The following is a 56,462-nucleotide window of genomic DNA, read 5'->3' on the forward strand; positions in this document are numbered from 1 at the left end:
ATGGCCGTCGGATCACCCGTCTCCACCGCCGCTGTCACCTGATGCATCACATTGGTGATGCTCATCAGGCTGCGCTTGAGTTGCCAGCCATACACCGCTGGCGCCATCCAGGCCTGAGACCAGAACGTGCCGCGCATCAGCGCCGCCATCAGCAGCACCGCGACAAACACGCCGCCAACATTAAATCGCAGATTGTCGCCCCCAGGCTCGCCGAACAACGCCACCGCTGCGGTGGACAGCACCATCGCCAGCGCCAGGAATATCAGCGCAATAATGACCGTGCTGCGCCGCGTCTGCTTTCGAAAGAGTTCGGCGTTCATCGGCTGTATTTCGAACATCGTGACGGGGTTCCCTGCATCAGTGGTAAAAGGCTCGGTGAGCGAAAAGACTGCGGTGCATTATCGCCCCTGTGCAGGATTTAGCTATGCTGGGCGCCTCTTCATCTTTTCATCGTCACCTTGGAACATGGCGATACAGCGCAGTTCGTGCCATCTTCTTTCATGGATACACACTATTCGGATGCCATTTGCCTGTTTGAACGGCATCGTTTTAAGGATCATCGAATGACCCAACGACAAGTAATCAACGCCTCCGTCAGCCCTAAGGGCAGCCTGGAAACCCTTTCTCAACGTGAAGTACAGCAACTGAGCGAAGCCGGATCCGGCAGCACCTACACCTTATTCCGCCAGTGCGCCCTGGCCATCCTCAATACCGGCGCCCATGTTGATAACGCCAAGACCATTCTGGAAGCCTACAAAGATTTCGAAATCCGCATCCACCAGCAGGACCGCGGCGTCCGCCTGGAACTGCTGAATGCCCCGGCCGACGCCTTCGTCGACGGCGAAATGATCGCCAGCACCCGGGAAATGCTGTTCAGCGCCCTGCGTGACATCGTCTACACCGAAAACGAGCTCGACGCCCAGCGCATTGACCTGAGCACGTCTCAGGGCATCAGCGACTACGTCTTCCACCTGCTGCGCAACGCCCGCACCCTGCGCCCCGGCGTCGAGCCGAAGATCGTGGTGTGCTGGGGCGGCCACTCGATCAACACCGAAGAATACAAATACACCAAGAAAGTCGGCCACGAATTGGGCCTGCGCAGCCTCGACATCTGCACCGGCTGCGGTCCCGGCGTGATGAAAGGCCCGATGAAAGGCGCGACCATCGCCCACGCCAAGCAACGCATCCACGGCGGCCGCTACCTGGGCCTGACCGAGCCCGGCATCATCGCCGCCGAAGCGCCGAACCCGATCGTCAACGAACTGGTGATCCTGCCGGACATCGAAAAACGCCTGGAAGCCTTCGTGCGCGTAGGCCACGGCATCATCATTTTCCCGGGCGGTGCCGGCACGGCCGAAGAGTTCCTGTACCTGCTCGGCATCCTCATGCACCCGGACAACGCGGGCCTGCCCTTCCCCGTGGTGCTCACCGGGCCGAAACATGCGGCGCCGTATCTGGAGCAACTGGACGCGTTTGTCGGCGCAACGCTGGGTGATGCCGCGAAACAACACTACGAAATCATCATCGACGACCCAGCCGAAGTCGCGCGCCAGATGACCCAAGGCCTCAAAGCGGTCAAACAGTTCCGCCGCGAGCGCAATGACGCGTTCCACTTCAACTGGCTGCTGAAAATCGACGAAGGCTTCCAGCGCCCGTTCGACCCGACCCACGAAAACATGGCCAACCTGAAACTCAGCCGCGACCTGCCACCCCACGAACTGGCGGCCAACCTGCGCCGCGCGTTCTCCGGCATCGTCGCCGGCAACGTCAAGGACAAGGGCATCCGCCTGATCGAAGAACACGGGCCTTACCAGATTCGTGGCGATGCGGCGGTCATGCATCCGCTGGATCAACTGCTCAAGGCCTTCGTTGCGCAGCACCGGATGAAACTGCCGGGTGGCGCGGCTTATGTTCCTTGTTATCAGGTGGTTGCGTGATGCACGGCGCCTGACAATCACCCAATAACCTGCTCGCGATGGCGGAGTGTCATCCAACATTAATGCTGAATGGCACACCGCCTTCGCGAGCAAGCCCGCTCCCACAAGACTTGGTGTACATCCGCAAGAAAATGGTCGGCTTTCAGGCCGCCATCGCTGGCAGGCCAGCTCCCACAGGGGGTTGGTGTACATCTGCAAGAAAATGGTCGGCTGTCAGGCCGCCATCGCGAGCAGGCTTACTCCCACACTGGATCAGCGTGAACCGTTCGCTTCTCACCACTCATCAGGCCGAGCGTTAGCTCGCCTGCAGCTCCTGATCTTGATCTACCCGCCCCTTCGGGAGGCTGAGTGGAGGCGTTCATCTGGGGGGTAGGCGCGTAGCGCCGTGCGGCGAAGCCGCACACATCGAGAGGAGGTCGAAGCGAAGCCGACCGGAGGCGATGCCCCCAGATGAATGCCGGAGCGAAGGCACGCCGAGCCTAGGCGAGGGGTCGGACGCCGGGGCGAGACCTTTTGGTTCCTTTTGGGGCGTTTGCCAAAAGGGACTCGCTGTAAGAGCGAAACCGCCAGCGGCCGTTACCGCAGAAATGGATATGTAAACCTGAAAGAGATTGGTCGGCGGCCAGGCCGCCATCGCGAGCAGGCTCGCTCCCACAGTTGGACTGGGTACATCTGGGAGTCGGGATACATCGGGGAAAATGGTTGGTCCGAAGGCCGCCGAGATCAGCCGCCCTGATTGCCACACGCCGCAAACTTGCTGTAATCCAATACCTTCTGCGTACCGCTCGAATCCAGATACGTCATCCGCGCATTCACAATCCCGCAATTTGCCCCGCCATCTTCTACAGTGGAAATCACCTTCTTGATATCCAGATGGGTACTGTGGGTCTGAACATCCGCATGCGCCGAAAACGCTGCAACGTTCAGTACTGCAAAGAAGCCAGCGGCAAGCAGTTTGTTCCAGTTCATGATGATGTCCTCGACGTCGTAATGGGCAGTGGAGCGAGGCAAGTCGTCCTGTCTCGATGGAACCCATTTAAACGGCCAGAGGTATCTGCCATGTGTCGTAAAACCGGGACTATTAAGGCGTAAGGTGTCACACAGGGCACCCGATACAGTTCGATACATCCGCCCCTGAAAAAGCCGTCTTGTATGCCCCTGTATCAAAGTCACCTCCAGATACAGTGAGATACAAAGGCCGGCAGGCAGGTGCGATGCGGCTCCCTAGAATGCGCGACTGCGAATAATAAGAGGGTTGAGCAATGGAACACGTGAACCACATCCTGATCGTCGATGACGATCGCGAGATCCGCGAACTGGTCGGCAATTACCTGAAAAAGAACGGCCTGCGCACCACGGTGGTCGCCGATGGCCGACAGATGCGCAGCTTTCTTGAAACCAACACCGTGGACCTGATCGTGCTCGACATCATGATGCCCGGTGATGACGGCCTGTTGCTGTGCCGTGAATTGCGCTCAGGCAAACACAAGGCCACTCCGATACTGATGCTCACCGCCCGCAACGACGAAACCGACCGCATCCTTGGTCTGGAAATGGGCGCCGACGACTACCTGACCAAACCGTTCGCCGCCCGCGAACTGCTGGCGCGAATCAACGCCGTACTGCGCCGCACCCGGATGCTGCCGCCCAACCTGCTGATTACCGAAAGCGGCCGGTTGCTGGGGTTTGGCCGCTGGCGCCTGGACACCACCGCCCGCCACTTGCTGGACGAGGACGGCACGATGGTTGCGCTCAGTGGCGCCGAATACCGCTTGCTCCGGGTTTTCCTCGATCACCCGCAGCGCGTGCTCAGTCGCGACCAGTTGCTCAACCTCACCCAGGGCCGCGATGCCGACCTGTTCGACCGCTCCATCGACTTATTGGTGAGCCGTCTGCGCCAACGGCTGATGGATGACTCCCGGGAATCGACCTACATCAAAACGGTGCGCAGCGAAGGCTACGTGTTCTCCTACCCCGTGGAACTGCTCGGCGCAGAATCATGAAACGTTTCCTGCTGGGCGAAGACCTGCCGGGCACCCTGGATCCGAACACCCACGCGGTGCACCTGGACGAAAAAGGCCCGACCGAAGTCGCCCATGCCGCCAAGGCGTTCAATGCCATGCAGGCACGCATTGCCGCTTATCTGAAAGAACGCATGCAACTGATGGCGGCGATTTTCCATGACCTGCAAACGCTGACGGCAGTCATTCAGTAAAAGTGCTGGATCGCGGGCAGATAGACCGTGCGTTCGGGTTTTACGACTGCTGCGCAGCCGAACGGGGCGGTGCGGTGCGGTGCGGTGCGACGTTACGCTAAATCCCCTCGCCACAGGGTAACTACAGAGCGTGTTCCAGATTCTCGAACGAGACCAAAGCCGCGCTATGCGCAAAGTCGCATGGGTTTTGTATCCGTCTGTATATGAACCCCGAACGGATACGTAGAAGCCGATTTCAGCACGTTCAAGCACACATCACCGATACACCCCGGCGTTTAACTGTGTTCACCGGATAGCAGCAGCTACCGACCCACACACATTCAAGCGCACGGAGAATCAACCATGTTCAACTTCTCGAAAGTCTCGTCCCTGGCACTCGGTCTGGCACTGGTTGGCGGCCTCGGCCTGTCGAACCTGGCGTCGGCCAATACCGTCAGCGCTGCGTCCCACAGCCAGATCCAGCAACTGTTGGTGGAAGGTGGCTCGGACCGGTTGCAACAGAATCGCGTCGCTGAATATGGCTCTGAAAACCTGCAAAACAATCGTGTGGCTGAAGGTGGTTCCGATCACCTGATCGAGAATCGCGTCGCCGAAGGTGGCGCTGATCGTCTGCAAGAATTGCGCGAACGTGTCGCGTCGATCAGCCCGAAGAATGCCGTACAAGGGGGTATTGTCGTCGCGGAGAATCGCCCTGAGTTCGGTTCGAAATATCAGCGCTACTGATCAATATGCCCGCCACTGCGGAGATAAAATGTGGGAGCAGGCTCGCTCCCACAGTTGTTTAGTGTTTACAACACCCATAAATCCTCAAGTTTGACGAAATAGTCCGACAAATTCTCGGGACAGTTGAATGAGCCCGTACTAAGATTTGCACCTCATTCGATCAAGGACGATTCATGAAGCGCATTGCCGGTTGCCTGCTGTCTTTCCTGACATTTACCGCGGTGGCGGCCGATTTTAACCTGCTCACCGACAACCATCCGCCCCTGCATTTCCAGCAAGGCAACACACTGGTGGGATTTGGTGTCGATGTGGTGCAGGCGCTGGCCGAAAGCGCCGGCGATCAGGTGCATATTCAACAAGTCCCTTTACTGCGCGCCTTGCGTGTCGCAACCACCGAACCTGCCACTGGCGTGTTTACCGTGTTGCGCACCGCCGAGCGCGATGGCCAATACCAGTGGGTCGGCCCGTTGATGGAAGTGGAAACGGCACTCTATTCCGCCAACGGCACCCAACAACCGGTGCACAATTTGCAGGACGCCGGTAGCCTGGGGCGCATCGTCGTCCCGCGAAAATGGCTGGTCTACAGCTATTTGCAGAAGCAGGGTTTGAACAACTTATACGGCGTGGAAACGCCCGAACAAATGATGCGCCTGGCGCGCCTGGGCCGTACCGAATTCGTGGTGGCGGACACCCTCTCCATCACCACCCTGGCGCGGGAAGAAGGCCTGGCGCCCAGTCAGTTGCATTATCAAATGCCACTGATGAAGCAAGGCACCTACATTGCGTTTTCCCCGCTCACCGATGCTCGTCAGGTGGCGCGCTGGCAGCAGGCGCTGGATGAGATGAGACGCGACGGACGGCTCGAACAACTCAAGCAGCGTTGGCTCAGCGACACCACACCCCGCTGATAGTGGATCAACGCGCTCGATATCAACTATGCGCAAGGGTGTTTTCTCATCGCGACGCTCCAGCACTACAGTGGCCACATCTTCTCCCCACACTACTGGAGCAACATCATGAAAAGCATCATTGGTCTAGGTTTCGCCCTGTCAGTTCTTGGCGCTACATCCGCCATCGCCGCCCCACATGCCACCTCGCAAGTCGTTGCGGCAGCCAACGTCAGCCAACCGGCAACACTGAACGTGAACACTGTCGGCGTTGACCACAAAGACATCCAGGCCAGCAAACTCTACGTCGCTGAAAACCGCCCTGAGTTTGGTTCGAAGTATCAGCGTTATTGATCAACGGCTTTGGGCCGCTTGAAACAGGAAACCCCGGGTAGATCCGATCTGCCCGGGGTTTCTTCGTATCAGGTTCAACTACTGCAACAGCAATGACGCTTCCAGCCCCGCCAACTTGTCCGGATTACGCATGATGAAAATCCGGCTCACCTGCCCCGTCTGATCAAAATCAAAGGTCAACGACGCGCTGATGATACCGTCCGCCCTGACGATCACCCCTTGGGCACCATTGATTTCCGTGGGCAACCGTTGGGTCGTAAGGTTTTCTCGCAGGTGCTGCTCTAAGCTCAAGCAGGCGCGTGCTTGCAGGCTGTTAGTTACCGGCCAGGAGAATGGCGATGATGCTCGATACGATTAACTTCACCCCGTGGTCCGCGTTGGCCGGTGGCGCGCTGATCGGCTTGGCGGCCAGCGTGATGGTCGTGGCCAATGGACGGGTTGCCGGGATCAGTGGGTTGCTGGGCAGCCTGATGTCACCCGGCGATTCCGGTCGAGGTGAAAAAGCTTTGTTCATCCTCGGGCTACTGGTCGCCCCCCTGCTATGGGCGTTGTTTCAGGCCTGGCCGACCATTGAATTCAAGACGGGCGCCGTGGGGCTGATCATCGCTGGATTGTGTGTCGGGATCGGCACCCGATATGGCTCGGGATGCACCAGCGGCCACGGGGTGTGCGGCATCTCGCGACTGTCGCCCCGCTCCATCGTCGCGACGTTGAGCTTCATGTGCACAGGCTTTGTGACCGTGTTTGTGATGCGTCATCTGTTGGGGTTTTGAGCATGAAAAAGCTGAGCGCTTTCCTCGCCGGCCTGGTGTTCGGCATCGGCCTGCTGTTGGCCGGCATGGCCAACCCGGCAAAGGTGCTGGGGTTTCTCGATATCACCGGTCGATGGGATCCCTCCCTGGCACTGGTGATGATCGCTGCCATTGCGGTGGCCTGGGCGCCGTTTCATTGGGCGATGAAACACCCCACCTCTTTGCTGGGCGCTCCGATGCAATTGCCGGTCAGTCGTGAACTCGATCGACGCTTGATCGCTGGCAGCCTGTTGTTCGGGGTCGGTTGGGGCATTGCGGGCGTCTGCCCCGGGCCCGCGCTGGTGTTATTGCCAACCGGGCATTGGCAGGCCTGGGTGTTTGTCATCGCGATGCTTGCGGGGATGCTGATCTTCAAAGCAATGCAGGCGCGCCACTGAGTCACTGTAGATCGTAGGCTTCGGCGGCGCAGGCGCTGCCAAAGTCTACGATCGTGTTCGCACTTCAGGCCGCCAACTGGCCGCTGGCAATCGCTACCGAGGCCGCCAGCATGGCTCGCAATAACACCGCACACCCGGCCGCCAGATCATCCGGCGCGGCGTTTTCGATTTCGTTGTGGCTGATGCCGCCTTCGCATGGCACGAAAATCATCCCGGCCGGGCCGAGTTCGGCGAGGAAGATCGCGTCGTGCCCTGCTCCGCTGACGATGTCCATGTGCGACAGGCCCAAGCCTTGGGCAGCCCCACGTACCGCTTCGACGCAACCCTTGTCGAAGTAAAGCGGCGGGAAGTCCGCGGTGGGAGTCAGTTCGAAGGTCAGGCCATGCTCCTCGCAGGTGGTTTCGATGACTGCGCGCACTTCCGCGATCATCGAGTCCAGGCGCGCCGGTTCCAGATGACGAAAATCCAGGGTCATGCGCACTTCGCCGGGGATGACGTTGCGTGAGCCGGGATAGGCTTGCAGGCAACCGACGGTGCCACAGGCGTGCGGTTGATGGCCGAGGGCGGCGCGGTTCACTGCACCGACGATTACCGCGGCGCCGACCAGGGCATCCTTGCGCAGGTGCATCGGCGTCGGGCCGGCGTGGGCTTCGACGCCGCGCAGTTTCAGGTCGAACCATTTCTGGCCAAGGGCACCCATGACGATGCCGATGGTTTTGTGTTCGTCTTCGAGGATCGGGCCTTGCTCGATGTGCGCCTCGAAATAAGCACCGACGGCGTGGCCGCTGACCTTGCGTGGGCCGGCGTAGCCGATGGCATTCAACGCTTCGCCAACGGTGACGCCATCGGCATCGACCTTGGCCAGGGTTTCTTCGAGGGTGAATTTTTCCGCGAACACACCGGAGCCCATCATGCACGGGGCGAATCGTGAGCCTTCTTCGTTGGTCCAGACCACCACTTCCAGTGGCGCTTCGGTTTCCACGCCGAGATCGTTGAGGGTACGCAGCACTTCGACACCGGCCAACACGCCGAAGCAGCCATCGAACTTGCCGCCGGTGGGTTGGGTGTCAATGTGGCTGCCGGTCATCACCGGAGGCAGGTTCGGGTTGCGGCCGGGGCGGCGGGCGAAGATGTTGCCGACGGCGTCGATGCTGACGGTGCAGCCGGCCTCCTCGCACCAGTTGACGAAAATGTCCCGGGCCTGGCGGTCCAGATCGGTCAGGGCCAAGCGACAGACGCCACCCTTGACCGTGGCACCGAGTTTGGCCAGCTCCATGAGCGACTGCCACAAGCGGTCGCGGTTGATGTGCTGATGGGTGGACTGCAGAACGTCTACGGCAGCGTTCATAGTGATCTCCTCAGGCAGTTGTTATAGGTTTCGTCAGGTATTTCATCGGGGAATTCGAGGCCGTCATCGCGGGCAAGCCCGCTCCCACAGTGAATCGGATGTACACAGCATTTGTGTACGACCTCAATCCCTGTGGGAGCGGGCTTGCCCGCGATGAGGCCAGTGCTCACACCGCCGATTTCACGACAGTCGGGCTAGGCCGCATCGAGCACAACCCGTAATAAATCAGCCCACCCAACGCCGAGCCGGTGAACCAGCCATAGCTGTAGAACCAGCTGAACGCATCGCTGCCCAGCGACAGCAGCGTCAACGCCACCGGCACGCCAAACGCGACAAACCCGAACCAGTTCCAGGCCGGGTACACGTCATCGCGATACAACCCGGCCAGGTCCAGTTGCTGTTTCTTGATCAGGAAATAGTCCACCACCATGATCCCGGCGATCGGCCCCAACAGGCTCGAATAGCCCAGCAGCCAGTTCGAATACACGGTCTCCAGGCTCACATCCGAGACGATCAACCCGAGCTTCTTCAACAATTCATGGGCCATCAGCGCCAGGCCGACCAGGCCGGTGAGAATCACCGCTTTGGTGCGGTTGATGAGCTTGGGCGCGACGTTCTGAAAATCGTTGGTCGGCGACACGATGTTGGCCGCGGTGTTGGTCGACAGTGTGGCAATGATGATCAGCGCCATGGCCAACGCGACCCAGACCGGGCTCTGGATGTGGCCGATCAGGGTGACCGGGTCGGAGACGGTGACGCCCACCAGTTTGACCGAGGCGGCGGTCATCACCACGCCCAGCGAGGCGAACAGGAACATGGTCAGGGGCAAGCCGATAATCTGCCCGACGATCTGGTCCTTCTGGCTTTTCGCATAACGGCTGAAGTCCGGAATGTTCAGGGACAAAGTGGCCCAGAACCCGACCATCGCGGTCAGCCCGGCGGCAAAGTAACTGACCACGCTCGCACCTTCCGGGCGCTTGGGCGGGATCGCCATCAGTTCGGTCATCGACACGTTCGGCATGGCCCACACCAGCAGGCCGACGCCCACCAGCACCAACAACGGTGCGGAGAGAGTTTCCAGCCATTTGATCGAGTCCGCACCGCGAATCACCACCCACAGGTTCAAGGCCCAGAACACCATGAAGCCGATCACTTCACCGGTCCCGCCGAGGGCTTTCCAACCGTCGAACACCGAGCCGAGAAACAGGTGAATGGCCAGCCCGCCGAACATCGTCTGAATGCCGAACCAGCCGCACGCCACCAGCGCCCGAATCAGGCAAGGAACGTTGGAGCCGAGGATGCCGAAGGACGAACGCAGCAGCACCGGAAACGGAATGCCGTACTTGGTGCCGGGGAAGGCGTTGAGGGTCAGCGGGATCAACACGATGATGTTGGCGAACAGAATCGCCAGCAGCGCTTCGCCGACGCTCAAGCCGAAATAAGCAGTGAGCACGCCGCCTAGGGTGTAAGTCGGCACGCAGATCGCCATACCGACCCACAGCGCGGTGATGTGCCATTTGTTCCAGGTTCGCTCGCGCACCTTGGTCGGTGCCATGTCGTGGTTGTAACGGGGACTGTCGAGGACGTCGCTGCCGGCTTCGAGCTCAAACAAGCCGTCGCGCTCGGTCACTTGCGATCTGATCTGTTGCATGGCCGCTCCACTGTTCTTTGAATTATTTTTTGCTCATCAGGGACTGGTGGCATCAATAAGCGTGCCGGCCACCCCGTTTGCGCATCGGGCAGTTCCACAAAAACTTCGCAACCAACTGATGTTTATCAGTTTTTATATACAGTTCAAATGGTCCCTCGGTTACTTGCCTGTTCACTCAGGCCGAATGCCGGGCAAGTTGTCCGAACCGTCAGGGCTCAATCTGGTGCATGGGTCTTTTTTTCAAAGTTGCGCATCAACCATAGACCATCCTCAAGCAGCTGATTTCACATAAGAAATCTCGTTCATTTTGAGAACCTGTCAAGTGCGTCAAAATGGTTCGGGGCCACACCATTTTGGTGATTTAACAATTTAATCTTTATTAATCAATACATTAAAACAGTCATAAGCTTATAAAAAATATTCTTGCTCATTCCATAAACTCAGACTAGTTTCTATTCCTGACAGCGTTGACAGGAATACACCTGTTTGCGCTGGCTTCATATAAAACATTTAGAATCGACATAAGTCGGTCATTGCCTGCGAGGAACTCGGAATGTCTCTGTTGATCCGTGGCGCCACCGTTATTACCCATGATGAAAGTTATCGCGCCGACGTCTACTGCGCCGACGGCGTGATAAAAGCCATCGGCGACAATCTCGATGTTCCGGCCGGCGCCGAAGTGCTCGACGGCAGCGGCCAATACCTGATGCCCGGCGGCATCGACCCGCACACGCATATGCAACTGCCCTTCATGGGCACCGTGGCCAGTGAAGACTTCTTCAGTGGCACTGCGGCAGGCCTTGCCGGTGGCACCACGTCGATCATCGACTTCGTGATTCCCAATCCGCAGCAATCCTTGATGGAAGCCTTTCATCAGTGGCGCGGCTGGGCCGAGAAGTCGGCATCGGATTACGGTTTCCACGTCGCGATCACCTGGTGGAGCGAACAGGTGCGCGAGGAAATGGCGGAGCTGGTTAGCCAGCACGGGGTCAACAGCTTCAAGCATTTCATGGCGTACAAGAACGCGATCATGGCGGCCGATGACACCTTGGTGGCGAGTTTCGAGCGCTGCCTGGAACTCGGCGCGGTGCCGACCGTGCACGCGGAAAACGGTGAGTTGGTGTATCACCTGCAACGCAAGTTGATGGCCCAGGGCATGACCGGCCCCGAAGCGCATCCACTGTCGCGCCCTTCTCAAGTGGAAGGCGAAGCCGCGAGCCGGGCCATCCGCATTGCCGAAACCCTCGGCACGCCGCTGTACCTGGTGCATGTCTCGACCAAGGAAGCGCTGGACGAAATCACCTACGCCCGCAGCAAGGGCCAGCAGGTCTACGGCGAAGTGTTGGCCGGGCATCTGCTGCTGGACGACAGCGTCTACCAACACCCGGACTGGCAGACCGCCGCCGGTTACGTGATGAGCCCGCCCTTCCGTCCTCGCGGCCATCAAGAGGCGCTTTGGCATGGCCTGCAATCGGGCAACCTGCACACCACCGCCACTGACCACTGCTGCTTCTGCGCCGAGCAAAAAGCCGCCGGCCGCGATGACTTCAGCAAGATCCCCAATGGCACCGCCGGCATTGAAGACCGCATGGCTGTGCTTTGGGATGAAGGGGTCAACACCGGCCGTCTGTCGATGCAGCACTTCGTGGCGCTCACCTCCACCAACACCGCAAAGATTTTCAACCTCTACCCGCGTAAAGGTGCGATTCGCGTGGGTGCGGATGCAGACCTGGTGCTGTGGGACCCAGAGGGGACGCGGACTATTTCGGCCAAGACCCACCACCAGCAGGTCGACTTCAACATCTTCGAAGGCAAAACCGTGCGCGGCGTGCCGAGCCATACCGTGAGCCAGGGCCGGGTGGTGTGGGCCGATGGTGATCTGCGGGCTGAGCGTGGTGCCGGGCGGTATGTCGAACGGCCGGCGTATCCGGCGGTGTTTGATTTGCTGAGCAAGCGGGCTGAGTTGAACAGGCCGACGGCTGTGAAACGCTGAAAGCGGCCTTCGGCCTATCGCGAGCAGGCTCGCTCCCACAGGGGAATGCATTCCGAATGTGGGAGCGTGGCTTGCCCGCGATGGCGTCGGCCCAGGCAACACAAAAACCAATGCCCGATAGAGGCATCACCTCAATAACCGTGAGGCCAACACCGTGATCAAGTCCCTGAACCACCTCCCGCATCCCTATGAGAATGCGGCCGCCCTCGCCGGCCACTTCACCGACCTGGCACCGCCACTCAACGACCGTCAGGCGCACCTGGAAGCTTCGCGCTGCCTGTATTGCTACGACGCGCCGTGCGTGAATGCCTGCCCGAGCGAGATTGATATCCCGTCCTTCATCCGCAACATCCATCAGGAAAACGTTCAGGGCGCCGCGCAGAAAATCCTCTCGGCGAACATCCTCGGCGGCAGTTGCGCCCGGGTGTGCCCGACAGAAATCCTCTGCCAGCAAGCCTGTGTGCGCAACAACGATCACGAGTGCGCACCGGTGTTGATCGGCCTGTTGCAACGTTACGCCGTCGACAATGCGCACTTCAGCGAACACCCCTTCCAGCGCGCCGCCGCCACCGGCAAACGCATCGCCGTGGTCGGTGCCGGTCCGGCCGGATTGTCCTGCGCGCACCGCAGCGCGATGCACGGCCACGACGTGGTGATTTTCGAGGCACGGGAAAAGGCTGGCGGCCTCAACGAATACGGGATCGCCAAGTACAAACTGGTGGATGACTACGCGCAGCAGGAACTTGAGTTCCTACTGCAAATTGGCGGCATCGAAATCCGTCACGGCCAGAAACTCGGCGAGAACCTGACCCTCAGCGAACTGCATCAGCAATTCGACGCGGTGTTCCTTGGCCTCGGCCTGGCCGCCAGCAAGCAACTCGGCTTGCCTCACGAAGACGCACCCGGCCTGCTCGCTGCCACCGACTACATCCGTGAACTGCGTCAGGCGGATGACCTGAGCCAACTGCCGCTGGCGGATCATTGCATCGTCCTTGGCGCCGGCAATACGGCCATCGACATGGCCGTGCAAATGGCCCGCCTCGGCGCCCACGACGTGAATCTGGTGTACCGCCGCGGCGTCGAGGAAATGGGCGCTACCGGCCACGAACAGGACATCGCCAAAGCCAATCAGGTGCGCTTGCTGACGTGGGCACAACCTGAAGAAGTGCTGCTCGATGACCAAGGCAACGTGCGCGGCATGCGCTTCGCCCGCACGCACCTGGTGGACGGTCGTCTGCAAGCCACCGGCGAAACCTTCGAACTGGCTGCCGACGCGATCTTCAAAGCCATCGGCCAGGCCTTCGATGCAAGTGCCCTCGCCGATCCGCTGGCACGCCAACTCCAGCGCCAAGGCGACCGAATCCAGGTCGATGAACAGCTGCGCACCAGCATCCCCGGCGTGTATGCCGGCGGTGACTGCACCAGCCTTGATCAGGACCTCACCGTGCAAGCCGTGCAGCATGGCAAACGGGCGGCCGAGGCCATCAACGCTCAACTGATGCTCAACGTGGAGGCTGCGTAAATGGCCGATCTCTCGATTGTCTTCGCTGGCATCAAATCCCCCAATCCGTTCTGGCTGGCCTCCGCGCCGCCGACCGACAAGGCCTACAACGTAGTTCGCGCCTTCGAGGCCGGCTGGGGCGGCGTGGTCTGGAAAACCCTGGGTGAAGACCCGGCGGCGGTCAACGTGTCCTCGCGTTACTCCGCGCTCTTCGGTGCCAACCGTGAAGTGGTGGGCTTCAACAATATCGAGCTGATCACCGACCGCTCGCTGGAAATCAACCTGCGGGAAATCACCCAGGTCAAAAAGGACTGGCCGGACCGCGCGCTGATCGTTTCGCTGATGGTGCCCTGCGTCGAAGAGTCGTGGAAATTCATCCTGCCGCTGGTGGAAGCCACGGGCGCCGACGGCATCGAGCTGAACTTCGGTTGCCCCCACGGCATGCCGGAACGGGGCATGGGCGCGGCGGTAGGCCAGGTGCCGGAGTACGTCGAGCAGGTCACCCGCTGGTGCAAGACGTATTGCTCGCTGCCGGTGATCGTCAAGCTCACGCCGAACATCACCGACATCCGCGTCGCCGCCCGTGCGGCCCATCGTGGCGGTGCGGATGCGGTGTCGCTGATCAACACCATTAACTCGATCACCAGCGTCAATCTGGAGCGCATGGTCGCCAACCCTGCCGTGGGCAGCCAAAGCACCCATGGCGGTTATTGCGGTTCGGCGGTGAAGCCGATTGCGCTGAACATGGTCGCTGAAATCGCTCGTGATCCGCAGACCCAAGGCCTGCCGATCTCCGGCATTGGTGGCATTGGCAGCTGGCGTGATGCGGCGGAATTCATCGCTCTGGGCAGCGGCTCGGTGCAGGTGTGCACCGCGGCGATGCTGCATGGCTTCCGCATTGTCGAGGAGATGAAGGACGGTCTGTCACGCTGGATGGACAGTCAGGGTTACGCCAGCATCCCGGAATTTTCCGGTCGCGCAGTGGGCAATACCACGGACTGGAAGTACCTGGATATCAACTATCAGGTGATCGCGAAGATTGATCAGGACGCGTGCATTGGCTGTGGACGTTGCCACATTGCTTGCGAAGATACCTCGCACCAGGCGGTGGCCAGTTTGAAGCAGGCAGACGGAACGCATAAGTATGAAGTGATTGATGATGAGTGCGTCGGCTGCAACCTGTGCCAGATCACTTGCCCGGTGGAGGATTGCATCGAGATGGTGCCGATGGAGAACGGCAAGCCGTTTCTGGACTGGAATCATGACCCGAGGAATCCGTACCATGTTGCGGTTTGATATTTAGGATCAAGATCTAGAGATCGCAGCCTCGTTTCACTCGACAGCTCCTACATTGGAATGCGTTTCCCTGTAGGAGCTGTCGAGTGAAACGAGGCTGCGATCTTTTGATCTACGGCTCCAACCCGATCCCCCGCAATATCACACTCGTCACCGTCTGCACCGCCCGCTCGAACTGCATGTCCGACAGCGGCTGATGGTCATTGAGGATATTCACCTGATGATCAAAGTCCGCGTAATGCTGGGTCGATGCCCAGATCATGTACAGCAGGCTTGAAGGCTCCACCGTCAGGATGCGTTTGTCGTCCACCCACTGGCGGATTTTCGCTTCTTTCATCTTGGCCCAGTCGTACAGGCTCGCGTCCAGCGCCACGCCCAGGGTGGGTGCGCCGTGGATGATTTCATTGGCCCAGACTTTCGACCCATAAGGCCGGCTGCGCGAGTGGTTCATCTTGGCGCGGATGTAGCTGCTGAGCACCACGCGTGGATCGTCGAACATCTCGAAGCACAACGCGTCCTGCTTCCAGACTTCCAGCAGATCGAAAAGTACCGCGCTGTACAGTTCGGTCTTGGTGCTGAAGTAGTAATGCAGGTTGGAGCGCGGCAGTTGCACCTCTGCGGCAATGTCAGCCATGGCGGTGCCGCCGAAGCCTTTTTCGGCGAAGACCTTTTCGGCCCCCAGCAAAATCTTCTCGACGTTACTGCGACGAATCTCGATCTTGTGATTGCCCATGAGGGCTCCCTGACAACAGCGTTGGCCAAGACTAGCATCCGCTCTACCTCGCGGCGACAAGGGAAAAACGAAACTTCGTTTACCCGGGTGCTCGCAGGTAAACTGGCGCCTCTTCGAACTTGCCTCTGAGGTATTCACGATGCTGCTCAAGAAAGCCCTGACCACCGCCGCCCTGCTCGGTTCGCTGCTCGCCGCCTCGTCGGTGTTTGCCCATGCCCATCTGAAAAGCCAGACCCCGGCCGCCGACAGCACCGTGGCCGCGCCAACGGAATTGCGCCTGGTGTTTTCCGAAGGCGTCGAAGCGACCTTCACTAAGGTCACGATCAGCAAGGAGGGCGCCGATGTGCCGGTGAAAAACCTGGCCACCGAAGGCAGTGACAAGAAGACCTTGATCGTCACGCCAGCCGTGCCTTTGACGGCGGGAGCCTACAAAGTCGAATGGCATGCGGTGTCGGTCGATACCCACAAAAGCGAAGGCGCCTACAGCTTCAAGGTTGGCCAGTAATTCATGACCAGCGCCATGGTGCTGTGCCGCTTTGTGCATTTCACCGTGGAGCTGATACTGTTCGGGGCTTGGGTGTTCGGGCCTCTGCTGCTAACCCGAGACACGGCGCTGAACCAACCGCTGGCGCGAGTGACCCGATGGCTCGCGGCGATGGCGCTGGTGACCGGCGTCTGTTGGTTGCTGCTGATCACCGCCAGCATGGCCGGGGCCTGGGACGCAGCCTTCGATCCGTCGACCCTGCGGCTCGTGTTGGGCAATACGTTTTTCGGTCAGGTCTGGCGCTGGCATTTGCTGTTCAATGCCTTGCTAGTGGCACTGCTGCTGACGCCCTGGCGCTCCAGCCATTCCCTGCGGATCGGCCTCGCGAGCCTGCTGCTGGCGACCCTCGCCCCGGTCGGCCATGGCGCCATGCTCGACGGCCTTCAAGGCCAATGGCTGATCCTCAATCAAATCATTCACCTGACTTGCGTCGGCGCCTGGCTGGGCGGGTTGATGCTGTTGGTGATGATCCTGCGGCAACCGGCAAACCATGACATACGCGCAATGCTGCAGCGTTTCAGTGGCGTCGGTTACGCCTTGGTCGCCGGGTTGCTGGTGACCGGTTTGATCAACGTGCGCGTCCTCACCGGGCAGTTCTGGCCGACGCCGCTGCTGTCAGGGTTTGCGTTGATTCTGCTGATCAAGGTGGTGCTGGTCGCCATGATGCTGGGGTTGGCGTTATTCAATCGGTTGCGAATCAAGGAGTGCGAGCAACGCCTCGCCACGCTGAAAACCAGTGTGATCGTCGAATGGTTGCTGGGGATTGGCGCGGTGGCAGCGGTTTCCCTCCTGGGCACCCTGCCCCCGATGATCATGAACTGAAACCGGATCCCCTGTGGGAGCGAGCCTGCTCGCGATAGCGGTAGCACAGTCAACACCCGTGCAAGCCGAACCACCGCTTTCGCGAGCAAGCCCGCTCCCACAGGGGTCCGACGACAACTCGTCAAGTCATCGTATAACTTCTAATTGACAATCCCCGAAAGCCCCGCAAATAATCGCCCTAATGTTGTACGACGACGTATGACAAAAAATAAAAACAACAAGAAAAAAGGGAGCTTCACTGTGAGCAAACTCGTCCGCAATTCCTTCGCCAGCACCCCTCGCCCGACCTTTGTACGCCGCCACACCCTAAGCCTGATCGGTTGCAGCAGCCTGGCGTTCGCCCTGCCGATGACCAGTTATGCAGAAGGTTTCGTTGATGACGCCAAAGCCACGTTGAACCTGCGCAACGCCTACATCAATCGCAATTACACCAACCCGGCTTATCCCCAGGGCAAGGCTGAGGAATGGACGCAAAACTTCATCCTTGACGCCAGGTCCGGGTTCACCCCGGGGCCCGTCGGTTTCGGCGTGGATGTGCTGGGCCTGTACTCGCAAAAACTCGACGGTGGCAAAGGCACGGGCGGTACCCAGCTGCTGCCGATCCACGACGACGGCCGCCCTGCCGACAATTTCGGCCGCATGGGCGTGGCCCTCAAAGGCAAAATTTCGAAGACCGAACTGAAGGTCGGGGAATGGATGCCGGTGCTGCCGATCCTGCGCTCCGACGACGGCCGCTCGCTGCCGCAGACCTTCCGTGGCGGCCAGGTGACCTCCACCGAGATCAGCGGCCTGACGTTCTACGGCGGCCAGTTCCGCCAGAACAGCCCGCGCAACGATGCGAGCATGGAAGACATGTCCATGAACACCAAGGCCGCATTCACCTCGGACCGCTTCAACTTCGGCGGCGGCGAATACGCGTTCAACGACAAGCGCACCCAGGTCGGCGTCTGGTACTCGGAACTCAGCGACATTTACCAGCAGCAATATTTCAACCTGAGCCACAGCCAGCCTATCGGCGACTGGACCCTGGGCGCCAACCTCGGTTATTTCATCGGCAAGGAAGACGGCAGCGCCTTCGCCGGCGACCTCGACAACAAAACCGCATTCGCCATGCTCTCGGCCAAATACGGCGGCAACACCTTCTACGTCGGCCTGCAAAAACTCAGCGGCGACGATGTCTGGATGCGGGTCAACGGCACCAGCGGCGGCACGTTGGCCAACGACAGCTACAACTCCAGCTACGACAACGCCAAGGAAAAATCCTGGCAGTTGCGCCACGACTACAACTTCGTCGCCCTCGGCATTCCCGGCCTGACGATGATGAACCGCTACATCAGCGGCGATAACGTGCACACCGGGGCGATCACCGATGGCAAGGAATGGGGCCGCGAATCGGAACTGGCCTACACCGTGCAAAGCGGCCCGCTGAAGAACCTCAACGTCAAATGGCGCAACGCGACCATTCGCAAGAGCTTCAGCACCAACGAATTCGATGAAAACCGCATTTTCATCAGCTACCCGATTTCGTTGTTGTAAGGCAGACATCCTTTGCAGGCTCACATCAATCCTGTGGTTAGAAGATTCTCTTTTCACAGGGATGTGTGAAATGACCCTCCGTCATTTTCAACCAAAGTCGCGTTGACAAGACTCGGAAAGCCTAACGATACTTCGACAAAGTCATACGACAACCTACAACAATAATTGCGCACTCAGGGACTCCCATGACCAGCACTTCCACAGCCCCTTTCAATCGCCTGCTGCTGACCGGTGCCGCCGGTGGCCTCGGTAAAGTCTTGCGCGAAAGCCTGCGCCCTTATGCCAACGTCATTCGCCTGTCGGACATCGCCGACATGTCCCCGGCCATCGATGATCGCGAAGAGGTCGTCACCTGCGATCTGGCGGACAAGCAAGCCGTGCACCAGTTGGTCGACGGCGTGGACGCGATCCTGCACTTCGGCGGCGTATCGACGGAGCGCTCGTTTGAAGAGATCCTCGGCGCCAACATCTGCGGCGTCTTTCACATCTACGAAGCCGCACGCCGCCATGGCGTGAAGCGGGTGATTTTCGCCAGTTCCAACCACGTCATCGGTTTCTACAAGCAAGGCGAAACCATCGACGCCCACTGCCCTCGCCGCCCGGACAGCTACTACGGCCTGTCCAAGTCCTACGGCGAAGACATGGCCAGTTTCTATTTCGATCGCTACGGCATCGAGACCGTCAGCATCCGCATCGGCTCCTCGTTCCCGGAACCGCAAAACCGCCGAATGATGAGCACCTGGCTGAGCTTTGGCGACCTGACCCAATTGCTCGAACGTGCGCTGTACGCGCCGAACGTCGGCCACACCGTGGTCTACGGCATGTCCGACAACAAGAACGTCTGGTGGGACAACCGTTTCGCGACCGCCTTGGGCTATGCGCCGCAGGACAGCTCTGAAGTGTTCCGCGAAAAAGTCGAAGCGCAACCGATGCCCGCCGCGGATGACCCTGCCAGGGTTTACCAGGGTGGCGCGTTTGTGGCGTCCGGACCTTTCGGTGACTGAAACCGCTGACTTCACTTGATCCCCACAACAAAAACCAAAGGGAATGAGTTGCCATGCAAGCCGAATTGATTGTCGATGCCCGTAACGCGGTCGGTGAAAGCCCGGTCTGGGTCCCCGAGGAAAACGCCCTGTACTGGGTGGATATTCCTGCCGGTGGCTTGCAGCGCTGGAGCGCCGACAGCGGTCACGTCCATGCCTGGACAGCTCCGGAAATGCTCGCCTGCATCGCCCGTCACCGCGATGGCGGCTGGGTAGCCGGGATGGAAAGCGGCTTCTTCCATTTGCAGCCTCACAACGACGGCAGCCTCGACAGCGAACTGCTCGCGCCTATCGATCACGCCCGCGTCGACATGCGCCTGAACGACGGTCGCTGTGATCGTCAGGGCCGTTTCTGGGCCGGCAGCATGGTGCTGAACATGGGCGCCAACGCCGCCGATGGCACGTTGTATCGCTACAGCGCCGGGCAACGCGGGCCGCTTGAAGCGCGACTCGAGGGCTTCATCGTGCCCAACGGCCTGGGCTTCAGCCCGGACGGCCGGACGATGTACCTGTCTGATTCCCATCCCCTGGTCCAGCAGATCTGGGCCTTCGATTACGACATCGACAGCGGCACGCCGTCCAATCGGCGGTTGTTCGTCGACATGAATCAATTCCCCGGCCGCCCGGACGGCGCTGCGGTCGATGCTGAAGGTGGCTACTGGATCTGTGCCAACGACGCCGGGTTGATTCACCGGTTCACCCCGGACGGCCGACTGGACCGATCCCTCGCCATCCCCGTTAAAAAACCCACCATGTGCGCCTTCGGTGGCAGTCGACTGGACACGCTGTTCGTGACCTCGATCCGCCCCGGTGACGACCATGATCCCCAGTCATTGGCCGGTGGCGTGTTCGCGCTCGACCCCGGCGTCAAAGGTTTACCGGAACCGCTGTTCAACGACCTGCTTTAACGGCTTCTGCTGCACCGCTGCGCCTTGAATACAAAAAAAATAACAAACTGGAGACACCCCAATGGACTTCAAACGCACCTTGCTCGCCGCTGCACTCCCCTTGGCCTTTACCCTCAGCAGTGCCGCCCAGGCGCTGGAAATCAAATTCGCCGATATCCATCCGGCCGGTTACCCGACCGTGGTAGCCGAGGAACAACTGGGCAAAACCCTGGTGGCCGACAGCAACGGCACGCTGACCTTCAAGATGTTCGCCGGCGGTGTGCTCGGCTCGGAAAAAGAAGTGGTTGAACAGGCGCAGGTCGGTGCCATCCAAATGGCCCGGGTCAGCCTCGGCATCGTCGGGCCGGTGGTACCGGACGTGAACGTGTTCAACATGCCGTTCGTGTTCCGCGATCAGGCGCACATGCGCAAAGTCATCGACGGTGACGTCGGCGACGAGATCCTCGACAAGATCACCAACTCCGAATTCAACCTGGTCGCCCTGGCCTGGATGGATGGCGGCACGCGCAACATCTACACGAAAAAACCGGTGCGCAGCCTCGCCGACCTCAAAGGCATGAAGATCCGCGTGCAAGGCAACCCGATGTTCATCGAGACCATCAACGCCATGGGCGGCAACGGCATTGCGATGGACACCGGGGAGATCTTCAGCGCCTTGCAGACCGGCGTGATCGACGGCGCGGAAAACAACCCGCCGACCCTGCTCGAACACAACCACTACCAGAACGCCAAGTTCTACAGCCTGACCGGCCATTTGATCCTGCCTGAGCCGATCGTGATGTCGAAAATCACCTGGGACAAACTCACCCCCGAGCAGCAAGTCCTGGTGAAGAAAACCGCCAAGGCCGCACAGGCGCAGGAGCGCACCTTGTGGGACGCGAAATCCGCCAGCAGTGAAGAAAAACTCAAGGCAGCGGGCGTCGAATTCATCACCGTCGACAAGAAACCGTTCTATGAGGCGACCGCCTCGATCCGCGAGAAATACGGCGCGCCTTACGCCGACCTGATCAAGCGCATCGAAGCCGTCCAGTAACCCTCCTTGCCCTCATGAAAGGCCCGGCGCCATTGACGTGGTGTATGTCAGTGCGCGCCCGGTTACGGTGAAACCCGATGAAGAATCTGCTGCTACGCATCAACGACAGGCTATACATGACCTGCATCTGGATTGCCGGTCTGTCGGTCCTGACCATTTCCCTGATCATTCCCTGGGGCGTCTTTGCCCGTTACGTGCTCGGCACCGGCTCAAGCTGGCCGGAGCCCACCGCCATCTTGCTGATGATGGTCTTCACCTTCATCGGCGCCGCTGCCAGTTACCGCGCCGGTGCGCACATGGCCGTGGCCATGCTCACTGATCGCATGGCCCCCCGACTGCGCAATGCGATGGCGATTGTCTCGCAACTGCTGATGGCGACCATTTGCATGTTCATGACCATCTGGGGCACCAAACTCTGCCTGTCGACCTGGAACCAGTTCATGAGCGCCATGCCGACGTTGCGCGTGGGCATTACCTACATGCCGATACCGATTGGCGGGTTGTTGACGCTGATCTTCGTCCTGGAAAAACTCTTGCTCGGTGACCAGAGCAACCGTCGGGTCGTGCGTTTCGACCTGGTTGAAGAAAGCGAAGGGGCTGCCTGAATGGACGCGTTGATTCTGTTGGGCAGTTTTATTGCGTTGATCCTGATCGGCATGCCGGTCGCCTACGCACTGGGGCTTTCCGCCCTGATCGGTGCGTGGTGGATCGATATCCCGTTCCAGGCGCTGATGATCCAGGTCGCCGGCGGCGTGAACAAATTCTCCCTGCTGGCGATTCCGTTCTTCGTCCTGGCCGGCGCGATCATGGCCGAGGGCGGCATGTCCCGCAGGCTGGTGGCCTTTGCCGGTGTGCTGGTCGGGTTTGTGCGTGGCGGCTTGTCGCTGGTCAACATCATGGCCTCGACCTTCTTCGGCGCAATCTCCGGCTCTTCAGTGGCCGACACCGCTTCAGTCGGCTCGGTGCTGATTCCTGAGATGGAACGCCGCGGCTACCCGCGGGACTTTGCCACGGCCGTAACGGTCAGCGGCTCGGTGCAAGCGCTGCTGACCCCGCCCAGCCACAACTCGGTGCTCTACTCCCTGGCCGCGGGCGGCACGGTGTCGATTGCGTCGCTGTTCATGGCCGGCGTGGTCCCGGGCCTGCTGATGAGCGCGTGCCTGATGGTGCTGTGCCTGATCTTCGCGAAAAAGCGCAACTACCCCAAGGGCGAAGTCATCCCCTTGAAACAGGCGCTGAAAATCTGCGGCGAAGCGATGTGGGGCCTGATGGCGATGGTCATCATCCTCGGCGGCATTTTGTCGGGCATCTTTACCGCCACCGAATCGGCGGCGATTGCGGTGCTGTGGTCGTTCTTCGTGACCATGTTCATCTATCGCGACTACAAGTGGAGTGAACTGCCGAAACTGATGCACCGCACGGTGCGCACGATTTCGATCGTGATGATCCTGATCGGCTTCGCGGCGAGCTTTGGCTACATCATGACGCTGATGCAGATTCCGTCGAAAATCACCACGATGTTCCTGACCCTGTCGGACAACCGTTACGTGATCCTGATGTGCATCAACGTCATGCTGCTGTTGCTCGGCACCGTGATGGACATGGCGCCGCTGATCCTGATCCTGACGCCGATCCTGATGCCGGTGATTCTGGGCATTGGCGTGGACCCGGTGCAGTTCGGCATGATCATGCTGGTGAACCTGGGGATTGGATTAATCACACCGCCGGTGGGCGCGGTATTGTTTGTGGGGTCGGCCGTAGGCAAAGTCAGTATCGAAAAAACCGTGAAGGCACTGCTGCCGTTCTATTGCGTGCTGTTTCTGGTGCTGCTGGCCGTGACCTACATTCCGGCGCTGTCGCTGTGGTTGCCGCATTTGGTGTTGTAACAAAAGCGCCCCTCCGTTAACGAGGGGCACGCACATTCCCGTAGCAGCTGCCGAGCTGCGCGAGGCTGCGTTCGGCGGCGAAGCCGTCGTAAAACCTGCGCATGCGGTCACCCTGATGCACCGCGCGGCCTGATTTCACGACGACTTCGTCGCCGAACGCAGCCTCGCGCAGCTCGGCAGCTGCTACAGGGAACATCGGTCTTCTCTCATCAGGGCTCAACAGGTATGGCGCCAAACATTCTAGAACTCACAGACAATCTCACCCACCTCACCCTCGCCCCCGAACTCGGCGGCAGCGTTGTCAACTGGACCGTTCGCAGCACCGGGCAACCGCTGTTGCGCCACAACGACGCCCATGCACTGAACACCGGCCTGCCGGGAAAACTCGGCTGTTATCCCCTGGTCCCCTGGTCAAACCGCGTCGCCGAAGGAGGTTTCGACTGCCCCGATGGCTGGCTCGCCTTGACGCCCAACAGCCTCACCGATCCGCTGCCGATTCACGGCAGCGCCTGGCAACAACCGTGGCAGGTGGTGTCGCAGACCCATGACGAAGTCGTCCTGCAACTCAACAGCGCAGCACCCTTCGCCTATCGCGCCCGGCAGCGGTTTCAGTTGAACGAGGGCCGATTGAGCATCGATCTGCATGTCACCCACTTAGCCAAACACCCCGCGTGGTATGGGCTCGGCCTGCACCCGTACTTTCCGCGCACAACCAACACGCGACTACAGGCCAAGGCTGAAAAAGTCTGGTTATGCAATGAATCGAAACTGCCGACCGAACTGATGGACGTGCCCGCCGAGTGGGACTTTCATCAGCTCAAAACGCTGCCGGACACGCTGGTCGACAACGGTTTCTGCGCATGGGACGGTCACTGTCTGATCCAGCAACCCGAGCTCGGTTATGAACTGGAATGCCAGGCCACCGGCAGCGATTACTACCTGCTCTACTGCCCTGTGGGCCTGGGGTTTTTCTGCATCGAACCGGTCAGCCATCCGGTCAACGCCCACCACTTGCCGGGTCGGCCGGGGCTGCGTCTGCTGGAGCAAGGTCAATCCGCCGAACTGAGTTTCAGCCTGCACTATCGCCCTCTCGACTACCCCAACATCTGACTCAGCACCGCACGCAACTTGCCAGGTTTCACCGGTTTATTCAGCAGCGGCGCGCCAAGTCGCTGCAACGAGCGCCGACATTGGTCGGTGCGGTCGGCGGTGATGATCACCGCTGGAATCGTCTGGCTGAAATGCTCGCGCAAATGCCGCACCACATCACAGCCCACCACCCCGTGATCAAGGTGGTAGTCCGCCAGAATCAGTTCCGGCGACCGTCCCTTCAAAGCTGCCAGCGCTGAGTGCTCATCTGTGGCGATGACCACCTCGCAACCCCACTGCCCGAGCAGCGCGCTCATGCTCTCCAGAATGCTCACTTCGTTGTCCAGCACCAGCAGTCGTCGACCCGGCAACGGATTACCCGTGCCAGGCTGCGGCGCAGCCAGACTGATCGGCAGCGGAACCTCATGGGAAATCGGCACGTCGATGCTGAACATCGAACCGCGTCCCGGCCGCGAGTGAACGCCGATTTTGTAGCCGAGGATCTTGGCGATACGCTCGACAATCGCCAGCCCGAGCCCCACGCCCTTGCGATCGGCGGCGCGCCCGACATCCAGTTGATTGAATTCGAGGAAGATCGAGTCCAGCCGGTCCGCCGCGATCCCGCGCCCGGTGTCCCACACTTCCAGGCGCAGCATGTCGCCGCGCCGTCTGGCCCCCAGCAGAATGCTGCCCTCATCGGTATAACGGCAGGCATTGCTGAGAAAGTTGCGCAGGATCCGCGTCATCAAACGCAAGTCGGTATGAATGGCGTAGTCGCCCATTTGCACCCGCAGGTTCAAACCGGCGGCCTCAGCCACCGACTGGAACTCCGAGACCAGCGGCGCGAGCAATTCGTCGAGACGGTACAACGCGACATCCGGCTTGACGGCAGCCTGATCGAGCCGGGAAATGTCCAGCAAATCGGTGAGCAAATCTTCAGCACCCTCCAGCGCCTGGTGGGTGCGCTCCACCAGCACTTGCTCGACGTCCGGCAATTTGCGCTCGCGCAACGTCGAGATCAGCAAACGCGCGGCGTTGAGAGGTTGCAACAAGTCATGGCTGGCGGCAGCGAGGTATTTGTCTTTGCTGCGATTGGCCGCTTCGGCGGCGTCCCGGGCGTCGCGCAAGTCTTGGGCGATCTGTTTACGCTGGGTGATCTGCTGTTGCAGGTTGCGGTTGGCTTCGAGCAATTCATCGGTGCGCGCGGTGACCCGCTGCTCCAGTTCGTCATTGAGTTGTTGCAGGCGCTGCTGGGCGAGTTTGCGTTCGGTGATGTCGGCGACAAAGCCCTCCACCAGCCCTTCCTGATCGGGTTTGAGCAACAGGTTCATCAGCACGTCGAGGCTGCTGCCGTCCTTGCGCAGCAATTGGGTTTCATAGCCGTGCAGGCTGCGCTCGCGCTGGAGCATTTCACGGATGTTCTCCAGTTCTTGAGCGCCACCGACAAACAGGTTGCTCGCCAGGTCCGCCAGTGAAAACAGCACCTCTTGCGGGTCCTGATAGCCCAGCATCCGCGCCAGCGCCGGATTGGCGGCGCGCATGCCTTCCGTGAGGCTGGCCTGGAAGATCCCGTGGACGGCGTTTTCGAACAGCCACTTGTAGCGATTGCGCTCGGCTTCCAGCTCGTCCAGCCGTGCGGCGAGCTCCGGATAATGGCTCTTGCGCGCCGAGTGGCTGCCTAAACCCAGTAGCCCGGCGAGCGCGCGTTGCTGCTCGTCAGAGGGCTTCGCCATAGACGACCTCGACATCACGCTGACTGGACTCACGCGGGTTGGTGAGGATGCACGGGTCGTGCATGGCGTGTTGCGACAGGAACGGAATGTCGGCGGTGCTGACCCCGTGCAAACCCAGGGTTTCATGGAAGCCGATCGCGTGTTTCAGGGCGATCAGGTGTTCGACCAGACGCCCGCAGATCTGCCGGTGATTGAGGCCACGGCAATCGATGCCGAAGGTCTCGGCGATCACCTTGAAGCGGTCCGGCGCCGAGCTGTAGTTGAACGCCACCACGTGTTCCACCAGCACCGCATTGCACAAGCCGTGGGGCAAATCGAGGAAGCCGCCGAGGCTGTGGGACATCGCGTGCACCGCGCCCAGAATCGCGTTGGAGAACGCCAGGCCGGCCTGCATGCTGCCAAGCATGATCTTCTCGCGCAGGGCGATGTCCGTCGGGTTGGCGATCATCTGCACCAGGTTGCCGTTGATCAGGCGCATCGCTTCCAGCGCGTGCGGGTCGGTCAACGGCCCGTGACCGGTGGAAACAAACGCTTCGATGGCATGCACCAGCGCATCGATGCCGGTACAGGCCGACAGGAACGGGTCCATGCTCAGGGTGGTTTCCGGGTCGATCAACGACACGTCCGGCACCACGGCCTTGCTGACGATGGAGAACTTCATGCGTTCTTGCTGGTTGGAAATGATCACGAATTGCGAGACATCGGCCGAGGTGCCGGCGGTGGTCGGAATCAGGATCAACGGCGGGCTGGGCACGCGGATGGTATCGACGCCTTCGAACTCAAGAATGTTGCGCCCGTGGGCGACGACGATGCCGATGCCTTTGCCGCAATCCATCGGGCTGCCACCGCCGACCGCGACGATCACATCGCAATGGTTTTCCTTGTACAGCTCGGCACCGAGCATGACCTCCTCGACCCGCGGGTTGGGCGACACGTCGCTATAGAGAAAGTACTCGATGCCTTGGGCTTGCAGGCTGGCTTCGACATCGGCCACCCACCCGGCGGCGATCACACCGGGGTCGCTGACCACCAGCACCTTGCGGGCACCGAAGGTCTTGGCGCAGTTGCCGACGTTGTGCCGGCAACCGGCACCAAAGATGATTTCAGGCGAAACGAATTTACGCAGCTGGCTGAGACTCTGGCTCATTGGAAAGCCTGTTTTTATTGTTTTGAAGGTAGAACCACACTAACCCATCCCGACGCGAATGCAATCAGACCAATGGGTAGCAAGCAGGCCGATATTGTATTCACCGCAAATCCCCTGTGGGAGCGAGCCTGCTCGCGATGACGGAGTGTCAGTCAGCATCACGTTTGACTGGAAGTCCGCTATCGCGAGCAGGCTCGCTCCCACAGGGGATTTGTGTCGTCCTTGATTCAGCCGCGATAGATCAGCCGCGAAGCCTTCTCGTTACGCAACGTCAGGTGTTCCATGCCCTGCCCTGGCGCATCCGCTTCATCGCGGGCCTTGAGGATCACCCCGTGGTGCGCCGACTTGCTGCACACCGGGTCGGCATTCTCGGCATCGCCGGTGAGCATGAACGCCTGGCAACGGCAGCCGCCCAGGTCCTTGTGTTTTTCATCGCAGGAGCGGCATGGCTCTTTCATCCAGTCATCGCCACGAAAGCGATTGAAGCCGAATGATTCGGTCCAGATGTGCGCGATGCTGTGCTCGCGCACGTTGGGAAACTCCACCGGCAATTGCCGCGCACTGTGACAAGGCAACGCCGTGCCGTCCGGGGTGATGTCGAGAAACAGGTTGGCCCAGCCGTTCATGCAGGTCTTGGGGCGTTCTTCGTAGTAATCCGGGGTGACGAAGATCAGTTTGCAGGGATGGCCTTCGGCCTCCAGACGCTCGCGGTATTCATTGGTGATGCGCTCGGCACGCTGCAATTGCTCGCGGGTCGGCAGCAGGCCGACGCGGTTGAGCTCGGCCCAGCCGTAGAACTGACACGTGGCCAGTTCGACAAAGTCCGCTTCCAACTCCAGGCACAGGTCGATGATCTGCGCGATCTGGTCGATGTTGTGCCGGTGGGTGACGAAGTTCAGCACCATCGGGTAACCCTGGGCTTTCACCGCCCGTGCCATGGCAAGCTTCTGGGCGAAGGCCTTGCGCGAGCCGGCGAGCATGTTGTTGACCTGCTCGTCAGCGGCCTGAAAGCTGATCTGGATATGGTCCAGCCCGGCGACCTTGAAGTCGCGGACTTTCTGCTCGGTCAGGCCGATGCCCGAGGTGATCAGGTTGGTGTAGTAACCCATGTCCCGCGCAGCCTTGATCAGCTCGGCCAGGTCTTGGCGCACCAACGGCTCACCGCCGGAAAAACCCAGTTGCGCCGCGCCCATCTCCCGGGCTTCGCGGAACACCCGAATCCATTCTTCGGTGCTCAGTTCCTCACCTTGCTGGGCGAAATCCAGCGGGTTGGAGCAATACGGGCATTGCAACGGGCAGCGATAGGTCAGCTCGGCCAATAACCACAAGGGCGGACCGGGTGGCTGTTCGATCAGGTTCACAGGGCGATCCCCCGGTGCCAGACATTCTCCGTGGTCACCGTGTGATACGGCGCACGGCCCAGCTCGTAGGCCATGCTCATCGCATCCAGCATGCTCCACAGCACGTCGAGCTTGAACTGCAGAATTTCCAGCATGCGTTGCTGACCTTCGACGGTGACGTAGTGTGCCAGGGTGATGCGCAAACCATGCTCGACATCGCGCCGCGCCTGGCTCAGGCGCGTGCGGAAATAGTCATAACCGGCCGGGTCGATCCACGGGTAGTGCGTGGGCCACGCGTCGAGACGGGACTGGTGGATCTGCGGCGCGAACAGTTCGGTGAGCGAACTGCTGGCCGCTTCCTGCCAACAGGCGCGACGGGCGAAATTGACGTAGGCGTCCACGGCGAACCGCACGCCGGGCAGCACCCGTTCCTGAGAGAGAATTTGCTCACGGTCCAACCCCACCGCTTCACCCAGACGCAGCCAGGCTTCAATGCCGCCTTCGCTACCGGGCACGCCATCGTGGTCGAGGATGCGTTGCAGCCATTCACGGCGCACGTCACGGTCCGGGCAATTGGCGAGGATCGCGGCATCCTTGAGCGGGATGTTTACCTGGTAGTAAAAGCGATTGGCGACCCAGCCCTGAATCTGCTCGCGGGTGGCGCGGCCGGCGTACATGGCTTGGTGGAAGGCGTGGTGGATGTGGTAATAGGCGCCTTTGGCGCGCAGGGCTTGCTCGAATTCGTTGGGGGACATCGGGGTGTCAGTCATTGCGGTTCTCCTGGGAGTTCTGCGGTGTCTGGTCTGGCCTCATCGCGAGCAGGCTCGCTCCCACATGGGGACTTGGTTGTTCACACATTTTGCGTCCAGTGGAGATCCCCTGTGGGAGCGAGCCTGCTCGCGATGGGGCCAGTGTCTACAACACGATGTCCATGCCATCAAAAGCCACTTCAATCCCCCGCCGCGCCAGCAACGCCCGCTCTGCCGAGTCTTCATCAAGGATCGGATTGGTGTTGTTAATGTGGATCAGCACTTTGCGCTGGCGGGTAAACCCCTCCAGCACTTCGAGCATCCCGCCAGCACCGCTTTGCGGCAGATGCCCCATTTCACTGCCCAGGCTCTGGCCGACTTCGCACACGCGCATCTCGTCGTCGCGCCACAGGGTGCCGTCCAGCAGCAGGCAATCGGCGCGCTGCATCCAGCTCAGCACTTCGTCGTCGATTTGCCCAAGGCCCGGGGCATAGAACACGCTGGCGCCGCTGCGCCGGTCTTCGATAAACAAACCGATGGTGTCGCCCGGTTGCGGATGGCCGCGATTGGGCGAGTACGGCGGAGCGTTGCTCACCAGGGGAATCGCGCGAAATTGCAGGTGTTGGCAGGCGGCGATGCTGAACGGTTCACGGTCCAGCCCGACCGGTTGCCAGTGCAACCCGCCGTTCCAGTGCTCAAGCATGGTGAACAAGGGGAAACCACTGCTCAGGTCTTGATGAACTCGTTCCGTGCACCAGACCGAATGCGGGCAGCCTTCGCGCAGGCTCAACAGGCCGGTGCAATGGTCGATCTGGCTGTCCAGCAGCACGACCGCGGCAATCGCCGTATCGCGCAAGTGGCGGGCCGGTTGCAGCGCCGGGAAACTTTCAAGCTGCGCGCGAATGTCCGGTGACGCATTGCACAGCACCCACTCCACACCGTTGTCGCTCAGGGCAATCGAGGACTGCGTGCGCCGTTGCGCCCGCAGGCTGCCATTGCGCATTCCGGCGCACTGGCGGCAGTTGCAGTTCCATTGCGGAAAACCGCCACCAGCGGCGGAACCGAGAACGCGGATGTGCATGGGGGCCTCCAGAAGGCAGGCCCGGCCAACGCCACGGTTGGCCGGGTGGACAATCAACGGTTGGCGAAATACATCGTCACTTCAAAACCAATGCGCAGATCGGTAAACGCGGGTTTATTCCACATGGGTCAATCCTCTTCTTGTGCCGGGACATTCCGGTAAATCCATTAATGCACGGGGCGCCAAGTGATCGAATGCTACTTTGGAACGAGGTGGCGGCATGCGTTGGTAGGGGGTGTTAGAAGGCGTAGGCATTACACAAAACAGTGTGGCGAGGGAGCTTGCTCCCGCTGGGTCGCGGAGCGACCCCATTCCCGAAAACCCGGTGCATCAGGCACACCGGGGGGGCCGGGATTGCGACGGCTTCGCCGCCGAGCGGGAGCAAGCTCCCTCGCCACAGGTACCCGTGTATGTCTAGAAGAACCCCATCGGGTTGATGTCGTAGCTCACCAGCAGGTTTTTGGTCTGCTGATAGTGGTCGAGCATCATCTTGTGGTTTTCACGGCCGACACCGGACTTCTTGTAGCCACCGAACGCAGCATGCGCCGGGTACAGGTGGTAGCAGTTGGTCCAGACCCGTCCGGCCTTGATCGCCCGGCCCATGCGGTAGGCGCGGTTGATGTCGCGGGTCCACAGGCCGGCGCCGAGACCGAACTCGCTGTCGTTGGCAATCGCCAAGGCTTCGGCTTCGTCCTTGAACGTGGTGACACCCACCACCGGGCCAAAGATCTCTTCCTGGAACACACGCATTTTGTTGTGGCCCTTGAGCAGGGTCGGCTGGATGTAATAACCCGTCGACAAATCACCCTCAAGACGCTCGACCGCGCCGCCGGTGAGCAGCTCGGCACCCTCCTCCTGGGCAATTTTCAGGTATGAGAGGATCTTGTCGTATTGCTGCTCGGACGCCTGGGCGCCGACCATGGTTTCGGTGTCCAGCGGGTTGCCGCGCTTGATCTTGACGATCTTTTTCATCACCTCGGCCATGAACGACTCGTAGATCGATTCCTGCACCAGGGCCCGGGATGGACAGGTGCAGACTTCGCCCTGATTGAAGAACGCCAGCACCAGGCCTTCGGCGGCTTTCTCGATGAACTGTGGCTCGGCTTGCATGATGTCTTCGAAGAAGATGTTCGGCGACTTGCCGCCCAGCTCGACGGTGCTTGGAATGATGTTCTCGGCCGCACATTTCATGATGTGCGCACCAATCGGCGTGGAACCGGTGAAGGCAATCTTGGCGATGCGCTTGCTGGTGGCCAGCGCCTCACCCGCTTCGCGACCGAAACCCTGGACGATGTTCAACACGCCGGGTGGCAGCAAGTCGGCGATCAGCTCAGCGAAGACCATGATCGACAGCGGCGTCTGCTCGGCGGGTTTGAGCACTACGCAGTTGCCGGCGGCCAGGGCCGGGGCGAGTTTCCAGGCAGCCATCAGCAGCGGGAAATTCCACGGAATGATCTGTCCGACCACGCCCAGCGGCTCGTGGAAGTGATAGGCGGTGGTCAGCTCGTTGATCTCGGCGGCACCGCCTTCCTGGGCGCGGATGCAGCCGGCGAAATAGCGGAAATGGTCGGCGGCCAACGGCACGTCGGCGTTCAGGGTTTCGCGCACGGCCTTGCCGTTGTCCCAGGTTTCGGTGACGGCGAGGATTTCCAGGTTCTGTTCGATGCGGTCGGCGATTTTCAGCAACACCAACGAGCGATCCTGGGCCGAGGTCTTGCCCCAGGCATCCGCCGCCGCATGGGCTGCGTCGAGGGCTTTTTCGATGTCGGCGGCGTTGGAGCGCGGGAATTCGGCGATGACTTCACCGGTGACCGGCGAGGTGTTGGTGAAATACTCGCCATTGACCGGGGCAACGAACTCGCCGCCGATGAAATTGCCGTAGCGCGCCTTGAAGGAAACGACGGCGCCGGGTGTTCCAGGTTGTGCGTAGATCATGGTGAGCCTCTGTCTGGGTCGATGCCTGTCGGGCAAACAGGCGATAAACCGATAGTAGAGAGCCCTGCGCGTCAGACGAATGCGCCGTTGGCAGGGGGACTCTCGTTATTTGGTAGTAGAAGGTGCCCCGGTATCAGCTGGCTTTTGTGGCGAGGGAGCTTGCTCCCGCTGGAGGGCGAAGCACTCCCAAACCAGGCGCTGCGGTTTATCTATCACACCGCGCTGGCCGGTTTACGACTGCTTCGCAGCCGAGCGGGAGCAAGCTCCCTCGCCACAGGTTGTGTAGGTATTTAGATCAGTGTTTGGCCACGACCAGGTCTTTGGGCAGCTTGAAGGTCCAGAGCATGCCGCCCTGGTTGAAGTCCTTGATGCGCTTGGCCACTTCGCCGCCCCACAACGGCACGGCGCCGCCCCAGCCGGACAGCACGGAGACGTATTGTTCGCCGTCCATTTCCCAGGTCACAGGCGAGCCGAGGACGCCGGAGCCGGTCTGGAATTCCCAGACTTTCTCGCCGGTCTTGGCGTTGAACGCCTGGAGGAAACCTTCCGGCGTACCGGTAAACACCAGGTTACCCTTGGTGGTCAGCACCCCGCCCCACAGCGGCGCGTAGTTCTTGTGGCGCCAGACTTCCTTGCCGGTTTTCGGATCGATGGCGCGCAGCACGCCGATGTAGTCTTCGTTCAAGGGTTTGATGGTGAAACCGGCGCCGAGGAACGCCGCGCCTTTCTTGTAGGCGATGCCTTCGTTCCAGATGTCCATGCCCCACTCGTTGGACGGCACGTAGAACAGCCCGGTGTCCTTGTTGTAGGCCATCGGCATCCAGTTTTTCGCGCCGAGGAACGCCGGGGCGACGAACACCGAACTGCCTTTGGCTTCGGTGCCTGGCGCACCAGGGCGGCTGGCTTCGTTGTAGATCGGCCGGCCCTCTTTATCCAGGCCGGTGGCCCAGGTGATCTTGTCCACGAACGGGAAGCCGCGAATGAATTTGCCGTTGGTGCGATCCAGCACGTAGAAAAAACCGTTGCGGTCCGCGGTCGCGGCGGCTTTGATTTCCTTGCCGCCTTCGGTGTAGTTGAACGACACCAGCTCGTTCACGCCGTCATAGTCCCAACCGTCGTGGGGCGTGCTCTGGAAGTGCCACTTGATGGTGCCGTCGTCCGGGTTGAGCGCCAGACGCGACGATGAGTAGAGGTTGTCGCCAGGACGCAAGTGCGAGTTCCACGGCGCCGGGTTGCCGGTGCCGAACAGCAGCAGATTGGTTTCCGGGTCGTAGTAACCGCCAAGCCAAGGTGCCGCGCCACCGGTTTTCCAGAGGTCGCCCGGCCAGGTCTTGCCGGCTTCGCCACCGGAGATGCCGTTCTCGATCGCCTTGCCGTCCTTGTAGGTGTAACCCATGTGGCCTTCAACCGTGGGTCGGGTCCACAGCAGGTCGCCGTTTTTCGGGTCGTAGGCTTCGATCTTGCCGACCACGCCGAATTCACCACCGGCCACGCCAGTGATCAGTTTGCCGTTAATCACCAACGGCGCGGCGCTGATCGAGTAGCCTTCCTTGTGGTCGGCGACTTTCTTGCTCCAGACCACTTTACCGGTGTCTTTGTTGAGGGCGACGAGCTTGGCGTCGAGGGTGCCGAAGAACACCAGGTCGCCGTACAGCGCGACGCCGCGGTTGATCACGTCGCAGCAGGGACGGATGTCATCGGGCAGGCGCGCATCGTATTGCCAGAGTTTTTTGCCGGTGCGTGCATCCACCGCAAACACCCGCGAGTAGGAACCGGTCATGTACATCACGCCGTCCTTGATCATCGGCTGTGCTTGCTGACCGCGCTGTTTTTCCCCGCCGAAGGAGAACGCCCAGACCGGCCGCAAGTCCTTCACGTTGTTGACGTTGAGGGTGTCCAGCGGGCTGTAGCGTTGACCCTGGACGCCCAGACCATTGGTGACGATCTGCTCCGGGTTCTTGGGGTCCTGGAGAATGTCCTGGTCGGTGACGCCGGCCAGCGCGGTGCCGGACAACAGCATGGCACTGAGCAACAGGCTCAAGACGAAGGGTTGGCGACGTGCGGGTTCGGTCATGACGGCTGCCTCTGGGGTTTTTGTTATACCCGGGAAATTTTTCCGGTCTGGTGCAGATTCTTGGCCGCCGCCGCCCTTGGAACAATTGCCCGCAGTGTTGAGATTGCTAGTTCCTTAGTAGCGGGTCGGATGATGCCAACACGTTAAGTCTCACCTCGACCTGTAGCAGCTGGCGAAGCCTGCGTTCAGCTGCGTAGCAGTCGTGAAATCAGAGTTCGCGGAGCATCAGGAAAACCGTGCAAACCGGATTTACGACTGCTACGCAGCCGAACGCAGGCTTCGCCAGCTGCTACAAGGGGTTGTGTCGTCGCTGGGTCACTTGCCCGCGGTGGAATCGATTCGGGTCATCTGCACGCGTTCGTAGCGCGGGTACAGATGGCTGACGCTGCGAATCAGCTCATAGCGGCTCAAGCTGATGCCAGCAAACCGCTCGGGAATGGGGCTGCGGATCATCTCGCTCATGTCGCTGCCATTGGCGGCGCCGTCGCGCATGAGCTGATCGAGCCAGCCGAGATAATCGCGCATTTGCTCGAACGGTTTCGTGTCCGTAGCCACCGGTCCATGGCCGGGCACGATCAGCGTCCACGGCAAGCCTTGAAGTGTGGCGATGTCCGCCAGCCACACCGACAGCCCCGGACTGTTGGGCGTGGTCAGCGCCCGTTGGTAAAACACCAGATCCCCGGCAAACAGCACGCCGGTTTTCTGGTCGAGAATAGCCAGATCCGCACCGGTGTGCCCACCCAGGCTCAGCAGGCGCAGATCGTGATTCCCAAAATTCAATACGCCGGGGTCCAGCGTCCGGGTCGGCAGCAGCACTTCGGTGCCACGCATCCAGTCCCCCACCAGTCGATACATATTCTCGGCCATGGCGTCGCCCTGCCGATGCAACAGCTCGGTGGTGCCAGCCAGCGCGCCGATTGGCACATCACTGAAGGCCTGATTGCCCAGCACATGGTCCGGGTGGTGATGGGTCAGCAGCACCTCAATCACCGGTTTATCAGTGGTCGCGGCGATGGCTTTGCGCATCGCTTCGCCATAACGTCTGGACGGCCCAGTGTCGATCACCACCACCCCACGTTCAGTGACGATAAACGCGGTATTGACGATGTTGCCGCCGTTGGCCTTGGCAAAATTGTCGGTGCTGCCTTCCAGCAGCCAGGTGTCTTCAGCGATCTGCCGGGGCTTGAGTACGTAGTCGAGGTCCGCCAGAGCCGGCAGGCTCAGGCTCATGAACAACAGCAGCATCCAGCGCATCACGCGCTCCTTGGGGTCAGGGTATGGCCGCATCGAACTGATTGCCGCTGTTGTCGCGCAGCACCAGGCGCGTCTGCCCTGCCCCTTCGATGTCGAAGGCCAGGCTGGGGTTTTCGCTGACGGCGGGAAACAGCTCCAGTCGTGCCAGTAGCTGATCGTTCCCGTCCCGCAGTTCGGCATGGTTGATGAAGAATTCCGGGATGCCGCTGACCATGCCGTTGTCCATCGGATGCGCCACTTGCAAGCGCACCCGGCTGAACTCGCCGCGTGGATAACGACCACCCAATACTTCGCCGATGTGCTCTTCCCAGCCAGGCTCGGTGCGCACGACGCTGGGCGCGGTGCATCCACCGCCCGCTGCATCGATCAGCGTCGAGCCGACATGCCAGAGGCCGTCGCGGGTCAGCACCGCCGCGCGCAATGGCGTGGCTTGCTCGATACGGATGCGGATCGACAGCCACGGCAATACGCGGTCGAGCGGTTTGAAATCAACAATCTTCGGCAGCGGATTGAGTTCCGCCCAGGCAAGGATTTTCACCACTTCGCCTTTGAACGCCCGGGCGTCGATTTCCAGCGGCACTTGCCGGGCATCTTCGGCGAACGGCGGCGCGAGCAGCTTGACTCGGTCATCGAACACGAACGGCGCATTGGCGAGCATCTGCTTGTGGTAGAAGGCCCACATCACCGAGGGCACCGGGTCTTTGCCCGGCTCGATATCGGCAGCGTGCGCCGCCAGGGGTAACCAGCAGAGCAACAGACAACTCGCTCGCCAGTTCACGGTTGGTACATCTCGGGCACGTCATAGCGCAGGCCGTAATGACCATAAATGGTCTTGACCGCACCCTCGCGGATCAAGCCCTCCAGCGCCTCTTCCACGGCATAGGCCAGCTGACGGTTGCTTTCATGCACCGCCATGCCGATCTCCCAAAGCTGCTTGCCCATGTTCGGGTAGGCGTTTTCCGCCAGCGCCACCTGCGGATCGTTGGCTTCGTGAACTTGCCAGTCGATCTCGCCACGCATCGCCATCACCGCGTCGACTTCACCGGCCTTCATCGCTGCGAAGGCTTGGGGGACACCGGGATAGTGGTGGGTTTTGCCGGCGAGCATGCCGCTAAACACCGAGGTCAGGTAGAACGACGGCACGCTGTCGACTTCGACGCCGATCGGGTGGTGCTCGAACACCGCGACGCTGCCCACCTTGTCGAGACGGCGGCGATCATAGGCGACTTGCCATTGTTCGTTCTGGTACGGCCCGAACATCACCACATGGCCGTTTTCCAGCTCACCCAGTTCGTTGCGTTTTTGCGCGTAATCGCGGTCATACGGCACGCGCATCATCAGGTCGGCCAGTTGCAGATCATGCAGCTGACTGGCCCGCCAGATGTAGTCGCGCAGGTCGTCATCGAGCTTCTCGCCGGCGGGCGCCCAGATCAGCGTCAGGCGCACGCCCAGCGCTTTGGCCAAGGCTCCGGCAAGCTCGACATCCACCCCGCGAGGCTGGCCGGCGTCTTCAAAACTGTAGGGGGCGAAGTCCTTGTAGACCGCCACTTTCAGCTCCCCGGCAGCGATCATTTCGTCATAGGTACGAACCTGCGCCTGCACGGCCTGGCAGCACAGCAACACAGCGCTGAAAAATACAGCGAGCAGGCGCATGGGTTACTCCTCGACGTGAACAGTGTCCAGGTAGGAGCGCACCGCCCACAGAGCTTCCTGACTCAAGTAATCGGCCATTTTCGGCATGTAGACCCGGCCATCCCGCACGGCGCCGTGACGCACGCGCTCGACGAACCATTCATCCCCCGCGTCACCGACATCGAGCATGCGCAAATCGGGGGCGATGCCACCGGACTTGGCTTCCAGGCCATGACAGGCCGCACAGTTCTGGTTGTACGCCGAAGAGCCGATTTCCACGGCCTTATCGTGTTCCGGGGAGGAGCGATACGGATTCACCGCCGCCCATCCATCGGCATCCACCTGCACGCCGGCGTCCTTGATCGGGGTCAGGCCAGGAGTGGCGATTGCCTGCGGTACCACGTTGCCGTGGGCCCAGACGGAGCCTGCACTTATAAAACCGGCCAGCAGTCCGGCAACGAGCAAGGCGTTGCGTTTTGTTGTCATTGTTATGCCCTCAAGATTGCACGCAAAACCTCGTTGAAGAGGCTATGGCACCCATCTTGGTACCGGCCTCGCACAATCCCCATGCTGCTTTGGTGGCCGCCGTCTAATCCCTTGGTAGTAGGGCTTGTGGAGCAACACCCGCATGATCACGGCGAAAAAACCGCAGACTCGCAGGTTGATCCACCACAGGACTGACACGCCTAGCGCCCTGGTGTCGCGGGCAATACCGACACGAATGCCGGTTGCGGGCCATGGAGTTTGTCGACGCCGATCAGGGTCAGGATCAACAACAACGGCAGGAGCAGCGCTTTGAGAATACGTATGGTCAATCTCCTCCAGTGTGATGGCCGTCATTACCCAGGCTAAAACCGCGCCGCTCCGGGCGAGCTACTACCTTGGTACTGCCTGACTGGTACTTTCTGCATATTTCAATCTGCCTCGCAGGCTTCCTATGCTGGCGCTACCTGTAATGGAGTGCCTTTATGCGCCAGCTTGCCCCTTACGCCCTGATCTACCTGCTGGCGATTGCCTGTGCCGCCGGGCTGGCGACGCAGAGCCAGGCGGCGGATGCGCCGTTGCAGGTGCAGATCGGCTATCTGGGCTATCGGCCTGACCCCGGCCCGCTGCTGTCCAACGTGATTCGCGAACCGCTCGATGCCGGGCTTCGCGGCGCCGAACTGGCGATCACCGACAGCAACAGCACCGGGCGCTTTCTTAACCAGAGTTACAGCCTCGTCAGCACCAATGCCGACAGCCCGGATGCCCTGATCGACGCGGCCAAGGCCCAGCATGCACAGGGTCTTCGCCTGTTTGTGGTGAATGCGCCGGTGGAGAGTCTGCGCCGGCTCAGCGCCGTGCTGCCCGACAGCTTGCTGTTCAACGCCGGCAGCCCGGATGACAGCCTGCGCACCACCGACTGCCTGCCGAACGTGCTGCACACCCTGCCGAGCCGGGCGATGCTCGCCGATGCACTGGCGCAATTCCTGGTGGTGCGCAAATGGCAACGGGCGCTGCTGATCGTCGGCCCGACCCCGGACGATCAGGCCTACGCCGCCGCCCTGCGTCGCGCCGCCAAACGCTTCGGGCTGAAACTGGTCGCGGAAAAAGCCTGGAGCTTCGACAACGATCAGCGTCGCAGCGCCCAGGCCGACATGCCGCTCTTCACCCAGACCGCCGAATACGATGTGGTGCTGGTGGCGGACGAACGTGGCGATTTTGGCGAATACGTGCCCTACCAGACCTGGTACCCACGGCCAGTCGCCGGCACTCAGGGCCTGACCCCGGTGGGCTGGCACAAAACCGTGGAAACCTACGGCGCCGCCCAATTGCAGAAACGCTTCGAAGCCCTGGCCGGGCGCTGGATGAATGACCGGGATTTCGCCGCCTGGATCGCCGTGCGCAGCATCGCCAGTGCGGTGAGCAAATTGCGGCAGGTCGATCCGGTGGCGATCCGTGCGCTGGAAATAAGCGATCAATTGCCGCTGGACGGATTCAAGGGGCGCAAGCTCAGTTATCGCCCGTGGAACGGTCAGTTGCGCCAACCGATTCCCATCGTCCAGCCCCGAGCCTTGGTCAGCACGTCGCCGCAGGACGGTTTCCTGCACCCCTTCAACGAAATGGACAGCCTTGGCTACGACAAGCCGGAGGTCAGCTGCCGCTTTCCCTGATCCGCCACAACAACTACAACAAAAAGGAATCCATCATGCGCCGCACCCTGCTCTCTTGCGCCTTGCTGCTCGCCGCCGGGCACGCCGCCGCCTCTACCGCCTGGGTCTCCAACGAAAAAGACAACAGCCTGAGCCTGATCGACCTGCAGACGTTGCAAGTCACCGACACCCTGCCCGTCGGCCAACGCCCGCGCGGTTTGCTGCTGTCCCACGACAACAAGCTGCTGTACATCTGCGCCAGCGACTCGGACCGCGTCCAGGTGATGGACGTCGCCACGCGCAAGATCATCAAGGAACTGCCCTCGGGCAAAGACCCCGAGCAGTTCGCCCTGCATCCCAACAACCGCTGGCTATACGTTTCCAACGAGGACGATGCGCTGGTGACGGTGATCGACACCGAAACCTCGAAGGTGCTGAGCCAGATCAACGTCGGCGTCGAACCCGAAGGCATGGCCGTCAGCCCCGACGGCAAGTGGGCGGTGAACACCAGCGAAACCACGAACATGCTGCACTGGATCGACACCAGCACCCAGACCCTGGCCGAAAGCACCTTGGTGGATCAACGGCCGCGTTTCGTCGAGTTTTCACCTGAAGGGTCGCAACTCTGGGCCTCGGCGGAAATTGGCGGGACAGTGACCATTCTCGACGTCGCCACCCGCAAGATCCTCAAGACGCTAACCTTCCAGATCAAGGGCGTGCACCCGGACAAAGTCCAGCCGGTGGGCATCAAACTCAGCGCCGACGGCAAGTACGGTTTCGTCGCGCTCGGGCCGGCCAATCATGTGGCGGTAATTGACGCCAAAACCTTCGAGATTCTTGATTATCTGTTGGTTGGCCGGCGGGTCTGGCAGATGTCGTTCACCCCCGACCAAAAGCAGTTGCTGGCCACCAACGGCGTCAGCGGTGACGTGTCGGTGATTGATGTCGACAGCCTCAAAGTGACCAAATCGGTGAAAGTCGGGCGCTACCCGTGGGGCGTGGTGGTGACGCCATGAACGCACTGGAAGTCAGCGAACTGAGCTTCGCCTATGGCGCGCGAGAGGCGTTGCGGCAGGTGAATTTCAGCCTGGCGCCCGGGCGTTTCGCGGCGTTGCTGGGGCCAAACGGCGCGGGCAAGTCGACGCTGATTGCCCTGCTCACTCGGCTCTATGATTTGCAGCGCGGGGACATCCGGGTCGGCGGCTGCTCGTTGCGCACCGCAGCGCGCCCGGCGCTCAAGCAATTGGGCGTGGTGTTCCAGCAAAGCACGCTGGACCTGGACCTCAGCGTTGAGCAAAACCTGCGTTATCACGCCGCGCTGCATGGCATGTCCCGGCGTCAGACCGGCCTGCGGGTCGACGCCGAGCTGGCCCGCCAGGCGCTGACGGATCGCCGTCGCGAGCGGGTCCGCGAACTTAATGGCGGTCACCGCCGCCGGGTGGAAATCGCACGCGCCTTGTTGCATGAGCCACGGCTGTTGCTGCTCGACGAGGCCAGTGTCGGCCTCGATCCGGCCAGCCGGCTGGCGCTCAATCAACACATTCGAGGTCTGTGCCGCGAGCAGCACATCAGCGTGCTCTGGACCACCCATTTGCTGGATGAAGTGCAGCCGAGCGATGACTTGCTGATTCTTCATCAGGGCCGTCTGGTGGCTAGCGGGCGGGCGGATGCCTTGAGCCAGGCACATGGCGGCGACCTCGGTTCGGCCTTCACCCGTTTGACGACATCAGGAGCCGCCCGATGAATGCGTATTGGCAATGCTTCAGCGGCATCGTGTTGCGTGAATGGCTGCGTTTTGTGTTGCAGCGCACACGGTTTCTCAGTGCGTTGGTGCGGCCACTGCTGTGGCTGCTGGTGTTCGCTGCCGGTTTTCGCGCAGCCCTCGGCATCGCGATCATCGAGCCCTACGACACCTACATTCCCTATGAGGTCTACATCATCCCGGGGCTGGCCTGCATGATCCTGCTGTTCAACGGCATGCAAGGTTCGCTGTCGATGGTCTACGACCGTGAGATGGGCAGCATGCGCGTGCTGCTGACCAGCCCCCTGCCCCGGACCTTCCTGCTGTGCAGCAAACTGTTGGCCACTTCGCTGATTTCGCTGTTGCAGGTGTACGCTTTTCTGGCGATTGCCTGGGTGTACGGCGTGCAGCCACCGGCCATGGGGCTGTTGCTCGCCTTGCCGGCGTTGTTGCTGGTGGCGTTGATGCTTAGTGCGCTGGGCCTGCTGCTGTCCAATGCGATCCGGCAACTGGAGAACTTTGCCGGGGTGATGAATTTCGTGATCTTCCCGCTGTTTTTCCTGTCATCGGCGTTGTATCCGTTGTGGAAAATGCGCGAGTCAAGCGAGTGGTTGTACTGGCTGTGCGCGCTGAACCCGTTTACCCATGCGGTGGAGCTGGTGCGGTTTGCCTTGTACGAACGCTTCAATCCAGTGGCGCTGGCGGTGTGCGCGGGGCTGACGCTGCTGTTCGCCCTGCTCGCCGTCCTCACCTTCAACCCGCAACACGCCGCCCTGCGAAAAACCAACTGACACCAAAACCCTCTGTAGGAGCCGGCTTGATGGCGATCCAGACAATGCGGTGTATCTGTCACACCGCCATCGCCAGCAAGCCGGCTCCTACAGGACATTTGTGTTGATCACGGGTGAAATTACTACTTTAGTACTGGTTTTCCTGTCTATCGTCGCATTCCCAACGCACCGAGACTGGCATGTAATGGGTTCATAACTATAAGGATTGAACCCCATGCCGCGTGCCCGACGTCGTCTGTTGCGCCCTTCCCTAGCTGCGCTATCGCTGAGCCTGTTGCTGGGCGTCGCGCACGCCGATACGCCGCTATTCTCCGCCGACGGCTATCGCATCAACCTTTATCGCAGCCCGACCCCGAATCAGCTTCAAGGCGCGGCCATCATCGACACCGCCGCCCTGCAAACCCTGCTCACCCAGACACCGCGCCCGATGCTGATCGACGTCTACCGCCGCCAATGGCTGCAAGGTCGATTCATCGAAGACCAGCCCCACGAAAACCTGCCCGGCAGCCATTGGCTGGCCAATACCGGCGACGGCGACCTGACAGCTGACTGGCAGGGCTATTTTGCGCGTAACCTGAACGCATTGACCGCAGGAGACTTGGCGCAACCGCTGGTCTTCTACTGCCGCTCTGACTGCTGGCTGAGCTGGAATGCCGTCAAACGCGCCGCAGCCATGGGCTATAAGACACTGTATTGGTACCGCGACGGCCTGGACGCCTGGCAGGCAGCCAACCTGCCCGTTGAACCGGCCCAACCCGAGCCCTTCCCCTGACCTTTACGCGTGCGTGTTGTTGCCACACCATAATGAAAATAATGAGGTGAAAGGCTATGTATAAAATTCTGATTGCCGACGATCACCCGCTGTTTCGCGAAGCCATTCATAACGTCATCAGCGACGGTTTCCCCGGCAGCGAGGTGATGGAAACCGCCGACCTCGACAGCGCCCTGCTGCTGACGCAGGAACACGACGACCTGGACCTGATCCTGCTCGACCTGAACATGCCCGGCATGCACGGCCTCAATGGCCTGATCAACCTGCGCAACGAGGCGCCGACCATTCCGGTGGTGATCGTTTCAGCCGAGCAGGACAAGCAGATCGTGCTGCAAGCCATCACCTATGGTGCGGTGGGCTTCATCACCAAATCTTCACCCCGAGTGCAGATGACCGAGGCCATCCAGCAGATTCTCAATGGCAATGTGTACTTGCCGCCGGACATCATCCGCACGCAAAAATGCGGCACCCACCGGCGCATGAATGACAACCCGAGCTTCCCGCCGGAACTGCTCCAGGCCCTGACCCGTAAGCAATTGCTGGTGCTGGAGCGCATGACCAAGGGTGAATCGAACAAGCAGATCGCCTACACCTTGGAAATCGCCGAAACCACGGTCAAGGCGCATGTCTCGGCGATCTTGCGCAAACTCAATGTGCACAACCGGGTGCAGGCGATCTTGAGTGCCGGAGATATTGATTTCGGGTCTTACCTGCGGCGTTGAATGTTGGGGCTTCCCTGGTCCCTGTGGCGAGGGAGCTTGCTCCCGTTGGGTCGCGAAGCGGCCCCCTGCAAACTTCCAGATAAATCGAGTTGCCTGATTTACGACTGCTTCGCAGCCGAACGGGAGCAAGCTCCCTCGCCACAGGGTCGGTTTACGACCTGGACTACCGGGACTGGCCAAGCAAATGACTCATCGCCGTCTTCAGCTTCATCGGCCTTACCGGCTTATGCATCAAGGTATGCCCCAACTCACGAATCTGCTGCTTGAGCTCATTGCTGTAATTGGCGGTAATCATCATCGCCGGGATCGCTGAACCGCGCCGGGCGTTGATCCGGGCCACGGCATCGACGCCATTTTGCTCATCATCCAGGTGATAGTCGGCGATCAGCAAGTCGGCTTCTTCATGATAGTTGTCCACCTGCCGCGCCAGGTCTTGCTCCGAAAGCGCCGTCACCACCCGACACCCCCACCCTTCCAGCAACGTGCGCATCCCCGCGCAAATCGCCGCGTCGTTATCCAGCACCCACACCCGCGCCCCACGCAGACGCTCCAGCATCGGCTCACTCATCAGCAATGCCGGTTGAGCTTTGGGCGCCGTAGCGCTCAAGGGCACTTCGACGGAAAACATCGAGCCTTTGCCCGGCCACGACCGCACGTGAATGCGGTGACCGAGAATCCCGGCAATTTTTTCGACAATGGCCAGCCCCAAACCCAACCCACGGTCCTGATCAGGGCGCTGCACGTCGCCGCGCTTGAACTCCTGGAAAATCTCTTCCAGTCGATTTTCGGCAATGCCCATCCCGCTGTCCCACACCTCGATCGTCAACCGCTGATGATGACGCCGACACCCGAGCACCACCCGACCGCTGTAGGTATAACGAATGGCATTGCTCAGCAGATTGCGCAGGATTCGCGCGAGCAACTGGATGTCGCTGCGCACCAGCGCCGAACACGGGATGAAATGCAGCTCAAGCCCTTCACTGCTGGCCACCTGGGTGTACTCGGTCGCAAGGTTTTCCAGCAGTTCGCTCAAGGCGAACGGCGCGATGTCGGCCTTGATCACCCCGGCATCCAGTTTGGAAATGTCCACCAGCGTGCCCAACAGGTTTTCCACGTCCTCCAGCGAATTGCTGACATTGCGCACCAAAATCGCGTTGGCCACCGGCTCGCGCCGTTCCAGCAACGCGCTGGTGAACAGTCGAGCCGCGTTCAGCGGTTGCAGCAGGTCGTGGCTCACGGCGGCAAGAAACTTGGTTTTCGACAGGTTGGCCTGCTCCGCCTCAAGCTTGGCCTCGCGCAAACGGGATTCCACGCGCCGGCGCTCGTCGATTTCGCGCAGCAATTGGTCATTGAGGGTGGTCAGTTCGGTGGTGCGTTCGCGCACCCGCAACTCAAGATTCTGATAGGCCTGGTGCAGCGCCTCGGCCGTGCGGCGGCGCTCGGTGATGTCGCGGATCAACACAAAGATCCCCACCACTTCGCCGGTGGCCAGGCGATTGGGCACGTAGGAGCGCAGCATGTAGCGTTCCTGATTGTTGATGTTGGTTTCGGCGAACTCGAACGTCACGCTCTCGCCGGCCAGGGCCCGGGCCACGTAGGCCTCGAGGCGCTGGTAATGCTGCTCGCTGTGCACTTCGCGCAGGCTCTGCCCGAGCATCACGCCGCGAGGCCAGCAGTACCATTCTTCATAGACCTTGTTGGTGAACTCGTAGACCAGATCGGCATTGAGGTAGGCAATCAACGCGGGGACATGGTCGGTGATCAGGCGAATCCAACGCTCGCTTTCGCTGAGGGCTTCGGCGTGCTGGTAGCGTTCGGTGATGTCGGTGAAGGTGTTGACGAAGCCGCCAGTGGGCAATGGATGGTTGCGGATTTCCAGCACCCGGCCATCGTAGAGGCGCTGCTCGCATTCCTGCACGTGCCGCCCGTTGGCATCGCGACTGGCCGGGGTCAGCAGGTTCAACTCGCTGTCGGCGATCACTTCGGCAAACGGCCGATGGGCCGCCACCGGAGCCAGCCCGCTGAGCTCGAGGAAACGCCGATTCCACAGTTCCAGGATGCCTTCGGCATTGACCATGGCCACGCCTTGGGACAGGTTGTCGACCGCTCGTTGCAGCAAGTGCGATTTCTGCGCCACGGCTTGCTCGCGGCGCACGGTTTCGCTGAGTTTGACGTCAGTAATGTCGGTGAACAGGATCACCCGCCCACCTTCCTGCGTGGGCCGTTCGCTGACTTGCAACCAACGGCCGTCCTGCAAGCGATAGATCAGGTTTTCGTCAGCATGCCCGCGCGGTTCTTCAGTGAACAACCCGGTGGCGGACATCAGGCGCTTGACCTCGGCCAGGCGCATGCCGGCGTTGATGCGCACCCGGCTGTTGCTCCAGAACGCCTTGAAACGGCTGTTGAACAGGACGATGCGCTGGTCGGCATCGAACAGCACAAAGGCATCGGAGATGCTCTCGATGGCATCGATCAAATGTTGGTGGGCCGTTTCCGCCCGCAGGCGCGCTTCGCTGAGCAAGTGATTGCCCGATTTGAGTTCGGCCATGGCCTGGTTCAAGGCGTCGGTGCGCTCACGGACCTGCTCGGCCAGCACCACCGAATGCTGGAAGGCCGCGTAGGGATCATTGCCCCGCGTGACGCCGGATTCGATCCGCTCGATCAGCGCGCCGTTGATGCGCTGCAGTTTCTGATTGTCGTGGCGCAGGCTGGCGAGCTGTGCCTGGAGCTCAACGATGTCCAAGGGACCGGCCTCGGGCAATGGCAACCCCGGTGAAGGTCTGGTTGATGTGCATGCCATTGAACTGTTCTCCGTAGGTGTTGAAACCCATCACCCGCTGGTCACGCAAAAACGTCCCGATCTGCTCCAGGCTGCCGCCGTCTTCCAGTTCCAGACGCCTGAGAAAACAGTCGCAGCCGATGGTCAGCAACAGATCGCCGAGGCGCTCCTGCAAGCCTTCGAACAGGGTTTGCAGATTCGGCAGCATCGGGCCGGGGGTCATGACGGTGAGGACGATGCCGTTTTCCACGGCGCAGTAGAAACTCAGGCTCAGGTCTGGATGGACCTGCTGGATCGCCCGCACGTAGTACTGATTGTTGATCCGCACGGCCAAGGGGTGCGCGGCGAAGACCCGGTGATCGAGCTCGGCCACCGGCACGCCGATGTGTCGCGCGTACTCCTCGGCAGCCGGCTCGGCGTTCAGCTCAAAGACCCGGCGCGAGGCGCTGTCGGCTCCGGTGACCACCAGTTTCTCCGCCCTCGGCAAGATGTGGTGGGTGGTGAACACCTCGAAATCCAGCCAGGTATTGACCAGCAGCACCACCGCCGCGCCGCTGTGAAACTCGCCACCGAAATAGACGTGGGTGTGGGTCAGGTAGTTGTCGTCGCCGGCCGAACCGCCGAAATGCGGGATGTCGCCCAACGCCGCACTCAAGGCAGCTAGGACCATTTCTTCGCGGCTGGACAGACCGTCGAGCAAGGTCAGGGCAAAGCTGTTGCCCTTGATCGGCGCCAAGGTGTTGCTGCGACAGCCACTGACCAGGCGCTCGACCATTTGCTGGGCGTCGATCAGGCTGAAGCGCTCCATCTCGCAGATCAGTTCGGCGTCGATGGAAAAATGCCGATGATCAAACCCCACCGCCGTCACGCAGTTGCGGCCGTAGCCCAGCGGCGTGATTTCCCCGGCGCTGGTGCAACCCACCAGACGAATGCCGCCGAAGCTCTGTTGCAAGGCTTGGCCCAGCGCCTGCAAGTCGTACTCGGCGGAACAGAAGAACAGCACGAAGCCCAGATGCGGGTGCAGTAACTGCCGCGCGAGCTCCTGAGCCACTTGTTGGGCATCGGTGGCCTGGGACATGCCGCTGACCACTCCTTCACTCTGGACCTGCTGCATGACCACCCCCCGCAGGTGCGCGTGTATGAGACACGAGTGTACGAAGCCTGCGGGCTGCGACGTATGCTACTTGGGTAGCGGGTAGCCGCTTCGATGGGATGAGAGTCGGCGGGGCGGGCGCTTGATGGCTGATGCTTTTGTGGCGAGGGAGCTTGCTCCCGCTGGACTGCGCAGCAGTCCCCCAACCGGCCGATGCGCGACCAGAATAGGGACCGCTACGCGCTCCAGCGGGAGCAAGCTCCCTCGCCACAGGTAATTTGCGCCGCTACAGGGTTACCAGTTCAGCACCGCCCCCACCGCAAAAGTGTCGGTGTCTTCTAATCCGCCCCGCTGCCGACCACCCCATTGCCGTCGTCATTGGTCTTGCCGTAAGACAAGGCCAGGCGGTTTTTGCCCAGTTTGTACGAGCCTTGCAGCAAGTAACCGTCGCTGTCGACGTTGCGCAGGGTCGGTTCGCCGGCATTGTTGGTGAAGAACGGATTGATGCCCTTGGCCTGGAAACCGGAGCCGGTCAGCGACAACCCACCCATCTTCGCCTGCACACCGTAGCCGACGCCTTTGGAGGTGACGGACTGGACGGTGGAATCGGTATTGTCCGAGGTCTGGTAGCTGCCGTTGACCCAGCTGTAAATCTTCGCGCCAGCAACATCAAACTGATAGGTGACCTCGCTCTCGGTACGCGGATTCTCCTGATACGCCTTGCCCAACGGGCTGCTGTCGTTGGTGTCCACCGGGTCGAGAATCCCCACGGCCACCCGCAACCCCTCCATCACCGGGGTGCGATAGGTGTCTGCGAGGTCGGAGGCGATTATCGAAGGATGACCGGCGGCGGCATCGCTGCCTTGGGGGCGGTTTTGAAGTGCTTTGGAGTGGCCGGTGATGCGCGGCAAATTCGGTGTAAGACCGTGCGCAGGCACGGCCCGGAACTTAGGGTGTAAGACCGGCTAAGCGCCCGCTCGGAACAGCATGTAACCCGCGACCACGACACAGACGCTGGCGAAGCCGATTTGCAGAGCCCGGGCCGGGACGCGTGCGCAGAGCTTTCGGCCAACAATCATGCCGACGATGCTGGCGACGATGAACGCCACGCCCAATGCGTCAATCCTGACCCCGGCATGAAATGCGCCGATCACGCCAATGGCGGAAATCAGGCTGATCACCATCAAGGACGTGGCGATGATGCCGCGCATCTGCACATCGGTCAGTTGCTTGAAGGCCGGGACGATCAAAAAGCCGCCGCCGACCCCGAGCAGGCCAGAGACTACACCGGTCACCGCGCCCAGTGCCGCGAGGGTTGCGGTGCATTTGGCGGTCCAGGAGAAACGCCCGGTCTGCTGATCGAGCATGCAGTTTTTCTGGCCCCAGTTGGCGTGGCCGTGGTCGCTCGGGCCTTCTTCCTGACGCTCGCGACGCAGCATTCGCCAGGCCACCATGACCATCAGCAGACTGAACAGGATCATCAGGATTTTTTCCGGCAACTGATGGGCGAAGTAGATGCCGACCGGCGAAAAAACCGCCCCCAACAGTGCAATCAACAACGCCGCGCGATAGCGCACCAGGCCATGACGCAAACCATCAATCGCCCCGACCGCCGCCGCACTGCCCACCGCAAACAACGCCACCGGCGCGGCCTGGGTCATGGTCAAACCCAGCCCCAGCACGAGGGCCGGTACTGCGAGAATTCCACCACCAGCCCCGGTCAATCCAAGGACCAGGCCCATCACCACCCCAAAAAAAGTTGCCAACAACATAAAACACTCGTGATCCGCGAAAAAAAGCCGGGTACGCCCGGTATCGATGACTGACAGGATAGAGCCCGTGCGGATTTTTTCCTTCATCAATTAACGCGGGGCTGGTCAGCGCAGGGAAAATGAAACTACCCTCTTGGCTTGTCCTGAAAGAAACGGCCACCATGCCCGCCTTGATTGAAGCTTTTTTAGACCCCGCGTCCTCGACCTACAGCTACGTGATTTACGAAGAGGTTGGCGGTCAATGCGCCATCGTCGATCCGGTGCTCGACTACGACCCCGCCGCCGGGCGCACTGCTACCACGCAGGCCGACAAGATCATTGCCTTCGTGCGCGATCATCAACTACAGGTGCAATGGCTGCTGGAAACCCACGCCCATGCCGATCACCTGTCCGCCGCGCCTTATCTGCGCCGGGAGCTGGGTGGCAAAATCGCCATCGGCCAGTCGATCAGCAAGGTCCAGGGCGTGTTCAAGACCCTGTTCAACCTTGAGCCGGAATTTCGCAGCGACGGTTCGCAATTCGACCATCTGTTCGCGCCAGACGAATCGTTCATGATCGGCCACCTCAAGGCCACGGCCCTGCATGTGCCCGGGCACACGCCGGCGGATATGGCCTATTTGATCGACGGCGATGTGATCCTGGCGGGCGATACCTTGTTCATGCCGGACGTGGGCACTGCCCGCTGCGACTTCCCCGGCGGCAATGCCCACCAGATGTTCGCCTCGATCCACAAACTGCTGGCCTTCCCCGCCAGCGTTCGGCTCTACGTCTGCCACGACTACCCGCCCGAAGGCCGCGAATCCCGCTGCATGACCACGGTGGGCGAGCAGCGCAAAAACAATATCCACGTCCATGACGGCATCGATGAAGCGGCGTTCGTCGCCATGCGCACCCAGCGTGATGCCGGGCTGGGCATGCCGACGCTGCTGCTGCCGGCGATTCAGGTGAATGTGCGGGCGGGGAATCTGCCGCCGGCGGAGGACAACGGCGTCGTGTACCTGAAAATCCCCCTGAATAAACTCTAACGTTCGATCGTTCCCTCGCATGGGGACGATCGAACACGTAACCCGTAGCAGCTGTCGAGCAGCGCGAGGCTGCGTCTGCGGTGAATCTGAAGAAACTCGGTTACCGGGTTTGCGACGGCTTCGCCGCCGAACGCTGCCTCGCGGTGCTCGACAGCTCTACAGAGGGTTTCGCTTAGTTGTTGAGGGTCAGGCCGTTGGCGGGTAATGGCAGTGCGGTTTTGTAGCGCACTTGCTTGAGCGCAAAGCTCGAGCGGATGTTGGCTACACCAGGCACTTTGGTGAGGAAGTCCATCATGAAGCGTTCCAGCGACTGAATGGTCGGCACCAGCACCCGGATCAGATAGTCCGGGTCCCCCGCCATCAAATAGCATTCCATCACTTCCGGGCGATCCGAAATTGCCTCCTCGAAATGCGCCAACGCCTCTTCCACCTGTTTCTCCAGGCTGACATGAATAAACACATTCACGTGCAGCCCCAGCAGGTCGGCATCCAGCAGGGTCACTTGCTCACGAATCAGGCCTAATTCTTCCATCGCCTTGACCCGGTTGAAGCACGGCGTCGGCGACAGGTTAACCGAGCGTGCGAGGTCGGCGTTGGTGATACGGGCGTTCTCCTGAAGGCTGTTCAAAATGCCGATATCGGTACGGTCCAGTTTGCGCATGAGACAAAACCACCTGTTTTTTATGTTTATGCAGGTTTTTTATCCTCAAATGATCTCCGGCGCAACGAAACAGAGATAAATATTCTTCTGCGCCGGGCCTATGATTGTTGTAGGACAAGATTTCTTTTATCGAAGAATGACGGTCAGCTCACTACAAGAAATTCACAAGATCGAGCGTAGAAGCCATGAACCAAGCGTATGAACCGCTGCACCTGCACGTTCCCGAACCTTCGGGCCGTCCTGGCTGCAAAACCGACTTCTCCTACCTGCGTCTGACCGACGCCGGCACGGTGCGCAAACCCCCAATCGACGTTGAACCCGCCGACACCGCCGACCTGGCCAAAGGCCTGATTCGTGTGCTCGATGACCAAGGCAATGCCCTCGGTCCATGGGCTGAAGGCGTACCCTCCGAGATCCTGCGTAAAGGCATGCGCGCCATGCTCAAGACGCGGATCTACGACAACCGCATGGTGGTCGCCCAGCGCCAGAAAAAAATGTCGTTCTACATGCAGAGCCTCGGCGAAGAAGCCATCGGCAGCGGCCAGGCCCTGGCCCTGAACGTTGATGACATGTGCTTCCCGACCTACCGTCAGCAAAGCATCCTGATGGCGCGCGATGTACCGCTGGTAGACCTGATCTGCCAACTGCTGTCCAACGAGCGCGATCCGCTCAAGGGCCGTCAACTGCCGATCATGTATTCGGTCAAGGACTATGGCTTCTTCACCATTTCCGGCAACCTCGCCACCCAATTCGTACAAGGTGTGGGCTGGGGCATGGCCTCGGCGATCAAGGGCGACACCAAAATCGCCTCGGCGTGGATCGGCGATGGCGCCACCGCTGAATCCGACTTCCACACCGCCCTCACCTTCGCTCACGTTTACCGTGCGCCAGTGATCCTTAACGTGGTCAACAACCAGTGGGCGATCTCGACGTTCCAGGCGATTGCCGGTGGTGAAGCTACCACGTTCGCCGGTCGTGGCGTCGGTTGCGGCATTGCCTCCCTGCGGGTCGACGGCAACGATTTCGTCGCGGTCTACGCCGCCTCTGCCTGGGCCGCCGAACGCGCCCGCCGCAACCTCGGCCCGACCATGATCGAATGGGTCACCTACCGCGCCGGTCCGCACTCCACTTCCGATGATCCGTCCAAATACCGTCCTGCCGACGACTGGAGCTACTTCCCGTTGGGCGACCCGATTGCGCGCCTCAAGCAGCACCTGATCAAGATCGGTCACTGGTCCGAAGAGGAACACGTCGCCGTCAGCGCCGAACTGGAAGCCGAAGTGATTGCCGCGCAGAAAGAAGCCGAGCAGTACGGCACCTTGGCCGGTGGCCAGATTCCAAGCGCCGCGACCATGTTCGAAGACGTCTATAAAGAGATGCCGGAGCACTTGAAGCGCCAGCGTCAAGAGTTGGGGATCTGACATGAACGACCACAACACTCATATTGAGCTGGAAACCGCCATGACCACGACCACCATGACCATGATCCAGGCCCTGCGCTCGGCCATGGATGTGATGCTTGAGCGTGACGACAACGTGGTGGTGTTCGGCCAGGACGTCGGTTACTTCGGCGGCGTTTTCCGCTGCACCGAAGGCCTGCAGACCAAATACGGCACTTCCCGGGTGTTCGACGCACCGATCTCCGAAAGCGGCATCGTCGGCGTTGCCGTGGGCATGGGTGCCTACGGTCTGCGCCCGGTCGCCGAGATCCAGTTCGCCGACTACGTCTATCCGGCGTCGGACCAGATCATTTCCGAAGCCGCGCGCCTGCGTTATCGCTCGGCCGGCGAGTTCACCGCACCGATGACACTGCGCATGCCTTGCGGCGGCGGCATCTACGGCGGCCAGACCCACAGCCAAAGTATCGAAGCGATGTTCACCCAGGTCTGCGGCTTGCGCACGGTCATGCCGTCCAACCCTTACGACGCCAAAGGCTTGCTGATCGCCTCCATCGAAAACGATGACCCGGTGATCTTCCTCGAGCCAAAACGCCTGTACAACGGCCCGTTCGACGGCCACCACGACCGCCCGGTAACCCCATGGTCGAAACACCCGGCCGCCCAGGTCCCGGACGGTTACTACACCGTGCCGCTGGACGTTGCCGCCATCGCCCGTCCCGGCAAAGACGTGACCATCCTGACCTACGGCACCACCGTCTATGTCTCGCAAGTTGCCGCCGAAGAAACCGGCATCGACGCTGAAGTCATCGACCTGCGCAGCCTGTGGCCGCTGGACCTGGAGACCATCGTCAAGTCGGTGAAGAAAACCGGCCGGTGCGTGATCGTTCACGAAGCGACCCGCACCTGCGGCTTCGGCGCCGAACTGGTCGCCCTGGTGCAAGAGCATTGCTTCCATCACCTGGAAGCGCCGATCGAGCGCGTCACCGGTTGGGACACCCCCTACCCGCACGCGCAAGAGTGGGCGTATTTCCCAGGTCCGTCCCGAGTGGGCGCGGCGTTGAAACGGGTTATGGAGGTCTGAATGGGCACGCACGTTATTAAAATGCCGGACATTGGTGAAGGCATTGCAGAAGTTGAATTGTCGGTGTGGCACGTCAAGGTCGGCGACATGGTCGTCGAAGATCAGGTGCTGGCCGATGTCATGACCGACAAGGCGATGGTCGACATCCCTTCGCCGGTGCACGGCAAGGTGATTGCGCTGGGCGGACAGCCAGGCGAAGTCATGGCAGTGGGCAGCATCCTGATCAGCATTGAAGTCGAAGGCGCGGGCAACGTTAAAGAGTCGGCTCAGCCGGCAGCCCCTGCGGTGAAAGAAGCGCCGGTTGCGACGCCTAAAGTTGCAGCGGTGGAAAGCAAGCCGGTGGCTGCTGCAGCGCCACGAGCCGCCGTTTGCCAAGGCCCGATGGTCGCTCGCGAAGCCGACGAACGCCCGCTGGCCTCCCCGGCCGTACGCAAACATGCGCTGGACCTCGGCATTCAGTTGCGTCTGGTCCGTGGCACCGGCCCTGCTGGCCGCGTGTTGCACGAAGACCTCGACGCCTATCTGGCCCAGGGTCAGCAGCCGCAATCGACCGTGGCCGCCGCTTACGCCCAGCGTAACGACGAAGAGCAAATCCAGGTGATCGGCATGCGCCGCAAGATTGCCCAGCGCATGCAGGACGCTACGCAACGCGCCGCTCACTTCAGTTATGTCGAAGAAATCGACGTCACCGCCGTGGAAGAACTGCGCGCACACCTCAACGAAAAACACGGTGCGACCCGTGGCAAGCTGACGTTGCTGCCGTTCCTGGTTCGTGCCCTGGTTGTCGCCCTGCGCGACTTCCCGCAGATCAATGCCCGTTACGACGATGAAGCCCAGGTCATCACCCGCCTCGGCGCCGTCCACGTAGGCATCGCCACGCAAGCCGACATCGGCTTGATGGTGCCGGTGGTGCGTCACGCCGAAGCCCGCAGTCTGTGGGACAACGCTGCCGAAATCTCCCGTTTGGCCACGGCCGCACGGAATGGCAAGGCCAGCCGCGATGAATTGTCCGGCTCGAGCATCACCCTGACCAGCCTCGGCGCCTTGGGCGGCATCGTCAGCACCCCGGTGCTGAACCTGCCAGAAGTGGCGATCGTCGGCGTCAACAAGATCGTCGAACGCCCGATGGTGGTCAAAGGCCAGATCGTGATTCGCAAGATGATGAACCTCTCCAGCTCCTTCGATCACCGCGTGGTCGATGGCATGGACGCGGCGCAATTCATCCAGGCCGTTCGCGGCTTGCTCGAACAACCCGCCACCCTGTTTGTGGAGTAAGGCATGCAATCTCTCAATACCACGCTGCTGATCATCGGCGGCGGCCCTGGCGGTTATGTGACGGCGATCCGTGCCGGCCAGCTGGGCATCTCGACCATTCTGGTGGAAGGCGAATCGTTGGGCGGTACGTGCCTGAACATCGGCTGCATTCCGTCGAAGGCGTTGATCCACGTCGCTGAACAGTTCCACCAGACACAACACCACAGCCAGCATTCGGCGCTGGGCATCAGCGTCTCCGCGCCAACCCTCGACATCGGCAAGAGCGTCGAGTGGAAGGACGGCATCGTTGATCGCCTGACCACCGGTGTCGCGGCGCTGCTGAAAAAGCACAAAGTCCAGGTCATTCAAGGCTGGGCGAAAGTGATCGACGGCAAAACCGTGGATGTGGGCGACACGCGAATCCAGTGCGAGCACCTGGTGCTGGCCACGGGCTCGAAAAGCGTGAACCTGCCGATGCTGCCGATTGGCGGACCGATCATCTCCTCCACCGAAGCCCTGGCCCCAACGTCCGTGCCGAAACGGCTGGTCGTGGTCGGTGGCGGTTACATCGGCCTGGAGTTGGGGATTGCCTATCGAAAACTTGGTGCGGACGTCAGCGTAGTCGAGGCTCAGGACCGCATCCTGCCGGCCTACGATGCCGAACTGACCCAGCCAGTACACGACGAACTGAAAAAACTCGGCGTGAAGCTTTACTTGAAACACAGCGTGCAAGACTTTGATTCTTCTAGCAATACGCTGCAAGTTCTGGAACCGGGTGGCGACACCCTGAACCTGGAAACGGATCAGGTGCTGGTGGCCGTCGGTCGCAAGCCGAACACCCAAGGCTGGAACCTTGAAGCGTTGAATCTGGACATGAACGGCTCGGCGATCAAGATCGACAACCGCTGCCAGACCAGCATGCGCAATGTGTACGCCATCGGCGACCTGAGCGGCGAACCGATGCTCGCGCACCGGGCCATGGCTCAGGGCGAGATGGTTGCCGAGCTGATCAGCGGCAAGTCCCGCGAGTTCAACCCGACCGCCATCGCCGCCGTGTGCTTCACCGACCCGGAATTGGTGGTCGTTGGCAAGACCCCGGACGACGTCAAGGCGGCGGGCCTGGACTGCATCGTTTCGAGCTTCCCGTTCGCGGCCAATGGCCGGGCGATGACGCTGGAATCCAAAAGCGGCTTCGTGCGCGTCGTGGCACGGCGTGACAATCATGTGATTGTCGGCTGGCAGGCGGTGGGTGTGGGCGTGTCGGAGTTGTCGACCGCGTTTGGCCAGAGCCTGGAAATGGGCGCGCGGCTGGAAGACATTGCCGGCACTATCCATGCGCATCCGACGTTGGGCGAAGCGGTGCAAGAAGCCGCGCTGCGCGCTTTGGGGCATGCGCTGCACTTGTAACTGCGATCAACTGTGACGAGGGAGCTTGCTCCCGCTGGGTCGCGAAGCGGCCCCTCGCTGACTTCCTGACACACCGCGTCGTCCGGATTTGCGGCTGCTTCGCAGCCGAACGGGAGCAGGCTCCCTCGCCACAGGATTTCGAACAATGAAGGATCGGAGGCAAACTTCATGAGCAAGCTAAGAAATCTGCCAATGATCC

Annotated in this window: 54 protein-coding genes and 3 pseudogenes (1 of these 57 cut by a window edge); 32 read left to right on the plus strand and 25 right to left on the minus strand. The window is 60.8% G+C overall.

Annotated features, from left to right (window positions below; all coding sequences use genetic code 11):
• Nucleotides 1–338, minus strand: the 5' portion of a protein-coding gene (locus ACA075_RS16650) for a DUF3087 domain-containing protein (protein ID WP_497293921.1). 190 nt of this gene lie to the left of the window's left edge; only the first 338 of its 528 coding nucleotides appear in the window; its start codon is at nt 336–338; the stop codon falls past the left edge of the window.
• A 225-nt stretch (nt 339–563) separates the two neighbouring features.
• On the opposite strand from ACA075_RS16650, the gene ppnN reads away from it, so the two are divergent.
• Nucleotides 564–1,937 carry a nucleotide 5'-monophosphate nucleosidase PpnN gene (ppnN, locus tag ACA075_RS16655; protein WP_010455076.1) on the plus strand — a complete coding sequence of 458 codons (1,374 nt, stop codon included), beginning with the start codon at nt 564–566 and terminating at the stop codon, nt 1,935–1,937.
• 723 nt (nt 1,938–2,660) lie between these two features.
• Here ppnN and ACA075_RS16660 read toward each other — a convergent pair.
• Nucleotides 2,661–2,906, minus strand: a complete 246-nt coding sequence (locus tag ACA075_RS16660) for a DUF2790 domain-containing protein (protein ID WP_497293923.1) — start codon at nt 2,904–2,906, stop codon at nt 2,661–2,663.
• Nucleotides 2,907–3,199: 293 nt separating this feature from the next.
• Here ACA075_RS16660 and ACA075_RS16665 point away from each other — a divergent pair, with 293 nt between their 5' ends.
• The 5 genes and pseudogenes from ACA075_RS16665 to ACA075_RS16685 all read left to right on the plus strand — a co-directional run bounded on the left by ACA075_RS16665 (nt 3,200) and on the right by ACA075_RS16685 (nt 6,116).
• Nucleotides 3,200–3,940: a response regulator gene (locus ACA075_RS16665; RefSeq protein WP_219094804.1), complete on the plus strand. Its 741-nt coding sequence runs from the start codon at nt 3,200–3,202 to the stop codon at nt 3,938–3,940.
• A 35-nt stretch (nt 3,941–3,975) separates the two neighbouring features.
• Nucleotides 3,976–4,131, plus strand: a pseudogene (locus ACA075_RS16670) (two-component sensor histidine kinase); the annotation flags it as partial.
• 363 nt (nt 4,132–4,494) lie between these two features.
• The gene (locus ACA075_RS16675; protein ID WP_497293924.1) at nt 4,495–4,875 is read left to right on the plus strand and encodes a hypothetical protein; all 381 of its coding nucleotides are present in this window, start codon (nt 4,495–4,497) and stop codon (nt 4,873–4,875) included.
• 173 nt (nt 4,876–5,048) lie between these two features.
• A complete protein-coding gene (locus tag ACA075_RS16680) occupies nt 5,049–5,783 on the plus strand; it encodes a substrate-binding periplasmic protein (RefSeq protein WP_497293925.1) in 735 nt (244 codons plus the stop codon).
• 108 nt (nt 5,784–5,891) lie between these two features.
• Nucleotides 5,892–6,116, plus strand: a complete 225-nt coding sequence (locus ACA075_RS16685; RefSeq protein WP_497293926.1) for a hypothetical protein — start codon at nt 5,892–5,894, stop codon at nt 6,114–6,116.
• Nucleotides 6,117–6,194: 78 nt separating this feature from the next.
• Here the strand turns inward: ACA075_RS16685 and ACA075_RS16690 are convergent.
• A pseudogene (locus ACA075_RS16690) lies at nt 6,195–6,374 on the minus strand (RNA polymerase subunit sigma-24); the annotation flags it as partial.
• An 80-nt stretch (nt 6,375–6,454) separates the two neighbouring features.
• Between ACA075_RS16690 and ACA075_RS16695 the strand changes: the two are divergent.
• Nucleotides 6,455–6,889 (plus strand): YeeE/YedE family protein, encoded by a 435-nt coding sequence (locus ACA075_RS16695; RefSeq protein ID WP_497293928.1) that lies wholly within the window; start codon nt 6,455–6,457, stop codon nt 6,887–6,889.
• Between the two features lie 2 nt (nt 6,890–6,891).
• On the plus strand, nt 6,892–7,305 hold the full coding sequence (locus tag ACA075_RS16700) for a DUF6691 family protein (RefSeq protein WP_497293929.1): 414 nt from the start codon (nt 6,892–6,894) through the stop codon (nt 7,303–7,305).
• Between the two features lie 64 nt (nt 7,306–7,369).
• Here ACA075_RS16700 and ACA075_RS16705 read toward each other — a convergent pair whose 3' ends face one another.
• Complete coding sequence (locus ACA075_RS16705; protein WP_497293931.1) at nt 7,370–8,653, minus strand: Zn-dependent hydrolase; 1,284 nt, start codon at nt 8,651–8,653, stop codon at nt 7,370–7,372.
• Between the two features lie 166 nt (nt 8,654–8,819).
• The gene (locus ACA075_RS16710; protein ID WP_497293932.1) at nt 8,820–10,304 is read right to left on the minus strand and encodes an NCS1 family nucleobase:cation symporter-1; all 1,485 of its coding nucleotides are present in this window, start codon (nt 10,302–10,304) and stop codon (nt 8,820–8,822) included.
• Between ACA075_RS16710 and ACA075_RS16715 the strand changes: the two genes are divergently transcribed.
• The 4 genes from ACA075_RS16715 to preA all read left to right on the plus strand — a co-directional run bounded on the left by ACA075_RS16715 (nt 10,303) and on the right by preA (nt 15,094).
• Nucleotides 10,303–10,596, plus strand: a complete 294-nt coding sequence (locus ACA075_RS16715) for a hypothetical protein (protein ID WP_497293934.1) — start codon at nt 10,303–10,305, stop codon at nt 10,594–10,596. The genes ACA075_RS16710 and ACA075_RS16715 overlap by 2 nt on opposite strands.
• Before the next feature lie 261 nt (nt 10,597–10,857).
• Nucleotides 10,858–12,297 carry a dihydropyrimidinase gene (hydA, locus tag ACA075_RS16720; RefSeq protein ID WP_219094811.1) on the plus strand — a complete coding sequence of 480 codons (1,440 nt, stop codon included), beginning with the start codon at nt 10,858–10,860 and terminating at the stop codon, nt 12,295–12,297.
• Between the two features lie 154 nt (nt 12,298–12,451).
• Nucleotides 12,452–13,819, plus strand: a complete 1,368-nt coding sequence (locus tag ACA075_RS16725) for an NAD(P)-dependent oxidoreductase (protein ID WP_497293936.1) — start codon at nt 12,452–12,454, stop codon at nt 13,817–13,819.
• Nucleotides 13,820–15,094 (plus strand): NAD-dependent dihydropyrimidine dehydrogenase subunit PreA, encoded by a 1,275-nt coding sequence (gene preA / locus ACA075_RS16730; protein ID WP_010455094.1) that lies wholly within the window; start codon nt 13,820–13,822, stop codon nt 15,092–15,094.
• Between the two features lie 112 nt (nt 15,095–15,206).
• Here the strand turns inward: preA and ACA075_RS16735 are convergent, their stop codons facing one another.
• Nucleotides 15,207–15,827, minus strand: coding sequence for a TetR/AcrR family transcriptional regulator (locus tag ACA075_RS16735; protein WP_497293938.1), 621 nt, complete (start codon nt 15,825–15,827; stop codon nt 15,207–15,209).
• A gap of 139 nt (nt 15,828–15,966) precedes the next feature.
• Here ACA075_RS16735 and copC point away from each other — a divergent pair, with 139 nt between their 5' ends.
• The 8 genes from copC to ACA075_RS16775 all read left to right on the plus strand — a co-directional run bounded on the left by copC (nt 15,967) and on the right by ACA075_RS16775 (nt 23,599).
• Nucleotides 15,967–16,332 carry a copper homeostasis periplasmic binding protein CopC gene (gene copC / locus ACA075_RS16740; protein ID WP_497293940.1) on the plus strand — a complete coding sequence of 122 codons (366 nt, stop codon included), beginning with the start codon at nt 15,967–15,969 and terminating at the stop codon, nt 16,330–16,332.
• A 3-nt stretch (nt 16,333–16,335) separates the two neighbouring features.
• Nucleotides 16,336–17,193, plus strand: a complete 858-nt coding sequence (gene copD, locus ACA075_RS16745) for a copper homeostasis membrane protein CopD (protein WP_497293942.1) — start codon at nt 16,336–16,338, stop codon at nt 17,191–17,193.
• A 240-nt stretch (nt 17,194–17,433) separates the two neighbouring features.
• Nucleotides 17,434–18,729 (plus strand): OprD family porin, encoded by a 1,296-nt coding sequence (locus ACA075_RS16750; protein WP_497293944.1) that lies wholly within the window; start codon nt 17,434–17,436, stop codon nt 18,727–18,729.
• 185 nt (nt 18,730–18,914) lie between these two features.
• The gene (locus ACA075_RS16755) at nt 18,915–19,733 is read left to right on the plus strand and encodes an NAD-dependent epimerase/dehydratase family protein (protein WP_497293946.1); all 819 of its coding nucleotides are present in this window, start codon (nt 18,915–18,917) and stop codon (nt 19,731–19,733) included.
• Between the two features lie 53 nt (nt 19,734–19,786).
• Complete coding sequence (locus ACA075_RS16760) at nt 19,787–20,680, plus strand: SMP-30/gluconolactonase/LRE family protein (protein WP_497293948.1); 894 nt, start codon at nt 19,787–19,789, stop codon at nt 20,678–20,680.
• Between the two features lie 61 nt (nt 20,681–20,741).
• Nucleotides 20,742–21,713: a TRAP transporter substrate-binding protein gene (locus ACA075_RS16765; protein WP_497293950.1), complete on the plus strand. Its 972-nt coding sequence runs from the start codon at nt 20,742–20,744 to the stop codon at nt 21,711–21,713.
• Between the two features lie 77 nt (nt 21,714–21,790).
• A complete protein-coding gene (locus tag ACA075_RS16770) occupies nt 21,791–22,318 on the plus strand; it encodes a TRAP transporter small permease (RefSeq protein WP_497293951.1) in 528 nt (175 codons plus the stop codon).
• Complete coding sequence (locus ACA075_RS16775; RefSeq protein ID WP_497293953.1) at nt 22,319–23,599, plus strand: TRAP transporter large permease; 1,281 nt, start codon at nt 22,319–22,321, stop codon at nt 23,597–23,599.
• Nucleotides 23,600–23,615: 16 nt separating this feature from the next.
• On the opposite strand, the gene ACA075_RS16780 is transcribed toward ACA075_RS16775, so the two are convergent.
• Nucleotides 23,616–23,795 (minus strand): hypothetical protein, encoded by a 180-nt coding sequence (locus ACA075_RS16780; protein ID WP_497293955.1) that lies wholly within the window; start codon nt 23,793–23,795, stop codon nt 23,616–23,618.
• Between the two features lie 29 nt (nt 23,796–23,824).
• Here ACA075_RS16780 and ACA075_RS16785 point away from each other — a divergent pair, with 29 nt between their 5' ends.
• On the plus strand, nt 23,825–24,709 hold the full coding sequence (locus tag ACA075_RS16785) for an aldose 1-epimerase (protein WP_497293957.1): 885 nt from the start codon (nt 23,825–23,827) through the stop codon (nt 24,707–24,709).
• Here the strand turns inward: ACA075_RS16785 and ACA075_RS16790 are convergent.
• The 13 genes from ACA075_RS16790 to ACA075_RS16850 form a co-directional block, all read right to left on the minus strand.
• Nucleotides 24,694–26,421, minus strand: a complete 1,728-nt coding sequence (locus ACA075_RS16790; RefSeq protein WP_497293959.1) for a PAS domain-containing hybrid sensor histidine kinase/response regulator — start codon at nt 26,419–26,421, stop codon at nt 24,694–24,696. The two genes, ACA075_RS16785 and ACA075_RS16790, sit on opposite strands and share 16 nt — an antisense overlap.
• Nucleotides 26,405–27,568: an alcohol dehydrogenase-like regulatory protein ErcA gene (gene ercA / locus ACA075_RS16795; RefSeq protein WP_497293960.1), complete on the minus strand. Its 1,164-nt coding sequence runs from the start codon at nt 27,566–27,568 to the stop codon at nt 26,405–26,407. The genes ACA075_RS16790 and ercA overlap by 17 nt, the downstream gene beginning before the upstream one ends.
• A 227-nt stretch (nt 27,569–27,795) precedes the next feature.
• A complete protein-coding gene (pqqE, locus tag ACA075_RS16800; protein ID WP_497293962.1) occupies nt 27,796–28,929 on the minus strand; it encodes a pyrroloquinoline quinone biosynthesis protein PqqE in 1,134 nt (377 codons plus the stop codon).
• Nucleotides 28,926–29,678, minus strand: a complete 753-nt coding sequence (gene pqqC / locus ACA075_RS16805; RefSeq protein ID WP_497293964.1) for a pyrroloquinoline-quinone synthase PqqC — start codon at nt 29,676–29,678, stop codon at nt 28,926–28,928. Before pqqC ends, pqqE begins: the two co-directional genes overlap by 4 nt.
• Before the next feature lie 145 nt (nt 29,679–29,823).
• On the minus strand, nt 29,824–30,738 hold the full coding sequence (gene pqqB, locus ACA075_RS16810) for a pyrroloquinoline quinone biosynthesis protein PqqB (protein WP_497293965.1): 915 nt from the start codon (nt 30,736–30,738) through the stop codon (nt 29,824–29,826).
• 53 nt (nt 30,739–30,791) lie between these two features.
• A complete protein-coding gene (gene pqqA, locus ACA075_RS16815; RefSeq protein WP_010455123.1) occupies nt 30,792–30,863 on the minus strand; it encodes a pyrroloquinoline quinone precursor peptide PqqA in 72 nt (23 codons plus the stop codon).
• Between the two features lie 289 nt (nt 30,864–31,152).
• Entirely contained in the window at nt 31,153–32,673 is a 1,521-nt protein-coding gene (gene exaC, locus ACA075_RS16820) for an acetaldehyde dehydrogenase ExaC (protein WP_497293967.1), read from the minus strand.
• 295 nt (nt 32,674–32,968) lie between these two features.
• Entirely contained in the window at nt 32,969–34,747 is a 1,779-nt protein-coding gene (locus ACA075_RS16825) for a PQQ-dependent methanol/ethanol family dehydrogenase (RefSeq protein ID WP_497293968.1), read from the minus strand.
• 315 nt (nt 34,748–35,062) lie between these two features.
• Nucleotides 35,063–36,001 (minus strand): quinoprotein relay system zinc metallohydrolase 1, encoded by a 939-nt coding sequence (locus tag ACA075_RS16830; RefSeq protein ID WP_497293970.1) that lies wholly within the window; start codon nt 35,999–36,001, stop codon nt 35,063–35,065.
• A gap of 16 nt (nt 36,002–36,017) precedes the next feature.
• Nucleotides 36,018–36,779: a quinoprotein dehydrogenase-associated SoxYZ-like carrier gene (locus tag ACA075_RS16835; protein WP_497293972.1), complete on the minus strand. Its 762-nt coding sequence runs from the start codon at nt 36,777–36,779 to the stop codon at nt 36,018–36,020.
• The gene (locus tag ACA075_RS16840) at nt 36,776–37,654 is read right to left on the minus strand and encodes a substrate-binding periplasmic protein (RefSeq protein WP_497293973.1); all 879 of its coding nucleotides are present in this window, start codon (nt 37,652–37,654) and stop codon (nt 36,776–36,778) included. Before ACA075_RS16840 ends, ACA075_RS16835 begins: the two co-directional genes overlap by 4 nt.
• 3 nt (nt 37,655–37,657) lie before the next feature.
• Nucleotides 37,658–38,119, minus strand: coding sequence for a cytochrome c-550 PedF (gene pedF, locus ACA075_RS16845; protein WP_497293974.1), 462 nt, complete (start codon nt 38,117–38,119; stop codon nt 37,658–37,660).
• Between the two features lie 200 nt (nt 38,120–38,319).
• Nucleotides 38,320–38,448 (minus strand): hypothetical protein, encoded by a 129-nt coding sequence (locus ACA075_RS16850; protein WP_497299358.1) that lies wholly within the window; start codon nt 38,446–38,448, stop codon nt 38,320–38,322.
• A 153-nt stretch (nt 38,449–38,601) separates the two neighbouring features.
• Here ACA075_RS16850 and ACA075_RS16855 point away from each other — a divergent pair, with 153 nt between their 5' ends.
• The 6 genes from ACA075_RS16855 (at nt 38,602) to ACA075_RS16880 (ending at nt 43,791) form a co-directional block, all read left to right on the plus strand.
• Entirely contained in the window at nt 38,602–39,786 is a 1,185-nt protein-coding gene (locus ACA075_RS16855) for an ABC transporter substrate-binding protein (RefSeq protein WP_497293976.1), read from the plus strand.
• Nucleotides 39,787–39,821: 35 nt separating this feature from the next.
• The gene (locus tag ACA075_RS16860; protein ID WP_497293977.1) at nt 39,822–40,781 is read left to right on the plus strand and encodes a YVTN family beta-propeller repeat protein; all 960 of its coding nucleotides are present in this window, start codon (nt 39,822–39,824) and stop codon (nt 40,779–40,781) included.
• Nucleotides 40,778–41,509, plus strand: coding sequence for an ABC transporter ATP-binding protein (locus tag ACA075_RS16865; RefSeq protein ID WP_497293979.1), 732 nt, complete (start codon nt 40,778–40,780; stop codon nt 41,507–41,509). The genes ACA075_RS16860 and ACA075_RS16865 overlap by 4 nt, the downstream gene beginning before the upstream one ends.
• Entirely contained in the window at nt 41,506–42,297 is a 792-nt protein-coding gene (locus ACA075_RS16870) for an ABC transporter permease (protein WP_497293980.1), read from the plus strand. Before ACA075_RS16865 ends, ACA075_RS16870 begins: the two co-directional genes overlap by 4 nt.
• A gap of 214 nt (nt 42,298–42,511) precedes the next feature.
• On the plus strand, nt 42,512–43,069 hold the full coding sequence (locus tag ACA075_RS16875) for a PQQ-dependent catabolism-associated CXXCW motif protein (protein ID WP_497293982.1): 558 nt from the start codon (nt 42,512–42,514) through the stop codon (nt 43,067–43,069).
• Between the two features lie 56 nt (nt 43,070–43,125).
• Nucleotides 43,126–43,791, plus strand: coding sequence for a response regulator transcription factor (locus ACA075_RS16880; RefSeq protein ID WP_094471953.1), 666 nt, complete (start codon nt 43,126–43,128; stop codon nt 43,789–43,791).
• A gap of 163 nt (nt 43,792–43,954) precedes the next feature.
• Here the strand turns inward: ACA075_RS16880 and nahK are convergent, their stop codons facing one another.
• The 4 genes and pseudogenes from nahK to ACA075_RS16900 form a co-directional block, all read right to left on the minus strand.
• Nucleotides 43,955–46,552: a hybrid sensor histidine kinase/response regulator NahK/ErcS' gene (nahK, locus tag ACA075_RS16885; protein WP_497299280.1), complete on the minus strand. Its 2,598-nt coding sequence runs from the start codon at nt 46,550–46,552 to the stop codon at nt 43,955–43,957.
• Nucleotides 46,521–47,684 carry a nitric oxide-sensing protein NosP gene (nosP, locus tag ACA075_RS16890; RefSeq protein WP_497293984.1) on the minus strand — a complete coding sequence of 388 codons (1,164 nt, stop codon included), beginning with the start codon at nt 47,682–47,684 and terminating at the stop codon, nt 46,521–46,523. The genes nahK and nosP overlap by 32 nt, the downstream gene beginning before the upstream one ends.
• Before the next feature lie 273 nt (nt 47,685–47,957).
• Nucleotides 47,958–48,451 (minus strand): annotated as a pseudogene (locus tag ACA075_RS16895) (porin); the annotation flags it as partial.
• A gap of 177 nt (nt 48,452–48,628) precedes the next feature.
• Nucleotides 48,629–49,435, minus strand: a complete 807-nt coding sequence (locus tag ACA075_RS16900; RefSeq protein WP_497293986.1) for a sulfite exporter TauE/SafE family protein — start codon at nt 49,433–49,435, stop codon at nt 48,629–48,631.
• A gap of 161 nt (nt 49,436–49,596) precedes the next feature.
• Here ACA075_RS16900 and ACA075_RS16905 point away from each other — a divergent pair, with 161 nt between their 5' ends.
• On the plus strand, nt 49,597–50,460 hold the full coding sequence (locus ACA075_RS16905; RefSeq protein ID WP_497293988.1) for an MBL fold metallo-hydrolase: 864 nt from the start codon (nt 49,597–49,599) through the stop codon (nt 50,458–50,460).
• A gap of 172 nt (nt 50,461–50,632) precedes the next feature.
• Here ACA075_RS16905 and bkdR read toward each other — a convergent pair whose 3' ends face one another.
• Entirely contained in the window at nt 50,633–51,121 is a 489-nt protein-coding gene (gene bkdR / locus ACA075_RS16910) for a Bkd operon transcriptional regulator BkdR (protein ID WP_219094824.1), read from the minus strand.
• Nucleotides 51,122–51,306: 185 nt separating this feature from the next.
• Here bkdR and ACA075_RS16915 point away from each other — a divergent pair, with 185 nt between their 5' ends.
• From ACA075_RS16915 to lpdA, 4 genes are read left to right on the plus strand one after another with little or no spacing between them, the layout of a single operon-like run.
• A complete protein-coding gene (locus tag ACA075_RS16915) occupies nt 51,307–52,542 on the plus strand; it encodes a 3-methyl-2-oxobutanoate dehydrogenase (2-methylpropanoyl-transferring) subunit alpha (protein WP_219094825.1) in 1,236 nt (411 codons plus the stop codon).
• Nucleotide 52,543: 1 nt separating this feature from the next.
• Nucleotides 52,544–53,602: an alpha-ketoacid dehydrogenase subunit beta gene (locus ACA075_RS16920; RefSeq protein WP_497293990.1), complete on the plus strand. Its 1,059-nt coding sequence runs from the start codon at nt 52,544–52,546 to the stop codon at nt 53,600–53,602.
• Nucleotides 53,603–54,877 carry a dihydrolipoamide acetyltransferase family protein gene (locus tag ACA075_RS16925; protein ID WP_497293992.1) on the plus strand — a complete coding sequence of 425 codons (1,275 nt, stop codon included), beginning with the start codon at nt 53,603–53,605 and terminating at the stop codon, nt 54,875–54,877.
• Nucleotides 54,878–54,880: 3 nt separating this feature from the next.
• Entirely contained in the window at nt 54,881–56,263 is a 1,383-nt protein-coding gene (gene lpdA, locus ACA075_RS16930; protein WP_497293994.1) for a dihydrolipoyl dehydrogenase, read from the plus strand.
• Nucleotides 56,264–56,462: the final 199 nt, after the last annotated feature.

It is taken from the genome of Pseudomonas sp. LBUM1663, assembly GCF_059695905.1.

What these genes read in the sequence shown, in the direction of transcription:
- ACA075_RS16920 (WP_497293990.1), top strand. Translation starts at nt 52,544, where the DNA reads ATGAACGACCACAACACTCATATTGAGCTGGAAACCGCCATGACCACG.
- copD (WP_497293942.1), top strand. Translation starts at nt 16,336, where the DNA reads ATGACCAGCGCCATGGTGCTGTGCCGCTTTGTGCATTTCACCGTGGAG.
- ACA075_RS16825 (WP_497293968.1), bottom strand. Translation starts at nt 34,747, where the DNA reads ATGACCGAACCCGCACGTCGCCAACCCTTCGTCTTGAGCCTGTTGCTC.
- ACA075_RS16915 (WP_219094825.1), top strand. Translation starts at nt 51,307, where the DNA reads ATGAACCAAGCGTATGAACCGCTGCACCTGCACGTTCCCGAACCTTCG.
- preA (WP_010455094.1), top strand. Translation starts at nt 13,820, where the DNA reads ATGGCCGATCTCTCGATTGTCTTCGCTGGCATCAAATCCCCCAATCCG.
- ACA075_RS16875 (WP_497293982.1), top strand. Translation starts at nt 42,512, where the DNA reads ATGCCGCGTGCCCGACGTCGTCTGTTGCGCCCTTCCCTAGCTGCGCTA.
- ACA075_RS16880 (WP_094471953.1), top strand. Translation starts at nt 43,126, where the DNA reads ATGTATAAAATTCTGATTGCCGACGATCACCCGCTGTTTCGCGAAGCC.
- ACA075_RS16700 (WP_497293929.1), top strand. Translation starts at nt 6,892, where the DNA reads ATGAAAAAGCTGAGCGCTTTCCTCGCCGGCCTGGTGTTCGGCATCGGC.
- ACA075_RS16675 (WP_497293924.1), top strand. Translation starts at nt 4,495, where the DNA reads ATGTTCAACTTCTCGAAAGTCTCGTCCCTGGCACTCGGTCTGGCACTG.
- ACA075_RS16665 (WP_219094804.1), top strand. Translation starts at nt 3,200, where the DNA reads ATGGAACACGTGAACCACATCCTGATCGTCGATGACGATCGCGAGATC.
- ACA075_RS16770 (WP_497293951.1), top strand. Translation starts at nt 21,791, where the DNA reads ATGAAGAATCTGCTGCTACGCATCAACGACAGGCTATACATGACCTGC.
- hydA (WP_219094811.1), top strand. Translation starts at nt 10,858, where the DNA reads ATGTCTCTGTTGATCCGTGGCGCCACCGTTATTACCCATGATGAAAGT.
- nosP (WP_497293984.1), bottom strand. Translation starts at nt 47,684, where the DNA reads ATGCAGCAGGTCCAGAGTGAAGGAGTGGTCAGCGGCATGTCCCAGGCC.
- ACA075_RS16760 (WP_497293948.1), top strand. Translation starts at nt 19,787, where the DNA reads ATGCAAGCCGAATTGATTGTCGATGCCCGTAACGCGGTCGGTGAAAGC.
- ACA075_RS16685 (WP_497293926.1), top strand. Translation starts at nt 5,892, where the DNA reads ATGAAAAGCATCATTGGTCTAGGTTTCGCCCTGTCAGTTCTTGGCGCT.
- ACA075_RS16860 (WP_497293977.1), top strand. Translation starts at nt 39,822, where the DNA reads ATGCGCCGCACCCTGCTCTCTTGCGCCTTGCTGCTCGCCGCCGGGCAC.
- pqqC (WP_497293964.1), bottom strand. Translation starts at nt 29,678, where the DNA reads ATGACTGACACCCCGATGTCCCCCAACGAATTCGAGCAAGCCCTGCGC.
- ACA075_RS16830 (WP_497293970.1), bottom strand. Translation starts at nt 36,001, where the DNA reads ATGCGCTGGATGCTGCTGTTGTTCATGAGCCTGAGCCTGCCGGCTCTG.
- ACA075_RS16735 (WP_497293938.1), bottom strand. Translation starts at nt 15,827, where the DNA reads ATGGGCAATCACAAGATCGAGATTCGTCGCAGTAACGTCGAGAAGATT.
- exaC (WP_497293967.1), bottom strand. Translation starts at nt 32,673, where the DNA reads ATGATCTACGCACAACCTGGAACACCCGGCGCCGTCGTTTCCTTCAAG.
- ACA075_RS16790 (WP_497293959.1), bottom strand. Translation starts at nt 26,421, where the DNA reads ATGGCGAAGCCCTCTGACGAGCAGCAACGCGCGCTCGCCGGGCTACTG.
- pqqB (WP_497293965.1), bottom strand. Translation starts at nt 30,738, where the DNA reads ATGCACATCCGCGTTCTCGGTTCCGCCGCTGGTGGCGGTTTTCCGCAA.
- copC (WP_497293940.1), top strand. Translation starts at nt 15,967, where the DNA reads ATGCTGCTCAAGAAAGCCCTGACCACCGCCGCCCTGCTCGGTTCGCTG.
- lpdA (WP_497293994.1), top strand. Translation starts at nt 54,881, where the DNA reads ATGCAATCTCTCAATACCACGCTGCTGATCATCGGCGGCGGCCCTGGC.
- ACA075_RS16660 (WP_497293923.1), bottom strand. Translation starts at nt 2,906, where the DNA reads ATGAACTGGAACAAACTGCTTGCCGCTGGCTTCTTTGCAGTACTGAAC.
- ACA075_RS16855 (WP_497293976.1), top strand. Translation starts at nt 38,602, where the DNA reads ATGCGCCAGCTTGCCCCTTACGCCCTGATCTACCTGCTGGCGATTGCC.
- ACA075_RS16865 (WP_497293979.1), top strand. Translation starts at nt 40,778, where the DNA reads ATGAACGCACTGGAAGTCAGCGAACTGAGCTTCGCCTATGGCGCGCGA.
- ACA075_RS16785 (WP_497293957.1), top strand. Translation starts at nt 23,825, where the DNA reads ATGGCGCCAAACATTCTAGAACTCACAGACAATCTCACCCACCTCACC.
- ACA075_RS16680 (WP_497293925.1), top strand. Translation starts at nt 5,049, where the DNA reads ATGAAGCGCATTGCCGGTTGCCTGCTGTCTTTCCTGACATTTACCGCG.
- ACA075_RS16870 (WP_497293980.1), top strand. Translation starts at nt 41,506, where the DNA reads ATGAATGCGTATTGGCAATGCTTCAGCGGCATCGTGTTGCGTGAATGG.
- ppnN (WP_010455076.1), top strand. Translation starts at nt 564, where the DNA reads ATGACCCAACGACAAGTAATCAACGCCTCCGTCAGCCCTAAGGGCAGC.
- bkdR (WP_219094824.1), bottom strand. Translation starts at nt 51,121, where the DNA reads ATGCGCAAACTGGACCGTACCGATATCGGCATTTTGAACAGCCTTCAG.
- ACA075_RS16695 (WP_497293928.1), top strand. Translation starts at nt 6,455, where the DNA reads ATGATGCTCGATACGATTAACTTCACCCCGTGGTCCGCGTTGGCCGGT.
- ACA075_RS16775 (WP_497293953.1), top strand. Translation starts at nt 22,319, where the DNA reads ATGGACGCGTTGATTCTGTTGGGCAGTTTTATTGCGTTGATCCTGATC.
- ACA075_RS16840 (WP_497293973.1), bottom strand. Translation starts at nt 37,654, where the DNA reads ATGCGCCTGCTCGCTGTATTTTTCAGCGCTGTGTTGCTGTGCTGCCAG.
- ACA075_RS16925 (WP_497293992.1), top strand. Translation starts at nt 53,603, where the DNA reads ATGGGCACGCACGTTATTAAAATGCCGGACATTGGTGAAGGCATTGCA.
- ACA075_RS16900 (WP_497293986.1), bottom strand. Translation starts at nt 49,435, where the DNA reads ATGTTGTTGGCAACTTTTTTTGGGGTGGTGATGGGCCTGGTCCTTGGA.
- ACA075_RS16765 (WP_497293950.1), top strand. Translation starts at nt 20,742, where the DNA reads ATGGACTTCAAACGCACCTTGCTCGCCGCTGCACTCCCCTTGGCCTTT.
- ACA075_RS16780 (WP_497293955.1), bottom strand. Translation starts at nt 23,795, where the DNA reads ATGTTCCCTGTAGCAGCTGCCGAGCTGCGCGAGGCTGCGTTCGGCGAC.
- ACA075_RS16905 (WP_497293988.1), top strand. Translation starts at nt 49,597, where the DNA reads ATGCCCGCCTTGATTGAAGCTTTTTTAGACCCCGCGTCCTCGACCTAC.
- pedF (WP_497293974.1), bottom strand. Translation starts at nt 38,119, where the DNA reads ATGACAACAAAACGCAACGCCTTGCTCGTTGCCGGACTGCTGGCCGGT.
- ACA075_RS16715 (WP_497293934.1), top strand. Translation starts at nt 10,303, where the DNA reads ATGGCCGCTCCACTGTTCTTTGAATTATTTTTTGCTCATCAGGGACTG.
- ACA075_RS16710 (WP_497293932.1), bottom strand. Translation starts at nt 10,304, where the DNA reads ATGCAACAGATCAGATCGCAAGTGACCGAGCGCGACGGCTTGTTTGAG.
- ACA075_RS16755 (WP_497293946.1), top strand. Translation starts at nt 18,915, where the DNA reads ATGACCAGCACTTCCACAGCCCCTTTCAATCGCCTGCTGCTGACCGGT.
- ercA (WP_497293960.1), bottom strand. Translation starts at nt 27,568, where the DNA reads ATGAGCCAGAGTCTCAGCCAGCTGCGTAAATTCGTTTCGCCTGAAATC.
- ACA075_RS16705 (WP_497293931.1), bottom strand. Translation starts at nt 8,653, where the DNA reads ATGAACGCTGCCGTAGACGTTCTGCAGTCCACCCATCAGCACATCAAC.